Raw genomic sequence first — 57,671 nt, 5'->3', positions numbered from 1 at the left:
GACGGATAGCTTCCACAATAGCGCCACCCTGCCTCTGGCAACTCTGGTGCTGAATCAGTTACGACAACGGAAGCAGAGTTTGTATGATACTCTCATTCTTTTTGGGAAAAAAGAGCAGATTGGTCAAACGCTCCTTCCAGTGGAAAGCCTTCTTCCAACAGATCAATTGGGGGATGTGGTAGATCTCTTTTACCGTACATTTGCTTCAGTTTTACCTCGACCGGTGCATTATGATCAGATACTTCTTGACAAAGCACCATTGCTTCCTCGGCTAAATGCAGAAATCTGGGCAGATTGGCTATCTGGTTTAACGGGTGATGAGCCGCTTTATAGCTTTGCGGTTATTCTAGATACTTTGGGAAAAACGCTTCGCTCAGCATCTGCCCTTATAAATATGCAGTTTGCTCGCAATCGTAAGTATAATGAACATTCCCGCTTGCAGCCTATTGCTATTCCACCGATCTTTGATACGGATGACGATATTGTGGGTGATGCCCTGACAGTTGCTCACCAGAGTAGCTCTGAGTACATGAAATACCTGTTCTATACAGGGATGATTCTCTTTACAGGTGTCGAGTACCAGGCTCATTCCGATTTGTTGACCGATGCCTTAGTGACCACACTGTTGCTTCCCCTTACGTTTCAGCCGCTTGTTCTTCAATTCCTGGACCCCACACTGGCATCCTTACCTCCGAATGAATTTCTCTCCCAGATAGTCAAGCGCGTACTCGCCATAAGCGATCCTGTTATACGTTCGCGTGCCTTCTGGCGGTTGTCTCGCTATGCCTACTATTGGCAAGATCTTGATTTTCGCGCCCTTGCTATTGAGGCGGCGGAGCAGATCACTGATCCACTGCGCCGTTCTTATGCCTTTGAACGGCTGATACAATCTGTGCCGATGCTTCAACAAGAACAGATAAAAAATCAAGCACTTGATGCTGCCAGAAATATCGATGATCCAAATAACTATGCACGAGCGTTGGTACGGCTGGCCCTCTATGAAAATAGCACCAAACGTTGGTCAATGATGTCTCAGGCGTTGTTGGCGATAAAAAAGATACATAATGAACCACAATTAGCGGAGACGCTTCTGCTGCTATCTCCCTATTTAGAGGAAAATGGGCAATTTGTTCAGCAAAAGGCGGAGATTATTCACTCTTTGCGTGGTGAATGGTATCGTGCGAAAAGCCAAGGTCTTTTATCCACTCAATTATTGGCATTGCATGACCATCTCCATGAGGCAGAAATTCAGACACCAATCATTGTAGCTGCGTTTATTGATGATCTGCTCTCTCTAAAACCAGATCAAACCAGTACCGATGATCTCTGGCGTCAGCTGTTGGAAGAAGATCGACAAGCACAGGCCATCTCAGCTTTGCTCAAAGTGGCGGCTGCCAATGGACTCGATGGTCTTGCCTTGACTTCAACTGTTGTTGATGTCATTCATTCTCTGCTGGAAACGCAGGAGATATCCGTTATGTATCCCTTGCTTCCCTATTTGCATAGTGTCGAACCTTCGCTTTTATCATCTCTAAGCTTATGGGTAGAAAATCCTCCAGATCAGATGGTCTGGGCTTATGCTGGTTTGCTTTTGGCTGAAGCCGGTCAGCTAAACACAAGTACTGTTCCTTGTCTAATAGATCTGATTGAGTATGGAAGTGATATTGGGCGCTATCGAGCGAATATTGTTCTGCATAGCTCACAGGTCTATGTGCAGAAGCGACAACGTGATTACCGCACATCGCAACTTGGGTTGGATGTGCTCTTACGAATTGCTCAGGAACAGAAACGGCTGTACTCTGAAAATAGATCTGTTTCCACATCTATCAGTTGGATTTGCTATAACGTGGTTCATGATGATGTCACTATCTTTCAACAATTGATTGAGTATGTGAATACCAATGAGGAGGGGGAAGGCGGAGTCTCTTCTCTGTTACGCAACATATCGTATTGCTCCTTAGATGTTCTGGAAGCGCTCATTCAACATCTTGAGCATGGGCAGGGAAAAACGCAAAAACTGCTTCTGCACTCATGGATACGTTTAAATAACTATCATTTTAAACGTGATATCACGGAAGAGATGGAAAAGCGTGTTATAGAAGCGATATCACATTATCCTCCTTCTTATCTGGATGGTTTCAAGTATATTCCTGATCGCCTCGCCACTATCTTGCAACTGCTCGTTGAAGTCAGTCTACTGCTTGAAGAAGAAACATTGCCTCAAAATGAGATTATTTTTCTCTTAAATCAGAAGCTTTCCGCATGTGCGTTGAGTTTGCCAGCATCCTCAGTAGAAGAGATAAGTGGTGCATCCCTCTATAACCTGGCATTTGACCCCGCTAGAGTCATCAATGTAGCACGCGCTATTAGCGAAAACAGTCAATTACTCGAGCTTTTGTTTATGTGGTTAACGTCTTCGCTTCAAGAGGACCTTGATGATCAACCGGATACCTATTATCGCACATCGACACTTCTGGAAATTGCGGGAAAAGTGGCTCAATTTTCACCGGCTGCTGTGATTAATTTGATCTCTAAGCATCAGCTGGGGCCAACGCTTGTGCAAGCAATTATGTATCATGTCCCATTTTGGGGGAAAGCTGGCGCCGCCCAACTTCTTGGTTATATACACCATATGCCAGCCTCATTCAACGATGCATTCTTGAGCGCTCTGCATGATGTTGCTGAGGTGCAGACTGCGGTTGTACAAACGGTAGAAAATTTGCGCTATATCAACGAGCGTGTCACATCAAAATGTATTGATCTTTTGACGCATCCAAGTGCTTCGGTTGTGTATACTGTCGCCAAACTTCTGGTAAGTATTGCAGGCGATGAAAAAACTCCACAGAACCAGCGCCAACGAATAGTAAAGGCGCTCAACACGATCATCGAGCAGCCAGATTCACTTCGCCCAATTTTTATCCTGGAAAAGGATATTGGAAAGATTTTAATACGCAATGTAGGGCGCTTAGATCAACAGTTGTATAATGATGTAATTTCGATTATAGGATTACTATAAATGCGTGTGATAAGAGTCATTCTGTGTTTTGAAAGGTTGGGAGCTCTTCCATGAAAAAATTTACAATTCCTTGCGATTTTGGTAGGGAGCGACGTCTGATAGATATCTATATTGGGAGCCCTGGGGCGAAAGCTCATCCACTTGAATATCAGGCCAAGTGGCTTTCAAGCATAGGTGGTACTATTTCATCTGAAATTATGGATAGTTTCCAAAAGTTGCACGCGATTGCGCTCGAAAATGGCGTTTCTTTTGAGGAACTATGTGTGTATGCGCTTGGAACGACCTCTGACAATGTGCCAGGGGAAGCACAGAAAGATGAGCAGTAATGCGACTGAGAAGAGGTTTATATGAAAAAGTTTACGATTCCTTGTGATTTTGCTGAAGCAAAGGCTCCTTTTAATATTTATATTGGTGAGCCATCGCCCAAATTCCATCCTCTGCAATTTCAGCACCTCTGGCTCCAGGAAGAAAGAGGCGGCTCCATTCCATCTGAAATTATGGATAGTTTCCAAAAATTGCATGCGATTGCGCTCGAAAATGGCGCTTCTTTTGAGGAATTGTGTGTGTATGCGCTTGGAACGACCTCTGAAAAAGCGTCGGGGGAGGCAAAGAAGGATGAACAGTAATGTTTGATCGTATACTATTGATTAACCTGGTAGATACACATAAGAAGACGTTAACAGATAGCTTACAGTACGTCTTCCGAAAATCCCTCCTCTCAACGTCATCATGAGTGGAAAATGAGCTTCGCGGGGACAAGGGAAGCATCCAAATGGGGGCACTTACATAGGCAAGGTGGAGCTCATCTCTCTGTATCTTGCCGTATCTAGTGAGAGTGTGATCGATCCGAAAAAAGGATCTTGTAAGTTCTGTTGGCCTGACACTGACAATCAAACATATTCCTTCTCCTGCGTATCCTCTCTCCGCCGAGACAGGCTTGCTCTCTAGAGTGTCTTTGGCTTTGGAATATTATGCTCTTCTATTTTTAATTGATGTATAACCGTGTATCCATTTGCTTTAAACCATCCGTGTACTTATATCATAGAAGCTTCGATCCCTAGCTTAAAAAGGATGTGTGGCTATCATGATGTTATAGATAAATAGAACGACTTTGTGTAAGACAGCTTGAATGACGTCTACGAATCATGAAGCGCTACCTGGATAATCTTCTCAGGATTCTATATCGGTAGTGCGTTTAGTTCTGGCATGATGACCTATTCTTTTGGATAGGTGTTCGTCTCGAAAGGTGGAAAGAAACATGGATCTTGAAGATTACTTAGAGCCAGAAGTAGCTGTTACCGCTGTGGTTGCTGCAACTGTCTTTTCACCACGTGCCCGCCAATTTCTACGTCGGGGGGCTGTCTATAGTGCAGTAGGCGCGTTGGCAGCTGGTGAAGCGCTTAGTACATTCTTCCGTGGATTTGGTCAGGGCCTCAAACAGGCTGATCGAGAAAATAGTCCAGCTGATGCGACAACTTCTCCTCAATCACATGAAGGAAGTCCCGCATCTCTAGCCGGAGGGCAGGAGCGATGAATGAGTCTCAGCAACAGCCAGACAATCTGACAGAAGCAGAACGAGGTGGTAGTCGAGCCGAACGGCTAGGGCATCAACTAGGTTTCGCAATTGGTCGTATGCGTCAACAAATTCAACATGTGATCTCTGACCAACATCCAGGAGAAGCTCATGAAAATCGGGACGCTGGAGAGCAACATACCAATAGACCCGATGAAGCAGGGAGCATTGCAAGTTCTCCCAGGACGCACCGGGCTGAGGAAATTGTAGATGAAGCTGGTCATCGTCTGAGTGTTGCAGCTTCACGTACCGGAGCGCAGTTACAAAAAGCTACCGCACGTGCGCGGGAGGAGGCGGAAGATATTCTGGCAGAAGCGCGCTATCTGCGCCATCGGCCAGCTAATAAACCTGAATCAGGCAATCAGGCTCCATCTCATACGCATGAGAGGCCAGATAGATAGTGGGGCTGAGGGGTAAATATGCCTCCTGGGTGTTTGCTCCTCAGCCGTATTAGGATCACTCGCTTTTCTTTTGGATGATGAGTTTCCTTTAGAGGCTATCTGATTCAAGGAACGCTATGAATATTGCTCTTGCAGAGGAATCTCAAATTGTTCATTCTTTGCCGGGACGTTTGCGTGTACACTTACCCCATTTTATGGATAGCAATCTGCGCCCTCTGGAAGTATACCTGCACCAGTTGGAGGGTATTCAAGGGATACGGGCCAACACTTCCACGCAAAATGTGCTTATCCTTTACGATCCCGCATTGCTTGATGAGCAAGCGATACTTGCTTCCCTAGCCCAATTTGATCTACACCAGATGGATAAAGAGTCTGGTGTCGAAAAAAACACACGCTCTCCCTCCATCTACCATGAGAAAACTGGGGAGACAAAGCGAGTGCATATTACTGTGCGCGGACTCAATCGTGATCCCCATGTTGCCAATAGCGTGCTAGAGGTACTTGCCAAATATCCAAACATTCACGCGCGCTTGCACTTGCTGACGGGACGTGTGCTGATAGAATATGCGGAACATCAAACACTGTTTGATGATCTGATCTCGGAGATCTCGGATGTAGAGCTTCCCGAATTACCAGATGAGGATCGTCCTTCCTATCCATTGGATCCTGGGCCTCTTGTGCAAAGTGTTATCCGTACAATTGGTTCGATAGCGGGGGGCAGTGTTCTCGCCTTTCGCTCTCTCTTTGGTATGACTGAGCCTCTTCCAGGAACGACAAGCGCTATACATATTGCCAGCGTAATCAGCATATTGCAGGGAATTCCTCCCCTTCGTCACGGACTACGTAAGCTTGTTGGACGCACCACCGGGGATCTGCTTTTAAACATCCCAAGTATTATTACTCTCACGCTTGGCAATAGCGCATTGGGCCTGGTCACTATTGGTTGCGAATCGTTGCGCCTGTTGACGGAGGTGTATAGGCGCCGTGGAGCCTGGCATCGCTACGAAGAGCAGGAGGCTGCCGAACCTATCTTGAGCCCTGGTACAATGCTTCAATTAGCATCTGGTGAGAAAGTACCGCTTGTCTCTCAGGTTCTTGAGGGCTCTGGCATAGGAATTCTGCGTGAAGGTATTCCGTTGTCGATTACATCGGGAAGCACCCTGCCTCCTGGTTGTCAGCTCTATGGAGGCCCTTTTCTTATCCAGATCCAGCACGCGCCCTCATTTCAAGCTTTTCAGCCTAAGCCACATCCGGTTCCACCTGCACTTTCTCCTTATGACCGTTATTTTCAAATCCTTGCTCCTCTCTCATTACTCTATGCCGCTGGGACTGCCATATTGACGCGTTCTTTTAGTCAGACGCTGGCTTCACTCGTTCTCGTCAATGCTCGGCCTGCGGTGGCTGGCGCGGAAAATGCCGATCTCGCTGCCTCAACCTATGTGCTCAATTCAGGTGTGGTGGTGGTGGGAACACGTAAGCATCGGACTATCTGCCTCCCTCAGATGGTAATGTTGGATGGGGCGCGGGTTTTGACAGATGGTTTAGAGCTAGCTGATATATTCTCACTTTCGGATGAGATCAGCACCAATGATCTGCTTACGCTCGCCGCAAATATGTCGTCGGCAGCGGGTTCACCTTGGGGTTCTGTGTTCAAACAACGCGGCCCCGTTCAGGTCTCCCTGGCTCGCTTTGATGGGAGTACAATTCAGGCTTTGACACCGCAGGGATGGTATAAGTTTGGCCCTATACATGATTTTTCCCGTATTCCAGACGCCTTTAGACAGCGACATCGCGGAGCTATGCTTCTGGCTTTGTATTATGAGCAGTCGCAGGGACGCTCTGAGCAACTGCTTGGAGTGCTGGCTCTGCGTCCTCGATTAGTACCAGATATCCCGCCTCTCGTGCGGATTTGTAAATCTCTGGGTGTCGAGTTGCTGATCCTTACCAGTGAGTCTCATGAGATAACACAAGCCATAGCCAGGCGCGCCGAAATTCCGTTATGCCTGAAAGATGATGTGCTTGCATTCATTCGGGAGAAACAAGCTCAGGGGGCACGCGTGGCCTTTGTTTCAGACAATGCAGATACAGCGGCAGCTTTCGATGCGTGTGACCTGGCAATTGGGTTGATGGGTGGACAGAAGCGCTTCTACGCGCAGGCTGATTTGCTGGCACCTGATTTCCAGGCCCTTACCGCGATTATCATTGCAGGCGCGAAGCGAGAGGCAACAGCACGCGATTCTCTCATTCTCTCGTGCCTCTCCAATATCGTTGGCATCTTTTGGGGATGGCGTGGTGCGCCCGGGATCATGGTAGCTTCTCGTGTGGTCTATCTAGCGACACTCAGCACTCTTGCTGAAGGCTGGCTTCGCTTTAGAGGCCCAAAGCGTGCAGTGTCATCGCTTTCACGGCTCTCTGATCCTCATCCCGAGCGTTGGGGGCAGCAGAGCATTGAGCAAGTAATGCAAAGTCTGCACAGCAGTAAGGGAGGACTCACTAGTAAAGAGGCCACATTACGTCAGCACCATGTATCTCCTCATACTCAACGTAACAGGCTACTTCTGGCGGCTCTTGATCAACTTCGTTCTCCCCTTAACGTTATCCTTGGGGCTGGTGCCATCTTCTCTCTCCTGCTGGGGGCTGGTGCTGATGTTGGCATTATTGGCGCAACCATTCTGGCAAATGTTGGAATAGGCATCTGGCAAGAACATAAATCTGACAAGATGGCGCAATCTCTTCAACGCCTGGGAAGTACAAATGCTCATATCTTGCGCGATGGACGTATCGCAAGCATTTCTGCAAATGAAGTGGTAACTGGTGACATTCTTTCTCTGGCTCCAGGTGATCGTATCGCTGCGGACGCACGCGTTATTGAGGCGCAAGGGCTGGAAGTGGATGAAGCACTCCTCACAGGCGAATCGTTTCCAGTGGAAAAGCACGCGACTGAAGGCACAGAGAACACTCGTATTGTGCTCGCAGGCAGCGACGTGACGACTGGTACAGGGAAAGCTCTTGTTGTTGCAGTTGGTGATCAAACACGTATGGGGGGAACTACTGTAGCTCTGGCGGCGGACGAAACTGAGCAAAGCCCTCTGGGTACGAGGCTTGCACGTATGCTTCAAGTTTTATTGCCTGTCTCTATTCTAGGTGGAGGATTCGTCATTGTCACTGGTCTTGTGTGGGGGCAACCACTAAAATTCCTGCTAGCGACGGGCGCATCAATTGCCCTGGCAGGTGTGCCCGAAGGTTTGCCTTTGCTTGCTAAGGTGGGAGAGGCTGGAGTTGCCCACCGTTTAGAGAACCGTGATGCGCTTGTAAGGCGTCTCTCCGCTGTAGAAGCATTGGGGCGCGTAGATACTGTATGTACAGATAAAACAGGCACTCTAACCAAAGGGCAGCTTGAACTCAGCATGGTCGCGGATGCCACAAAAGATGCGAATCTGCTAGAAGAGTTATCTCGATCTCATAGATATGTGCTTACAGTTGCAGCTTTGGCCTGCCCTCACCCCAATGCACCCGATGCCAGAGCACATCCAACGGATTACGCTATTATTGAGGGGGCATTGAGCGCTGGACTGGCGAGGCAAATCTGTGTGGCTCATGATGATGAACTGGCTTTTGACCCTGTTCGTTCTTTCTCTGCGACCCTTGCCCAGGGACGCATACATCTCAAAGGAGCACCTGAAGCCCTTCTGGCTCGCTGTACATGGGTCTATGTCAAAGGTTTGAAACTTAAGCTGAATGAAACTCGGCGTCATGCGCTCTTAGAGAGAGCACATGTGTATGCTAGACGCGGCCTGCGTGTCCTCATGGTCGCAGAGAGTTCTGTCACCACTTCCATTGAAGATCCTCAAGCGCTTGTATGCCTGGGCTTCGTTGCTATTAGCGACCCTTTGCGCTCTACTGTACACAAAGCTGTTCACCGCTGTCAGGAAGCAGGTGTACGCGTTATGATGATTACTGGTGATCACCCTGCTACTGCCCGCGCTATCGCCGAGGAGGCTGGACTGTTCGATGGAGGCGAAATACTTACTGGAGAGGATGTGACTAGCCTCAGTAATGAAGAGCTTGGTGAGCGCTTGGAGCATGCTTCCATCATCGCCAGGACGACACCACTGAACAAATTGCGTATCATAGAATGCCTGCGTGAAAGAGGTCATACTGTTGCCATGACGGGCGATGGTGTGAACGATGCGCCTGCGTTACGCTTCGCGGATGTTGGTATGGCTATGGGAGTTGCGGGAACAGAGGTTGCTCGACAGACTGCTGATGTTGTGATTATGAATGATGACCTGTTGACCCTGGTTGAGTCATTTGTCGAAGGGCGCAGTTTCTGGCGTAACATTCGACGTGCTCTTGGTCTGTTACTTGGCGGGAACTTAGGCGAGCTTGGATTGGTTGTCGGGGCAAGTGCGTTGGGGTTGGGAATGCCTCTCACTGTACGTCAGATCCTTGCAATGAATGCCATTACGGATATTTTACCTGCTCTGGCTGTGGTATTACAGAAGCCGGAACATCGTCATCTTGCCGCTCTCAAACGCGAAGGGACTGCTGCGCTAGATCGGCCCTTGCGTAATGATATCTTGCGCCGTGCTCTCATTAGCTCCCTTCCCGCACTGGCTGCTTATGGGCTTACACTTCCTATCGGGCGTGCTGAGGCTCGTACAGTTGCCTTTGCCAGTATAGTGGCGACCCAGCTTACACAGGCGCTGGATATTGGCCGCTCTGAAGGGGTGCTGACCCGTCCTGTTCTGGGCGCTGTCGCTGGCTCAACAGCTCTTCTTATTGCGTCTTTGATTCTACCACCCTTGCGTGATCTGCTCCATTTTGTTACACCTTCTTTGGGAAGTTGGCTTATTCTGGGGGCCAGTGCTGCTAGTGCATTGCTTCTCAGCCGTCTCTGCGATTTCTGGTTGACTGAGCGTCAAAAACCACGCGAAGCAACATTGGTGCAGGAACATAGTGTCGTGTCGCCTAAGATACTATGATGTAGGTCTGTAACCCCCTTGTTCTTCATAGGTTGGGACGGTTTGTCAACAGATCGTCGTAATCGTCCTCTGCTGCCTATACATGAGATGGAATGCGGCATTCTGTGTAGAGGAAAATGACTTCTTTGTGACTGGGAAATCATGCACACAGCCCCTCAATACCCTCATTATGAGAGCATCGAGGGCTTCCGGATCACCACAATTCCTCAATGTCGTTGTATCTATTTCTCCCCTAGCATATTCTATTGCACTGATTAATTTTGTTGCCTTCAACTGCTGCCCCTTCTCGCCAGCGCACTGATTTAGAGGTTGGTGAAAGGCTCCTATCGCCCAGATCTCGCCTCCAGGTAATGTCGTATCTCTGCGATCACTCATTTTTTGAGAGGACCTGAGAGCGAAAGCGAGCACGCTCTATGACTAGCACAGCCTGCTCCAGAAAAGTCCAGAAAAAGGTAGCTTGTTGTTCGGTTCCCTGTCGTTCGGTGGAAAGCCAGGAGATGCTGTGTTCCTGACGTAAGCAGAGTATTCCAAGAGTCTGTGTACCCGTTCTGAGGGGAATCAAACGCAAATTACCCTTCAGTGCGCCCGAAGCGGATACCTGTCTCTTGTGGTCATGGGTATTTTGCTGCCCCATGAGTTGCCTTGCGTGCGCCATCTCTTCAGGCAATAGCGTAAAATGCTCGATGCGAATAGGAGCTTCCGCCTGTACGGTGAGATTCCCCTGTTGATCAGGAAGTAGTAGCGCACATTCCTGCAGCCCCCAGGGCGCAAATACCCTGACAATGGCAAGCGCGATACTATCGAGCTGTTCTGATAATTGCTCGGTACTGTTTATTACTTGACTCGCCTCATAGAGGATCCGTGCCTCACGTTCGCGACGCCAGGATTCTTGTGTGCTTTTGCGCATAAGGGATGCAAGCTGACTCGTGAGGAACGCCGTCACCAAAAAGACAATCAATGCCAGCCACTCTTCCCAGCGAAAGATGGTAAAGCTATACAATGGAGGGACGAGTAGGTAGTCGAAGGAAAACACTGCTACCAGGGCAGCCAAAATGGCCGCGTAGCGACCTCGTGTGCAGGCGAGCGCCAGAATAAGAGGTAAGTAGAGTATAGAGATATTGGGGATGGTGGGATACAGGTGAAACACATAGATAAGGAGCGTACAGATGAGAGCTCCTCCTATTGCCAGCAAGCTGTCAACGAGATACTGGGGCCAGTTTCTTCCCATGTGGATTGGAACTTGCGGGATCTGTTGTATTGCTTGCATGATGACCTCCTTGTATCTCAATGTCGCGTTCATAAAAGCTCGCGCGAACAATATTCGTGTAATCTTGGCGGTAAGACGACATTATTATGCAGATGGTTATTTGCTCTCTTTGCCTACACACTCTATCTCATTGAATATCAAAAAAGAGTATAGAAGTTGGCATTACCGCTAAAAAAGATATCAAGAATGTCCAGTGATGTATTCTTTTCAACGATCCTTTGTCCATGTCATACAAAGCCATCAAAAAAATCAGGAGAGGATACTGTAAAGTTTTTTGATCATCTTTTGAGCCCCTCCTGTATCCTTCATACAGTTTTTTGATGACTTGTGAGGTAAATTTAGAGCAAGAGCCAGGGGCAGAGTCTCTGACGAAATAACATGTGAAATGTTCTGTTGAGACAATCTGTAAGGAGTAATGTGAAGTGACAACTTCATCACTAGCAGTCAGTGAATGTACACTCTCTTCTACAACGCACGCAAATAAAAGCAGGCATACGTTCTCAAGCCTCAAAGGCAAAACGTTTGTCGTGAAATTGGGAGGAAGTACGCTAGAATATCAGCGTATGGTGTTACAGGATTGCATCTGCCTCCATGCGTTAGGCGCTAGTATTGTTCTAGCGCATGGTGGTGGACCTATGATTAATGAATGGCTCACAAAATTGCACATTCCCATTTGTTTCCAGCACGGATTGCGTGTCACCAATGCACAAACTCTGGAAGTTGTGCGTATGGTCCTGTGCGGTCAAATCAATCAAGAATTGGTGGCTATGGCAACTCTGCTTGGCGGGGATGTTGTTGGTCTTTGTGGAACTGACGGAAATATTGTTCAGGGGCATATCGCGGACGAAAGCCTGGGGTTTGTCGGGGAAATTGATGCTATCCATCCCATGCTGGTGCGGCAAGTCATCGATGATGGCTATATTCCTATTATCGCGCCGTTGGGACTGGCTCCGAATGGAAGTTGTCTAAATATGAACGCTGATCTGGTAGCTTCGCGTCTGGCTAGTGCCTTGCAAGCGTCTCGTCTCACATTTTTGAGCGACATAGATGGCATTTATGGCTCAGATGGTTCCCTCGTTGCAGAAATGAACGAGGCAGAGGCACAAACCCTGATCGAGCGAGGTATTATCACAAATGGTATGATCCCCAAGGTGAATGCGTGCCTCCATGCCCTGGAAGATGTTCCTTGCGTCCAGATTGCCAATGGCCGTACCCCACATGTGTTGCTGCATACATTGGAAGATCTCCCACTCGGGACCAGATTTGTACATTAGACAATGCGAGCTGACTCTCTATTGAGAGAGGCCGAAAGAGCAAGAGAAATTCATGCTTAATGAACAACCGCGAGGATTTAGTACCTGCGCAAAAAACGTTGGGATCAAGGACACTACGCTGGATTTTACGGTGATCGCTTCCGATGTCCCTGCTTCGGCTGCCGCGATGTTTACCCAGAATCGGTTTTGTGGAGCTGCTATTCATATCGGTCGCGAACATATTGCCAACAAGCAATTGCAGGCCTTTGTCATCAATAGCAAAAATGCCAATGTCGCAACAGGCGAGGAGGGGCTGGCGAACATCCGTGAAGTTGTGCAGCTTGTCGCCGATGCGTTGGCGATTTCCCCTGAGAACATATTGCCATCATCAACGGGCGTCATTGGGCGACAATTGCCAATGGAGAGGATCCGTCAAGGTATTCGAGGGCTTGCGCAAGAAATGCAACCCGGCCAACTTGAGCGAGCGGCAAGTGCCATCATGACAACCGATACCCATCCAAAAATGCGTAGTTGTCGTATTGGTGACGCTGTGCTTGTGGGGATCGCCAAGGGTGTTGGCATGATCGAACCAAATATGGCAACCATGCTGAGTTACTTCATGACGGATGCGCAGATTGAGCCAGAATTGCTGCATCAGTACCTACAAGAGGCCGTAAATATATCGTTCAATATGGTCAGCGTGGATACAGATACCAGTACCAGCGATACCGTCGCCATAATGGCGAATGGCTTGGCGGGACCTGTAGACCATGAGGCCTTTCGACAGGCCTTGCAACATATGGCTGTCGAGTTAGCAAAAGAACTGGCACGTGATGGAGAGGGTGCCACAAAACTGATAGAAGTAACGGTTGCGGATGCAGAATCCTTCGCACAAGCAAAACGTGTCGCGAAAGCTGTTGCCAATTCTCCGTTGGTCAAGACAGCTGTTTTTGGTGAGGACCCGAACTGGGGCCGCATTGCTATGGCTATCGGGAAGTGTGAGGAGCAAACCGCTATTCTCCCTGAAAAAGTTTCTATCGCTTTTGGAGATATTCCCGTTTACCAGGGGGAGCCTCTTCCTGATGAACATCTTTCGCTCGTTAAAACCTACTTAAGCAATGCCGAAATCTGTATACACATTTCCCTCGGGCTCGGTAACGCCTATGCAAGAGTTTGGGGTTGTGATCTCACAGATGAATATGTCGCGATCAACGGCAAATATACGACCTGAGCAGGAAGCGGGGGGAAACATCATTTTCTCCCCGCTTCCCGCCTTTGCGCGTGACTCCCCATTCTAACCTCTTTAGCAGGCGCAGTACAGAAGAGAGAACCATCAAACGAGCGCATTGCCTCGGTTACGTGGAGAGATGAGAGGGACGCAGATGAGAACTGTTTCGATTATTAATATTACCAGTTATACAGCATTGGAGTTAGTGCGCTTACTGGCCCAGCATCCTGAGTTTCGAGTCGTTTCAGTGATTGGGCGTAGCGCGGTGGGCAAGCGCTTGGAGGAGATATTTCCACACCTGCGGAGGCTTCCTCCACCATCTGGTCAGCAAACGCCTGGTGTGGATCCTGCTCTTGTCATCACTGAAGAGCCTGCCCAGACTGACCTCGCCTTTGTGTGCCTTCCACATGCGGCGGCTGCTTCAGCAGTGGAGCGGCTGATCGAGTGTGGAATTAAAGTGGTCGATCTATCAGCGGATTTTCGCCTCCATGAGAGCGAGGTCTATGAGGAGTGGTACACCCATACTCACCCTGCTCCCGCTCTCCTGAAGAGCGCCGTCTATGGCCTGCCAGAACGTTATCGTGAACAGGTCTGTCATTCGCAACTTGTCGCCAATCCCGGCTGCCACTCAACCGCCGCCATTCTGGCACTCACTCCTGCTCTGGTGGCTGGCATAGTTGGCCCTAACGTGATTATTACCTCTATCACAGGCATCAGTGGAGGAGGGCGTACTCCCGCCCTCTCTTACCATTATCCAGAAGCGAATGAGGATGCGTGGGCATACAGCCTTGCGGGGCACCGTCATCTGCCAGAAATAGTACAGGAGCTTGAAGCCGCCGCTGCAACTGGTGGTCATCCTGTTGAGGGTGGGCTACGGTTGACGTTTGTGCCACATATCGCGCCGATGACGCGTGGGATTCTCTCGACGAGCTATGCCGAGTTGCGAGCAGATGACCAGGGACACATCCCAGCAAACGAGGAATTGTATGCATTATATCGGGATTTCTATGCGAATGAGTCGTTTGTGCATGTAGTTGATCAGGCTCCACATACGAAATGGACCGTTGGAAGCAATCATTGTTTTCTCTATCCAATCGTTGATAAACGCACGCAACGCTTGATCGTTGTCGCTTGCCTGGATAACCTGGTTAAGGGGGCCTCGGGTCAGGCTATTCAAAATGCCAATTTGCTCTGCGGTTTCCCAGAGACACTGGGATTGGTAGGCCTGGGCATGGTTCCTTAGCCAGTGTCACAAAGTGTGCTTTCGTAGCAAAGGCTGAGTTTTTTGTAGCATAACCGATGTTCCTGAGTTTATGCATGCGGTTGGGGAGGCGTGTCAAAAAACGGATGTTTATGAAACAACATATCTGAGAGCCTTTTCTCTTGACAATTTCACCTTCCCTATTTATAATCTGACCGGTCAGATTATAAATAGGGAAGGTGAAATTGTTATGCCTGAATCTGGAAGAAAACGGGGACGAGAGCGGATCTATGATGCGGAAAGAACGCGTGAGAATATTCTCAACGCAGCGGAAACCCTATTCGCTCAGCATGGGTTTGCCGGGACATCTGTAGAAGCTATCGCGGTTCTCGCGAACCACACGAAGAGTTTAATCTTTCAGTATTTCGGCGATAAGCTAAACCTTTATACTGAAGTACTGAGACGTGCTCATAGGGAGGCTAACGAATTGCGGGCGCGTGCCTTTGCTCCCTTATTTGAGCAAGCAAAATCCCCATTGGAGGCAAGCCAGTTCCGAGCCTTTCTCGAAACCGCAATTGGTGGTTTGTTCGATCACCTGGTTGAACATCCGCGCCTGATGCGTATATTACTCTGGGAAATGGCGGAAGGGTGGCAAACCTATGCAAAGATTAGCACACATTTACCCACAGACAAAGTTGAACAGTTGGAGCACATTTTTCGACAGGCTCAGTTAGCTGGGATCCTGCGATCTGATTATTCTCCTATCATTCAATTGATGCAAGCTCTCCAGACCTGCCTGTCTTACCTGGCCTCTTTACCTCTCTACCAGACCTTCCTGCCAGAGATAGAGGCTGAAGTAGCTCCTTCAAGTTTGGCTCAGGGGCGAGAATATCTCATTGCCTCAGTGGTTGCAGGAATCGTCATTGATTCACCAACAGCCAGTTGACCTGAGTAAATGCTTGTTTCTCAGGTGTGTTGTCAAGCAAAGAAGCGCAAAGGAAACTATGATGAAGACTTTCAATGTTCCCTTTACAGGGGTGCAAGAAACACTCCTTCTCACACTCGCAACCAGGGCGATGGATAATCGCTCAAAGCGCCCGATTCTGGGTGATAAGAAAGCCGAGGAGATCGCCCAGCAGCTTGATTACGACTTCCAAAAATTGAAAATCCCGCAAAAAGAGAGCTTTGGAGGGGCAATCCGAGCAAGGATGCTTGATGACTGTACAGCGGAATATCTCGCAGATCATCCGGATGCAACAGTGCTGGATCTGGGATGTGGTCTGGACAGTCGAAGAGAACGGGTCAAACCGCCGAAGAGCGTTCGCTGGTTCGACATAGACTATCCCGATGTGATTGAGATGCGCCGCCATTTCTACACTGAAGATGCTGGATATCAGATGATTGGCGCTTCGTTGACCAGTCCCCACTGTCTGGATGCTATTCCTACGGATTATCCTGCTATCATCGTTGCAGATGGGTTGCTGCCATTTCTGACCGAAAATGAAATCACGCAACTCTTCAGACGATTAACCGCTCATTTCCCAGGTGGGCAATTGGCGTTCAATGGCTACACTAAGCTGGCGTCGCGACTTATTGTCTCTCATCCATCGATCAAGGCGATTGGTATGAAGCCTGCCAATCCAGGCTTCGATGATCCTCATGAGCCTGAAAGGTGGGATCCGCTCCTCAAACTCATTGGAACATCATCTATCGTCGGATCGCCATATGTTGCCAGGACACCCTGGGCCTATCGCGCTACTTGCCGCTTGATGTACAGTTTGCCTGCATTGAGGAAGGAAGGAGGCTGGATCTTTCGCTATCAGTTCTAGCGCCTTTATGATGAACTTTATGTTCAGGAGATTGCTTGATAGACTGGGAGCAAGATTTCATCCACCAGATGTTCCAGGTGTCTGGCATCCATCGTGGTTTGATGCAAAATATTCTCTATACGTATTAAATCAAATGGCAAGGTCAGGGTGAGAGGACTGATCTTCCTGATTTTTTCACCACGAGCTTGCGCAAAGGCTATTATTTTTCTCATCGTTAAGGCGTTTTTCTCTAGCGCATATTTTCGATGGTTCTGTATTTCTTCACCTTGCTGGCTCATTTCAAACAAAACTGCGTTCATAATCTCTGGACCTACCTCTATATACACGCTTTGATAAAGCGTCAATAAACGTAGTAAGTCTCCGCGCAGGCTCCCTGTATCTGTAATTTGATCGATGAGTTCCCCATCAAGCGCTTTATGTGTTTTATACTCCATGATTTCATGGATAAGGGCAAAATGACTTCCCAGCGACGGTAGAGCACAGTACGGCTTGTTCTGGTCATATGGGCAATTTTTTGAAACGTGAGATTGACATAACCATCTTCCTTTAAAACTTCCACTGTCGCTTGATAAATACTTTCGGTTAATACATCTCCACGTCTACGTCTGCTTCCTCGCATCGTTGCTTGATAACTATTTTCGCTCTGGGAACCCCCACGTCTGTGGCTGCTTCTGTGCTCTCTCTCTCTTTGCATAACAAACCCGCCTCTTTTATAAAGTCTCTGCCATGAGTATACCATATTTTTAGATACACATTGTACTTTATTTCAAAAGATGGTATACTTTTCCCTAGATAAGATACACTATGTACCCTAAGAAAGGTGAAAAATGTCAGAGGAAAAGATCTCGAAGGATATCATCATCATTGCTCTGGTGGCCGTGCTTGGAGCACTCCCACCAATGTTGGACGCTACTATCATCAATATTGCAATCAACGACCTGGCTAAAACCTTTTCCGCTACGCTCGCAACGACACAATGGGTAGTTACAGGTTATACGCTGGCTCTAGGGATTGCCGTGCCGTTTTCCGGCTGGCTGATCCAGAAGTTTGATGGGAAGAAGATTTTCATGAGCGCGTTGGGGGTGTTTTTGCTCAGCTCTTTGCTTTCCGGCCTGTCCTGGAATATACCCAGTTTAATTGCCTTTCGCTTATTGCAGGGGTTTGCCTCAGGCCTGATGATTCCTACCTTAACCACCTTGCTTGTCCAGTTGGCAGGGGGTGATCATATTGGACGTTTGATGTCCATTGTGGGTATACCGATAGTTCTGGGCCCTATTTTAGGGCCGGTTATCGGCGGTTTGATATTGCAATACCTGAATTGGAACTGGCTGTTTTTTGTCAACCTGCCAGTCGGGGCGATTGCATTATGCTTGATACAATGGAAACTCCCTGCTTTTGAGGCATCGAACAAATACGCAAAGCTCGATTGGCTTGGCGTCCTGTTGCTAGCTGTAGTTTCTGGCTTCTGTATCTATGGGATAATAGAAGTTGGAAGGGCAGATGGCCTGATGACCGGTATTCTGGCAATTATTACAGGTGTTCTGGCAGCTGTGGCCTATATCAACTATGCATGGAGAATGCGAGGCCAGGCATTGATTCCACTCGCTTTGTTTCAATCAAGAAATTTTAGCGCTGCGTTTGTCTCTTTGTTTTTAGCGGGATTTGCGACAAATGGACCGATGTTGCTCTTGCCAATGTTCTTTCAAAATGTACGCAGCCTGGATGTTATCACATCGGCTCTCTGGTTGATCCCCCAGGGTGTGGGAATGCTGGTTGCTCGTCCGTTGATTGGACAAATGACTGATAAGATCGGGGCACGTTGGGTTGTACTTCCCTCCATCGTCCTGACAATATTGGGAACTCTGCCATTTATATTCTTTGATAATGGAACAGAGGCCTGGATGATTTGGACTGTTCTCGCCGTGCGCGGCATGGGCGTTGGTGGTTTTACCATCCCAGTCATGAGCGATTCCTATGTGGGCTTACAGAAACCACAAGTTCCCCAGGCCAGCGTCGTGACCCGCATTGTCCAAAATATCGGCGCGGCCTTTGGCTCAGCTCTTCTTGCCACAGTTGTCGCAAACTCCTTCACCGGGAACGCGCATTCACTTTCTAACACCATCGTCGCATATCACATGAGCTTTATCGTGAGTTTAATCTTTATGGTCATCAGTATTCTTCCAGCATTGTTCCTCACCAATAAGTTGAGGAGAAGTGTTAGCGAGGGGAGAATCAATCTGTACCAGTATTACCAGTACCTATCACGCAGGAATAAACGTCAATTTCATCCTGAAAAAAGCGATAAACTTGCAACAATCAGAAGAAAACCAGCCTGAGTGAGCTATAGAAGGGATTGAAGAGAACCCTCCCTTAGACCACTCGCTCAGGTTGGTTGCTTTTTATGCACCACGATCTGTGCCAAGCATGTCAGAGGTAGATTTGATGGTATTGCGGTAGTACTATCAACACTTGTGGCAATATGACAAGCACACTCACACACCACGTTCGTTGCACTCGGACTCCGGCATTTGTGTACTTAGATCATTGAAACCTCTTCCTATCTCTTTTAGCATGTACATCAGAATGTTTTAGCTTGGTAGCCCTATTGCTCAGAAAGTAAGAATATTCGGATGTAGATGAAAGTATGGTTTCATCACATTGTAGCGACTCAGAAGGGGAGAGACTCAATGAAAGCAAGAAGTGCTAGCATCATCATGCAAAACAAAAACATTATCTACATTGTGCTCGTAACTGCACTCATATTGCTGCTGCCATTGGTAGCAATGCTGTTTACTGATGAGGTGTCATGGGGCCCGGTTGATTTTGCTGTTGCAGGTGTTATCTTGATTGGCACTGGTCTCACATATGAGCTGATAACGAGAAAAGCGAGCAATATCGTGTATCGGTTGGCCCTCGGCTTAGCGCTTGCGACAGCATCCTTTCTCGTCTGGGCAAACCTTGCCGTTGGACTCATTGGAAGTGAGGGCGAACTCGCGAACCTGATGTATATTGGAGTGCTCGCCGTCGGAATCATTGGTTCCCTCATCGCACGCTTCCAGTCCCGTGGAATGACACTCGCGTTATTTGTGACGGCGCTTGCTCAGGTGTTGGTTACTGTGATTGCACTAATCGTCGGGATGTATCGGTATCTTGGAAGTTCTGTGTCCGAGATCTTGATGGTGAATGGTTTTTTCATTGTGTTGTGGGTCGGTTCGGCATTGTTGTTTAGACGCGCAAATGCCACAGGCTCGAATCGGAATTAACAATTCGAGTCGTAGTTTGTGGTATGCAATGCTGAAGTTCATCGAGTCTGCTGCTTGGTCAACCGTTGTGCCTGAACGCGTAAGCCATTACCAAATGCCCCATTTGGTAATGGCTCAAAGCAATAATGTCAGGCCATTTATTTCCACTCTGGTCGAGCGTCAAGGGGGGCAACCACAATATAGTGGTGCGTCGTTAGGTAGAGTGAGAGGGATCGTGTGAGAAAGGAGGAGCGTGAAGGCTTCGGCGTTTCCCTGGTGGCTTAAACCAGCCAACCAGTTAATCATCCTGCTCAATCGTCTGGGAATGTCCATCGGTACCATGTATATTCTCTCGATCCCTGGTCGTAAGACTGGCAAAATACGCAGTACGCCGATGTCGGTTCTGCGAGTGAACGGCCAGCGGTACATCCTGACCGGAGCAATGTGCTGTCATAGAAAACGCTCTTTATCAGGGTCACGGACGAGTCTTATAGCCGTGAGATACATGCGTCACGGAAACCACGACAGCCTCATGGTGGGGTTCGTCCGGTCCTTGGCATTGTAAGTGAAGGCAAAGACAATGGTCCTAGCCTTCTTGTCTTTGCCCTGGCTGCCTGTTACTATACTGAGGTATTTATGTTGCTTGATTTAACACAAGCAACACGTAGAATGATTGCTTGCGAATCTACTACCAACAAACCAGGAGATTCAGTGTATCGCTTGACTGAATCTCCTGGCCTTGTATACTTCATACCCCTATAATGATCCTTGTTGAGAAGCACTCTCAGTGAGAAACCTTTTGCCTTTGGCTCTTCCCTGTATACTCACCACCCCTCCGCTGGCGATCTCCCGCTACCCAATCCCGACTTTCCACTGGTCAGTGTATGGTTTTTCCAGCGCTTTCAGGTACACACTGGCTTTCGCGTAGAAGATCAGGAGCGCCTCGTGGTATATCAGGAACTGGACGTAAAGGGATGGGGTGAACCCGTGTCCCCGGTCAATCTGCTTGTTGTGAATGTCATCTTCTGATAATTCACTCAATGCCTCGGCCAGTTCTGCGTCCAGCTTTTTGTACCAGGCAGTGAGTTTCGCCACACTGTTTGTCTCTTCCACCTGAGAATCGCGGTATCCCCAATCCTGCTTAAATGTCTTGAAAGAATGGATATACACCTGCTGGATGTGTGCCATTTCCTCGCACAATTCGCCGAAAGTTGGGTTAGATCCGGGGAGCTTGTAGGCCAAATCCTGGTCAGAGATCATGCCCATCAGTTGGTCACGCAGGTCGTGTATTCCCGGAAGCTCATGCTCGATAAGGCTATTCATATTCATCCTCCAAGAGGCCGATTGATCATTCAGCGTAAGATGTACTGGGGCAAGATCGCCCCGGTAACGTCTGAACCCATGTGAAGAATTTAATTGTTCGCGGTATCGAAAAGTCGTCCACCTGCCTCGAAATAGTGATCTGCTAGCTGATAGGCCGTTTCTTCTGGGATCGGTGTGCCAAAGAACATGCAGCCCAGGCAGAGCGCACTTACATTCACTCCAGTTTTCTTCAGAAATATCTGTTTCATCTCTTGCTCACTTTCATCATTATGAGACCGTCAAGATCTCGTTCCAGCGGGTGGTGTAGCGTTGAGAGCGCCTCATTTGTCGTATCGACCAGGATCGCTTCATGCCTTGGGTTCCAAAGCACAGCGTATGGCGGCCCCAGGTGCCATTGACTTCATCTACCACATGCATCAATCGTTCCTGTATCATATATCGTTCCAGCGAAAAGATGCCAAACAGGTCTGTCTGGAGCATCTCCTGGGTCTGAAATTCGGACAAAAAGATGCCAGCCTTCTTATAGTGATATCCAGGGGCATAGATAGTGTGTAGCAACGCTATTGCCAGATCCAGAATATCGGGCGTAAACGCACTGGCAACGGGCAAGGTCGCTGTGGTGCTTCTGGCATATTGCGGGACCCGTCGATCAAAAGGGTTGGTATGAATGAAAATACTCACCTGCCTTGCCAGCGACCGTTGGCGTCGTACTTTTTCGACGGCGCTTACCGCATAGGTTGCTATCGCTTCTTCGAGTTCGTGAAGGTCTTCAATAATGCGTCCAAAGGTCCGTGAGACCATGATGCCCTGCCGAGGCTTCTTCCTGGTTTCCAAAGGCAGACAACTGATTCCTTGCAATTCGAGCGTTGCTCGCTGAGCTGCGACGTTCAAATAGTGCCGTATCCAGACATGATTGGATTGCTTCAAGGTGTGTGCAGAAACGATACCCGCTGGACGCAATTTCGTAGCTAACTGCTTTCCAATGCCCCACACATCCTCAACGGCAATGCCTGTCAACCAAGCGTCAACTTCCTCCTCGGACCAGGCAAAGAGATTGAGCACGCCTTGAAAGATAGAATGCCGCTTAACCAACTCGCACGCGATCTTGCTCAAGACCTTGGTTGAGGCTATGCCTACCGAGATGGGAATACCGGTTTCTTGCAACACACAACGACGAATCTCTTGTCCATAGATTTCACACTGTGCCGCAGGTACATGGCTTAGATCCAGCCATGCCTCATCAATCGAGTATATTTCTAAAGCTGAGGTGAACCGCGACAAGACCGCCATGATTCGGTCAGACATGTCTTGATAGAGCGCGTAATTGGAAGAAAAGACTGCCACGTGATGCTGTTTGACAACGCGTTGGCACTTAAAGAGAGGCATACCCATGGCAATCCCTAACGCTTTGGCTTCATTACTCCGTGCCACAACGCACGAATCGTTATTGGAGAGGACGATAACGGGGTGCTGGCGAATCTCCGCAAAAAAGACCCGTTCACAGGAGACATAGAAATTGTTGCAGTCCACCAGCGCAAAGACGTGTGGTTTCATAGCTCCCCTCGTCGTATCCATCCTCGGAGCCGTGCTCGCAAAGAGACCCCAGGGCGCAGACTTCTTACTACATAGGTCACCACACCCCAGACCTCAAAGGTCATTTGTGGGGTAATGGGCAGTGGCGGAAAGCGCGGGTGGGCGGAGCACAGGATCACTGTTCCATCCTTCTGTTGTGTGTAGCGCTTGACCAGAAAACCATCATTGACCAGGGCAATAATGATGCTCTCGTGATGCGCCTTCAGCGCACGATCTACGACTACAAGATCGCCATCGATGATGCCAGCCCCTTGCATTGAGTCGCCCCGGACTACCATATAGAAAGTTGCTTCCCGATGTTCTTGCAGCAGATCATGAATATCAAGTGCTCGCTCGCGCCATCCTTCGGCGGGTGAGGGGAACCCCCCTCCTACTTCTCCTATATAGAGACACAACACTCCACGCTTTCCTCCTCTGTAATTGGCAGGCTCAGTCTCTCAACCACTCATAGTTCCATAGCTGAGTTGCTTTGCTCTAGTATGGCTCCATTACCGTGAGAACATATGTTCTACTCTCTATGATAACGAGTATACCCAACACGCAATCAAACAATCAATATTTTCTCATACCAATGGTGCTTTGCCTGCATGAGCAGCGATGATTTCCCGGTAATCCTGTTGAAAAAGATCTCTCGATTTCTCACAATGTTTGCAGATAGGCCAGAATAGCTGGTACTCCTTGCTGAACAATTTCTGGAGGAGGAATCTGGAGCTGAGGATTCTGGCTCAGACTAAGTGTGTGGAGATTGATAAGTTGCCCTAATTGGGCAGGCAAACTACGTAAGCGATTCCCATCTAAACTTAGCCATGTCAGATTGACAAGTTGCCCAAGTTCAGCAGGTACATTCCTAAGCTGGTTCTCTTGCAAAAAGAGTGTTCTCAGATTGAGAAGCTTCCCTATTTCAGCAGGAAGGCTACCAAGCTGATTTATATGAAGATATAGTGTGACCAGGTTGGGAAGCTCTCCTAGTTCGGCGGGAAGGCTACTCAGTTGGTTCTTGTCTACACACAGCGTATGGAGATTGGAAAGGCGCCCAATGAAGGTTGGGATATTCTGTAGTCGATTTGTATCGAGGTAGAGCTCTTGGAGATGTATGAGCTCCCCCAATACAGGAGGCAGATGGGTGAACCGATTCTCACTCAGCCCAAGGCTTTCCAGATTGATCAGTCGACCAAGTTCGACAGGTAAGCTGCTGAGTTGATTCTCGTTTAGATCGAGATCGAGTAGAGATGTCAACTGCCAGAGCTCAGGAGGGCAATGTGTCAGACCCAGTTCCGCAAGACTCAGACGCAATAGGTTCCCTTGTTCATCATAATATTCGTTCCAGTCATGTGAGGGAGAGACTTCAGAGTGATACTTGAGCCGTTCCACCAATGTGTGATCACGCGATCCGTGTTCTGGTATCATTCCTTCGCGGTCAGAGACGAAGTTCCTTTTGCTGACATGTTTTCCCAAGCTATTAAAAATTCCTCCTTCTATCAACCCCTCTTTAATTTGTCGTGGTAGCTCATCCCAGTGTTCCTCAAAATACGATGTATCGTTAATTCCTGTGGCGATATCATCAAACGCATCATTTAACGCAGCTGCCAAACATGGATCAGAGGTGCGTGCCCCGAGCGCAGAAAGTACGATTGGGAGGTCAAGGGTGTGATGAAAAGTTGCAAGGTGCCCCAGACATTGGATTGCCACCCATTGAATATGATGGTCTGGGTCATCAAGCAAGGCCAGGCAGGCATTTTGGACCCAACGCCAATCTTCCTCGTAGTAGGTCACACCAAGAAGGGCATCTATGATGTGATTTTTTATCCCTAATGCAAAGGCCAATTCTGCCTCTGCTTTTGTATGTGGTTGAACTGGCTTATATGTCATTACCTTCTCATCTTCTCTCAATTAGCCTTTTGTAAATATTCGTGCAAAAGATAATACTCCACATCCCGCTCTTTATATTTCGGGATGTGTAAGTTTGCCTTTCTTCATAAAGGAGAGGTGTTCCTGTGCCTGGTCTCGTCGTTTGGGGGAGTGTGTTTGGAAGATACAGGTTCATCAATGGTGGCGAGATACTCAAGCAGGAGTCGATGCGCGAAGATATAACTGCCTCCCACTTTCCGCAAGAAGAGCCGCTCTGTAGCTTCGTCTAAGAAGGGAATAAGCTTCCAGGGAAGGCTATTTGTGCGCCAGAGAATACTTCGTATAAAAAAGTGCTGGATGAAGCCATACAGCCCGAAGATTAGCCCACCAATCAATCCTAAAGATAGCCCTGCGAGCAGCAGCCCGCCGCTCAGCCCATAACGTTGTATGGCGAATGGTCCAAAGACGAGCATGCCAAGCGGGATGCTCACCAGTCCGGCGCAATATCACGCCACTTCTTATCGGCAGAGGTGTAGGAGTAGAAGACGGTGGCGCCTGCCTGTTTTTGTTGTAGCTTCATGCCCTCGTAACATTTTGTCCTGGTCGATCATCTATTCTTTCGTAGAACGAGTCTAACATATGGTGATGTCTATGTCTAGATGCGCGCGAAAAGCGGGGATGTGAAATCCTGCTGGTGATCTTCACACAAGTTCAGCTTGCGTACAAGCTGGATGACCTGTGTTTGCTTGGGCACGGAGCTTTTAGCGGGAATGGCACCTATATGGTTCTCTTGATGGGAATTGTCTTATGATAATGAGCGAGAATCATCTTCAAAAGTTTTCCCTTCTTCTTCGTTTATCGAGAACAATGTCATTGGCTGCTCCCCTTTGAGACGAGATAGGCATACATTCCACAGATTGGGAGAAGGGGCTGTCAGCATTTCGGGAATAATATATGTCCCATCAAGGGAAGTTTCTGTGCTTTCTGATTTGAGCAATGAAAGCTTGTATGCTAGAAATCTATGTATATGCTCTAATTCTGCCTTTTTCTTCTCTATCTCCCTCATCTTTTGGCGAATATGCTCACCTTTTCTTTGGAGGGAAAGTTCATTGGCCTCATCTGCGGTGATGAGTTCTTTGAGTTCTGCTAATGTAAACCCCGCTGCCTGACCGGCTTTGAGCATCAGGAGATAGGTAACCATCTCCTCTGGATAATCTCGATAATTGTTTCCCTCACGGTGGATCAAATGTTCCCCGAGAAATCCTTGCTTCTCATAAAAGCGTATCGTATGACGCGTCAAACCAGTCTTTTCTTCCAATTCTTTGATGCGCATAGAAAAGTGCTCCAAAAAAGGCTTGACTATAAACTCAGGTCTATAGTTTACACTCGGGGCATAGAAGAGGCAAGAACCTTTGAAAAGGATACAGGGCTTTCCAATTCTAGAAGAGGAGGTGAAAAAGAAGAGCTTTCCTTGTAGAATACAAAAACCAAGACCTACAAAGGAAAACTCTGCATGGACTATAACATATGGACGCTAACAGCGCGAGCCGAAGAGGATCCTGAGAGAGTTCCAGTGACCTCGCTTTATCAGAGCTTACAAGCACTTTCAGACAAGAGAAGAGGACAAGGGAAGCGCTACGAACTCGCCTTGATTCTCTCGCTCCTTGTGCTCGCCAAGTTGGCAGGGCAAAAGACCCTGAGTGGAGCCACCGAATGGATTCGTCATCGCGGAGGGGTTCTCGCACAGCGCTTCGGGCTGCGTCGGGAGAAGATGCCATGCCAGATGACCTACTGCAATGTGCTCGCAAGAGTAGATGACAAGCACCTCGACGTGCTGCTTTCAGCCTTTTTCACCCGGTGGGAGGCCCAAAGCCGCTGTGGGGAGGAACCAAGTCGCTTACACACCCCATCTGCCCAAGCGGATCATGCTCACATTGCCATTGATGGCAAAACGTTGAGAGGGACCACCCAAGGGGCTCATCCTGTACATCAACTCAGTTGTTATGAGGTGGCAACGGGCACGGTGCTGTGGCATTGCAACGTGGGGGAGAAAGAGAACGAAATCAGCGCCCTCAAACCCTTGTTGACCTCTACCTGCGTGAGTGGACGCATTCTGACACTGGATGCTATGCACACGCAACGGGCATTGTGTGCTCTGGTGCAGCAGTTGGGAGGGGACTACCTCCTCATCGCCAAAGGCAACCAGCCGACGCTGCGAGAGGACATTGCGGATCTGCTGGATGATCCCTTCCCTGATCGGCGGCGCTGGCAGCAGGCAGAGACCTGGAGCAAGGGTCATGGGCGGTTGGAACATCGCCAACTCCTCTGTAGTCCAGATCTCAATGAGTGGTTTGGCAGAGATTGGGTCGGTATTGAACAGGTTTTTCGCCTCCAACGAACGACACGCCTTCTCAAGTCAGGCAAGATGCGCCACGAGGTGGTGTACGGGATCAGCAGTCTCTCGTTACGTCAGGCTCCTCCTGCACGAATACTTGAGCTTATCAGGGCGCATTGGGCCATTGAAAATCGCCTCCATTATCGACGAGATGTCTCCCTAGGCGAAGATAGCTGCCAGACGCGCACTGGCTCAGTTCCCAGCCTGCTTGCTCAGCTCAATAGTACGGCATTAAGCCTTATGGATCACCTTGGGGTTCGCAATGTCGCTCGCCAGATGCGCTTCTTGGATGCTCATCTGGATCAGGCTCTCAATCTTCTTCTCACTGGGCAATGTTCCGTTTATTAGAATTGGAAAGCCCTGGAAAAGGATATAGCACTCACCAAAAAAGTGTTAATGTCCTTTCAAATGAGCAGAAAGTAGGAACCATGAACAGCAATAATATAAGTATGCGAGGAAAAGTTTGCCTGGTGACAGGTAGTAGCTCGGGCATTGGCAAAGTCACAGCGAGGGAACTGGCAAAAATGGGCGCGACCGTAGTGATGGTCTGTCGTGATCGGGGGAAGGGAGAAGCCGCGCGAGCAGAGATTATGGAGGAAAGCTCAAATGATCAGGTGGATCTGATTATCGCGGACCTCTCGGAGCTATCACAGGTTCGCCGCGTAGCCAGTGAGTTCAAACAGAAATATTCTCAGCTTCACGTTCTCATCCATAACGCTGGGGGTATTTATGCGGAGCGCAAAACAACCTCTGATGGATTGGAACAGACTTTTGTCGTCAACTATCTGGCCCCTTTCCTGCTTACAAAATTGTTATTGGATGTGCTTCAAGATAGTATGCCAGCTCGCATCATCAATGTCAGTTCAGACGCGCATCCTTATGGGAATATTGATTTTGCAGATCTACAAGGTGTGCAAAAGTACAACTTTGTGAAAGCCTATAATCAGTCCAAGCTTGCGCAGATTTACTTTACCTACGAATTAGCTGATCGACTTCAAGACGTAGATATCACGGTCAATGCGCTTCACCCAGGTCGAGTCCGCTCTAATTTCAATAGTGGCACCAAAGGCCTTATGCATGCTGTCGGTGAGGTCATCTACTTCTTAACTGGTATCTCTGAAGAGCGAGGGGCTCAAACGATGCTCTACCTGGCAACCTCGCCTGAGATCGAAAAGGTGAGTGGGAAGTACTTCTCTGACAGTAAGCAGGTCCCTTCTTCCAGGCATTCCTATGATACCGTGGTACGCCAACGGCTTTGGGATGTCTCTGAGGAGTTGATCCAGCAAAATGAGCTTTCCCAGCAAGTTCCTAAAAAGTAAGCAGAAATACATTGCCACAGAAATGGGGCAAGTCTCATAGTGCCGGCTTTCCAGCATCCGAAATATTCTAGATTTCTTCAACGGGCATCAAAGATCCTTGGCAAGCCAAAGTATGAGGTCATGGTCGACGGTGACCGCCTCTCCTTGTTTGAGCGGGTGTTGTCCCTGGCACGCACCTCGTCCATCTGGAATATAGCCGCGCTTGGCATACAGCCGTTGTGCGGGTCCATATTCATCAAAGAGGCCAACTGTTATGCCTGCCTGAGTGGCGCGAGTGGAGATTAATTGTTCCGCTGCGTCCATCAATTGTGAGGCAATTCCTTGTCTCTGGAACTGGGGGAAGACCCCTAGATGGTGGATCAACGGAATGTTCTGCTGCCGAAACTGCGGGTAGTTTGATTGCCAGCGGATGGTGAGATAACCAGCCAGGCTCTCTGCGTTCCATGCCAGAAAGGTGTCAGCTTGCCCTTGCTCATGCCCGGCGAAATGGAGATGGGCTTCTTCTGGATGGACTGGGTAGACTTGCTCGCTAAAGAGTTGGATGACTTTGACCAGTTCCGTTGGAGCAACTCGTTCGATATGAATATTAGTCATAGCTGTCAACTTCCTTTTGCCTGGATGTAACCAGATGCTTCTCCGGGATCGGGCTCTCAGTTCAATTATGATCTCTCTTTGTTGGAAAGTATAGCCGGTGTTTGCCGTTCAAAGGGAGGCGGAGCAACCTGTACGATAGGTTCTTGACGCGTCTTTTGCTTCCTGGGTATACTACGAGCAAGGGACAATAAGTATCCTCGCGATGAGGCTCGCGTAATGCCATTGGCTGATAGCTTCTACCTGACTCACACTTGCATATAGAATGCTTCAATGTGTGTGATGTGGTAGAAGCTTTTTTGCTTGTTTGTTCATGAAGGAGTGGATCTGAGCCCAGAGAAAGAAGGATGAAAGGAGGAAAATATATGTATGCTCTAGTCATGAGAAAGGAAGTGATAGGATGAGTTTACTGCGTGCTGGTAAAGCGCTGGCACTCACAATGTATATTGGCGAAGCGGATCAATGGCATGGGAAGACACTGTATGTCGCTATTGTCCAAATGCTACGAGAGGCGCGATGCGCTGGAGCAACTGTCACGCGCGCTATTGCAGGCTTCGGAGCGGGTAAGATCCTCCATACTCAAGAGCGTTTTCATTTTGTGTCTGATGCCACAGTCATTGTGCAGGTGATAGATCGACCTGAGCGCCTTATGCGCTTGCTTCCACAACTGGAAGCCATGCTACAAGGTGGTCTCATAACCTTGCACGAGGTAGAGGTCCTCAAATATACCCATGTACATTCGCATAGATTATCTGCAAGGTTGTCAGTCAAGCAGGTCATGGAGACGGCAATAGTGACCGTATCGCCAGAGACACCGGTATCATACCTGCTCTCGCTGCTCATAGATGCTCCCTTTCGCGCATTGCCCGTCGTTGATGAATTGAACCACCTGATTGGAATCATCAGTACTCATGATCTCGTCGAGGCGAAAGTGCTCTCACTACGACGCGGGGTCATGCGCACGATGCGCGATCTACCCCGTTCAGATCTGGAGACACTAGCTTCTCAGCCATCACAGCCCGATCTTGCTGCCAGCGAGATTATGAATCGTCAGGTTCATACCGTTTCGCCGGAAGTATCGGTCAAAGATGCTGCCTCTATTATGCTGGATACATCTCTGCATGTGCTACCAGTTGTTTTGTCTGACGGAACACTAGAAGGTATGATCTCGCGTTCTGATCTCTTGCAATTGATGGTGACAAGTCCGCTCGCTGATGAGTCTTCAGACCAGGGATCGCAGACAGTAAGACCGAGCCAACCATTGAGTTCCGCTCCGATATCACAGCAACCCATTGGGCCTTTCCATTGGGAATCGCGCCTACTGTAGAAGCCACTTTGCCGCTGCCGCAAGTAATTGAGGCTCTTCTCGCCTCACCCCTTAAGCGGGTCTTTGTCGTGAATGCGCAACAGCAGATACAGGGTGTCATTAGCGATGTAGATGTGTTAAACAGATTACAAACAAGCGAGCGTAAAAGTTTTGTGGGTCTGCTCCAAAACTGGACTCGCGGTAGACGACCACAACGACTCTCCTCTGGAGCCTTACATGTATTAACTGGTAAACCACAGGTTGCCTCAGATGTGATGAACCCGGAGGTAATAACAGTAAATGATACGACCTCCGTTCAGGAAACGATTGAATGTATGATGAAAAAACGTCGTGAGTTTTTGCCAGTCACTGATCGTCAGCAGTGTATACAGGGAGTCGTGGGGCGCTCGGATATTCTGCGTTTCCTCTTAGAAAGGTAAGATTGCTTCTATGGCAAACCAATTACGAGCATCCTCTCGCTTGCGTGGAAAGCGCCTTCGCATCTTTATAGGAGAGGAGCAAAAGCAGCAAGGGAGACCGCTGTATCAGTTACTACTTGAAGCCGCGTATCGACATGGCGCTCTAGTTGCTACGGTCCTGCGTGGGATAGAGGGGTTTGGGCCACAACAACGCCTGGCTACAAACCGCTTCTCAGATATTGCCGAAAACCTCCCTTTGATAGTGGATATCGTTATTCAGGAGCAACGCCTGTCGTCACTTCTGGTAGAGCTTGATTCACTGGTGGAACAGGGGATGATAACAAGTACGCCTATCGAAATGTTGTTGCCAGGGGGCGATGCCTGATGCTCGTATCATTGTTACTGTTCACTGGAGTTGGCATAGCTGGAGCCTGTGGAAGCGTTGCACGCTATCTCCTTGGGCGTATCATTATGGAACATATGAAGGGAAGCTTCCCCTGGGGCACATTTGTCATTAATGTGACAGGTGCCTGGTGCATTGGTCTGGTCTTTGCTCTGGCGGGGCAGCATGTGCTCTCAAAGGAGCTTCAGACAGTTCTGGCGACTGGTTTTTTGGGAGGTTATACCACCTTTAGTACAATGCACTGGGAGGGAGTTCAGCTTATGAGAGGTGGCAGAAGATTCCAAGGGATATTCTATCTCATAGTAACCTATATGCTTGGTTTGAGTATGGAAGCCGTAGGTATGTGGCTAGGATGGGAGATCACGCGATGAACACTCTCTCAACTCGGCGTCGCCTCCTGGCTGTATTCGCGGGTGGCTTTTGTGGAGCGCTCGCGCGCGCGCTCCTAAGCGTGCTGATTCAGAGCCATCTTGGCTCTGGGTGGCCTTATGATATCCTTCTCATCAATTTGTCGGGAGCGCTGCTCCTGGCTTTTTGTACAGTTCTGGCAGATGCGACAACCTTACTTGCCCCAACCCGACGTCTCTTTGTCAATGTTGGTTTTATTGGTGCCTATACCACCTTTAGTAGCCTTGCAATGGGTGATGTTTTGCTTCTAGCTCATGGTGATTGGCTACCAGCGTTTCTCTATCTCATTTTGAGTATTGTAGGGGGCTGTATTGTAATTCTGCTTGGTGACTGGCTTGGGCAATTATTCCTTCAACGCGTGCGCCACCGGGCGCATAAGGTCGCGTCGCGTCCACTCACCAGGCCTTTAAGTGATCAGAGCGGAGTTGTTGATATCGATGATGATCTGCTTCTCCCTGAACAAGATGCACGGCGATGGCGGCAATAGTGAATTGAGCGCAAGAGCAAAATATTTTCAGGTGTGGACAAATCATCAGTATAGAATCGAGCGAGTTAAGTGCAGACTGAAGGTTCGCTGCTAGAGACTATTGACGATATCACCGGGTGTCGCTTATAATCCCATTTTGTAAGCAAGTGAGAGGTATTTCTCGCCATACCCAGGTACACAGAACACTGGGGCGCTTTTCCAGGTAAAGCAACGTTTGTGTGAAGAGGAATAGAGAAGACTTCAGGCATGTTCCTCTTCTTTGAGAAGTAACGCGCTCTGGTCGGGCGATGGAGTTCGCCGAAACCGCCCTTTGGGCTGATGACTCCTACCAAAAAGGATCATTTTCTTTTTTGGTAGGAGTCTTTTTTATCTGCATTTATAGATAGCGCTTTCTAACAAAAGATGCGCGCAAGTACCAATTACAAGGTTCCTAACTCGCCTGGTGGAGAACTCGCTCATTTGTAAAACGAAAATGGAAATAGAGGAGCACTAAAAACATTGTCAATTGGAAGAGAAAAAGTACGTCGTTTAGTTTCATCATATGCACAAAAGTGGATTCATCTGGCATTGTTGGGAGCTTTTATAAAGTGGGTCTTTTATGGGAGCTTGATCGGATTGTTAGCGGGCACGGCGTCAGCCCTCTTTCTAACTGCCCTGGAATGGGCAACCCAACAACAGACTCAGTATTCCTGGCTATTGCTATTTTTACCTCTTGGTGGGGCACTGACCGGATTTTGCTATCAAAATTATGGCAAGAATAGTAGTAAAGGTAATAATCTCATCCTTGAACAGATTTCGGAGGGGCAGGAAAGCATTCCCTTTCGTATGGCTCCATTTGTATTATTCAGTACAGTGCTGACTCATCTCTTTGGAGGCTCGGCGGGTCGAGAGGGAACAGCCGTTCAGATGGGAGGTAGTTTTGCGGAACTGATTGGAAAGATATTCAGGGTTGATGCTTTTGATCGGAAATTGCTTCTCATGTGTGGCATAAGCAGTGGGTTTGGTTCCGTCTTTGGGACGCCACTCGCTGGTACTATTTTCGGAATGGAAGTGGTTGCCATCGGCGTTGTTGAGTATCAGGCCTTACTCCCTTGTTTTGTGGCGAGCGTTGTTGGCAATCTGGTGACACTGGCCTGGGGCATTCATCACGTTCACTATGCGATGGGTCCAGTTCCCGCTATCTCCGCCCCTGTGCTGCTAGAAGTGGTATTGGCCTCCATTATTTTTGGCCTGACCAGTATCCTCTTTAGCGAATTGACCCATTGGCTCAAGAAACTATATACCACCCTTTTTCCCAACGTTGTGATAAAAAGTTTTGTTGGAGGAGTCCTGCTGGTACTCCTGACCTACGGAATCGGGACACGAGACTACTCTGGCTTAAGCATTCCCCTATTACAACGTGCATTTGTCGAGCCAGTTGCTCCCTGGGCATTTTTTTTGAAAACGGTGTTTACCTCATTGACATTAGGGGCGGGTTATCAAGGTGGTGAGGTTACGCCATTGTTTGTCATTGGTGGCACTCTGGGTAATGCTCTGGCGGGGCCGCTTCATTTGCCTCTGACCTTTCTCGCGAGCCTGGGTCTGGTCGCCGTTTTTTGCGGGGCGACCAACACACCTATTGCCTGCTTTGTCCTGGGCATCGAAATGTTTGGGTCGCAGGGGTCGGTATATCTGTTTCTAGCCTGCGTTATTAGCTATCTGTTCTCCGCACATACGGGTATCTATCAATCTCAACGCATTGGTATCTCGAAATCACGATTCTATATTATCCCAAGGGCTGCCACATTAGCCTCACTCCGAGTGAAAAAAGAAAAGGATGGCAAGTAGCATGCTAGGTATCGTTGGCATCTTTATGGATACTGCTAACCTGATCGATTGTATTTGCGATCCTTTTCTCTGACCGCTCTGCGATGCAGTGAACGTAACCTGTTGGAACTTACAGGCTTCAGGAGCAATTGCGCTCAGCAGAGTAAGCGCGAATCTGAGGTCTAAGAGGGCTATTTCTCGCCAATGACAGCTACGCTAGTGTAATGTCGGGAGAGTGGCCCTTGCTCTAAATGCACCTCTCGTAGACCTTCTTGTCGCAGTATTGGCATGATTTGTTCTTCGAGTGCAGAATGAAGGGGCTCCCACACTTCTAGCTCCCCCTGCTCATTCATTTTCCCAGTAGAAAGGGTGATGACGACCCTGCCACCTGGCTTAAGGACCCGACACAGTTCATGGAGCGCGTGTGAAGATCCCTGTGATTGTGACCAGAAATACAACGTGTGGATGGTCATGATCTTGTCGAAATACTGATCCTCAAAAGGGAGAGCGGTGATGGTACCTTGTGAAAGGATAACCTGTCCGGCTTTTACAGATGTTGCGTTTCGCCGCGTTGCGGTCCGTACCATCTCTTCTGATAGGTCAATGCCAATGATACGTCCGCCATCGATGTGCCGGGCAGCCAATTTTATTGCCTGCCCGGCCCCAAAACCTACCTCCAGTACTGTGTCAGTAGGTTGGACATCAAGTAGATGAAGCGTCCAGAATGTCTCTGGCTGATGTTGGCGTACCATCTGCTCTCCGGCAAGACGTCCCATCATGCCTTTGGGACATTCGTAGTGTTTTTGCAACACTGCGTCGAAGGCGTGTTTGATCTGGATCATCACGTATTCCTCTTTCTAGAATGATTGTTCTTAGCATAGCATTGCTCCAGTGATAAAACAATCACATAGATGCTATACTCTTAATAAAATTTTTTTATATAAGAGGAAGTGTGTTGTGTATGGATCTTCATCAGTTACAAGCCTTTGACCAGATTGTCCTTCAGAATAGCTTTAGCAAAGCTGCGCGGAAATTGGGGATTTCCCAGCCAACGATCAGTTTTCGGATGCGTGCGCTTGAACAGGAAGTAGGAGGCGAGCTCTTCCTACGACGAGGGAGCCGTCTGTATTTGACGGAATTGGGAGAAGCCTTTCTTCCATATGCTCAAACAGCGCTTCGAGCTATGACTACTGGAGTTGACGTGACGAGGCGAACGCTTCGAGGTGAAAAGGGGCAATTGAAAATCGCAACGCTGCCTTCCCTGGCAACTGGTTTTTTTTCGACCACCCTGGCGCGCTTTCATCGCCACTATCCTCAGATTGAGGTAGCAATTCATACGGGGCATACGCGAGAAGTGGTTGAGATGCTTTATGAACACGATGTCCATCTGGGGTTTGTGGTGGGACCCTTCTTTCATCCAGATATTGAGCCTCTGCTGCTGATGAAAGAGCCGTTAATGCTGGTAACACATCCTAATCATTCACTTGCGCAAAAGGTGTCCCTTACCCTCTCGGATGTGGTGAGTCAGGGGCATCCATTTTTTCTTGTTGATTGGAGTTTGGAGGTAAAACAGTGGCACTCCAATCTATTAGCTTCTTCGTTAGCAGAACGCCTTGAGGTTCCACCTCAAACGGCCTATGATTTAATCATGCATGGGGAGGGGGTCGCACTCTTGACCCAAACCATGGTGAACCAGGATGTGAAAACGGGGAGATTGGTTGAGCTACGGTGTGAAGAGATTCCCGATTTTTTCCGCGAAAGTCAATTGGTACATCGGAGGGCGGACCCTTCGCATCCAACAGTTGTGAGAGAATGGTTTCGGTTTTTTCGGGAAGAAGCCCGGCATTATTTGTCCTTATAAGTATGCTAGGTACCTCTTTTGCCTCTTTATTGTAGCTAATAGTAATGCACAAGTGGTTCTCTCTGCCAGAAAAGTATCACAATTAGATCACAAAAGAAAGCTCGTAATGGAATTGTTGTGCTTTTGTTATATAGATGCCTGTATTAACTCATGAACATATTAACAAAAATATAAACCGCTACAGTAGAAAATACAATTTAATACGCGATAGCCTCTCACTTTAAGCATATATACTTTTCGAGTGCATAAAAAATTTATATAATATTAATTGACGCTTTAGCAAGAGCCATGTTACAATTCGCCTGAAACATCTTGAGCTTTGTTTTGCTTACTACCCCCGAACATTGTCAGCGCACTTGGGCAGATGAAGCTTTCTTTTGCATGATGCTACCTCTATAGCCAATTTTCATGAGGAGTAGATGTGGATGAAGACAGGATTGACGTGAGTGCGGGCTTAGATATAAGCCTGGAGCTTTTCGCACGCCATCGCTTGAGTGGTACGCTTCAGGCTGAACTCCATCGAGTTCCTGGGCTTCCAAAAAAGAGCACTGCTAGATTGGAGTTGATTGATGGGATGGTCGTCTCGTGCTCTGTGGCAGACAAACAAGGACTGCTGACTTCTCTTGCCAAAGATGTCCTTCTCCGTCTCAATGACGAGAGAGGACCTTTTGAATGGAGCTTTCACCCAGCGAAACCCACGTCACTAAATCACTCGACCAATCACCTACCGGCCCAAAAGCATTTGTCTCAGTCACAGCGACCACCAAGCGCTGTATCAAGCGGATCGTTTCCAGTTGCCTCTGATAGCAATAAGCTCGTTCCCCACGCCGTTGCGGCGATTGATTGGCACTGGTTTCACAACTGGATTCCGCAACAACGCCAGGCCTTGTTCATGGTGTGGCGGCTGATCGATGGCAGGCATACCGTTTGGGAGATCAAAGAGGCGCTCCAAGCCTCTCACCCTCCGGCTCTGGTTGATGAGGCGCTCAAAACGCTTCTTGCATTGAATGTGATCGTTATGAGGACTTTAAGTTGAGAAGGAGGACAGTGAAGTAACGTGAATATGAACCTTCCCCCTATAGATACCCCGACGGCGCGATCATCCGTACGCTCCGTTAGCGACATGATGGAGACCAAAGGAGATCGCCTGGATCGGCTGTTTGGCTGGTGGTATAAGCTTACAATGCCCCCTCGGCCGCCAGCTAATGCCAGTATCATCAAAAAAGAGGCTTACCGACGGCATCGAACCATTAGTACTGTTGGCATCCTGTTCCTGATCATGGAGATTATGGATATTACCGTCGTGATTGGGGCACGTTCTATGGTTATGAATGTTGACTATGTGTTGGTCTACCTCTTTATTGCTGCCATGATGGTGGCAAATCGGTTGGGACGACCCGTTCTCGCTGGTAGTATTCCCGTTTTTGGGTGTGAGATCCTCTTGATTTTCACCATTCTCTACATGTATCCAGAGATGAATATCGTCAGCATCATGTTCTATGGGCTCTTCGTCTTCATCGAACTGCTGTCGATTTCACTGTTGCCCATCGGCTTTGTGTTTGTCTTCGCGGTCCTTGATTCGACCTTTATTGTCCTTGATTACTTCTTGCAGCCCAAGGAGGCTCTGCTTACTCAGGCGATTGGGGCCAATGGTTTCGTGGTCTTTGGCGTTCCCGTGGCTTTGCAATTCCTAGTTGCGTTCATCTCTGCTCTCTGGGTCTCGACCGCCAGCGCTGCCTCAAAACGGGCCAATCGTGCTGAGATGATGGCGGCCATTGAAAGCGCGGTGGCGAAGGATCGCCTGCTTGCCGATCAGGAGAAGCGGGAATTGGAAGTCAGTATCCAACAACTCGTGCAGGTTTATGTCGATGCGAGCCATGGGAAAATGGTTGAACGCATACCCTATCCTCCCGCGAAGGTGCTTTGGCCTTTGGTTGGCGTCTTGAACGCCCTGTGGATGCGCCTGCGCAGTGCGCAACTTACTGAGACCGAGTTTCACCGTATTAAACAAGCCATTACCGCCTATGACGCGCTCCTGCAACGGACGGCACAGGCTCCCAATCAGTCCATACCCTTCCTGCGGACAGGCACGGATATCGATATGTTAAATATCTCATTGCAAGCCATCCAAAAATCCTGGCGTCAGCCTGGCCTACCGTAGTTCTCAGAAGCATTCCCATAGAAAGAGAAGGATCTCACATGGCAGAGACCATGCACCCATCGTCAACCACCTCTACTCCACTGGGAAAACGGGTCCCTCGCTACCGCGCACGCAATCCATTGAGCGCGACGCTGGCTTTTCAGAAACGGCCCCTTCAGTTTCTAGACACGCTCACGAAAGAGTATGGGGATATTGTGCAGTTTCCCTTGCTCAATATGCCAATTATCCTGCTCAACCATCCCGATTACATCAAGCGGGTCCTCATTGACAACATCAGTAATTATGATAAAGACGTCTTTATCTACAAGATGTTGCACAGCGTGATGGGCGAGGGGCTGATCACCAGCTCAGGGGAGAAATGGAAGAAGCGACGACGCGTGATGCAGCCAGCCTTCCATCGCCAGCGTATTGAAAAGCTGGTGGATCTCATCAACGGCATCACACGCGATACCATTGCGACCTGGGAGGAGAAAACGGTTCAGCAGGAGACCATCTTCATTAAGGAAGAAATGCTCAAGATCACGCTCAAAATGGTCAGTATGGCCCTCATGAACATTGACGCGAGCGATGCAGCACAGGACTTTGGGCGAGCCTTCCAGGTTTCCAATGAGACCTTAGCCGCCTTTGCGCGTATGCCCTTTCCACCGCTTTCCTTTCCCATACCCTCCCATCGCCGCCTCTGGCAGGCGATCAAGCAAATGGATGAGATCTCCTACGCCACTATGCGCGAACGTCGAGAGCAGCAGGAGGACCTGGGGGATTTGCTCTCCATGATGCTTGCCACCGTCGACGAAGAGACAGGGCAGGGACTCAGCGATCAGGAATTACGCGATGAGATTCAGACCATCTTTATCGCGGGTCATGAAACCAGCGCGAATGCGCTCTCCTGGGTCTGGTATCTCCTCTCCCAGCATCCTGAGGTGGAAGCGAAGCTACATGAAGAGGTGGATTGTGTGCTGGGGGGTCGTGTGCCAACGATGGAGGATCTTTCTAAGCTGGTCTATACGCGGATGATCATCGATGAAACTATGCGCCTCTACCCGACGGTATGGCAGTTAATGCGTCACACCATCCAAGATGACATGATCGATGGCTACCACATCCCAGCCGGGTACACCGTCTTCTGGAGCAATTACATGCTCCATCGCCATCCTGCCATCTGGGAGGATGCGGAGCGCTTTGATCCTGAACGGTTTGCGCCAGAGCAGGTCGCGAGGCGGCCTCGGCACTATTTTCTGCCCTTTAGTGGAGGGCAACGCATTTGTATTGGCAATAGCTTTGCGCTCATGGAGATGCAGGTGATGCTGGCGCTGGTGGCCCAACGGTATCGACTGGTCTCGCTTTCAGATCAGCCGGTCGAGCCAAAGACCGCCTTAGCTCTGGTTCCCAGCACCAATCTTCCTATGAAGTTGGTGAAACGCTAAGCGTGCGTTTATTCTTCAGCGCTTTGGGCTGAATGGTCGTGATGCGTTTCCATGCAGGCCGTAAAAAATGGATGCTGTTATGCGAGCGAGCGAGAGAGTGAGCTAAAGGTGAGCGCGGAGACGGTACCGTAGACAAGGTGAGCACCAAGGTCTGGTACCAACTCTGCGAATTTATACTGCCATATTGGCTTATAAAGTCCGAGTAGTGGCAGTGTGACATAACTGCTCGCCCACACGCAGGCCCCGAACAGAGGGCCTGCTGTGAGACGCAGACGAGCTGATGATCCGCCGATGATGCCGAAAGCGCAGCCCCCGCTAATGCCATAGCCCCAATGCATGATGTTATTCGTCAGGCGAGCCCAGCGATTGGTGAGTGGGCGTTGGAGAAGGCCTTCATACAAACGACGACCTACCTGAGCTGGCGCTGAGACGTGCTCCCAATCGCTAGGGCCGCCGAATTCCCAGTTCAGGAATTGGTCTTTGCCGCCATTGGCGCGATAACGCAGGTACATTGCGAGATCCATTGCACTCGTTCCTATTGCGCCAGCAATAGCCCCTCGGATGATTGCGCCAAGTGAGGTCATGCGTTGAATCATAGTGTTTCCTCCGTTTTCTGGCGATGATGTTCTGTAGCAGGAACGAAGAGAGGCTTGAAAATGTGACAGGAAATCATGCACAACGTGTAACGTGTAGAGTGAGAAGGGAGAAGATTGTAGGAGATCTGGCGTGCATCCATCCACATTGACAATGTACTTCGGCATGACTCAGATGCGCTATGCGAAGGTCATTACTGCCTGTTGAATCCACGGAAGGGGAGTTGAGAGCCAGGTCTCAAAATTCTTAGATAAGTAAGAGCTGAGACGATTAGGTGCAGGTGTCTCAGTGAGAGGAGTGCATGTGAAATAAGCAATAATCTTCACTGCGATAACTATACAATACATATACCTCTAAGCTATAATTGCGATTAGCTCTTCCATAAGAGCTAAAAGAACCCCAATCCTATTTCACTTCTATTTCACTTCCGTTCTTGAATCCACAAGCAAGTAATGGAAAAAACATTCAGTCGGTGCGGGCTGGATGGAGGAAAAACATTCTATGTCTAATTGCTATGTATGTGGTGCCGCCCTGTCTTTAGAGCGTGCTGACAAATGCAGTAACTGCGGCACGATTCAACCTGAGCAAGACAGCGATGCTGTGAGCTTGAGCTTGTCTTCAGATGGGTCAGAAGAAGCTGTTCAGTCAGCTGAAGCAAACCATATCTCACAGACAAGTAATTCATCTATTCCCCCTATGCCAGTGTCTCCCCAGCCGCCTAAACGTTCATGGCTGAGTCGTACACCGGCGAAGATTTTGCTTGCCGTGTTAATCCTGATTATTCTGGCTGGTGGAGCAACGAGCTACTATGTTTACCAGATGTCGCGCCCAGAACCTGTTCTCAGCCTTGAGAGCATCTACAAGTCACATTCCTTACCTGCTGGCGCAACGGATACCCGTCTTACCATCAAAGGGCGCAATTTCTCAAATACATCGGCTATCACTCTGCTATTGGATGGGCAATCGCTTCAGGGGCAACCCAATATAACCAGCGATACTAATGGCAAGGTAGAATCCATGCTGAAGATTAGTGCGCAGTGGACACTCGGCAAGCATACGTTGACGGCGAAAGATGGCAACGGAAACATAACACAAAATAGCGTTCCTCTTTACATTGTGACATCAGGTGAAGCGGACGCACCAGGCCCCAATGGCTCCCCTCTGATGATGAGTCGTTTACGATTATGGGACAGACTGATAAGGGCGTAAAGTTGATTATCAATGTCACTGGGCAACCAGATCCCAAGGGTGGTCAAGCTTGCCCGAATAATGACGATGGTAAGCCTCATACCACGAACGAGAATTTCGCGAATGGTATTACCTCGTCACAAGCGCAAGCCGAGCGTCTCCCAAAGATGCTGTTTCGTTGCCGCCTCGAATGCTTCTGGATAGACTTGTCCATGGGCTGCCATCAACCGCTGCGCTCGTGGTAGGAACAGACGCCCATAGGTCAAGCGTCCCTGGATGAGGGATTCTATGGTGGGAGCTAAGGATGGTACCTGCGCCAAAATGGTTTGCTGCTCCTCATTGAGAAAGGACGCGACATGGCGCTTGCCGGTGGTAGTGCGGTCAATTCCATTCTCCAGCAAAAGCAAGTTGATGAGCATACTATAGAGGGCGAGTTGCCCCTCCATACCGATGGGGATATCGTAACGCTCTACGACAATCGGAAGCATTCCCAACAGACGAATAAACTCTTCAACGAGAACAGGTAAGTGGGTATAGGGATCACGATATGAGGGTGTCGTCAAAAGGAAGTGTTCTGCCTCCCCATCTTTATCGAAGAGCAGTCGCGCGGCTTCGAGCGTACGTGCCCTGGTGTCATGCGTTGATTGGACCACAATATCGAAGCGCAGATAGTCCGCCGTAATGGCTCCAAGAATGGCTTCGTCAGGGGGACCTGACCAGCGGTACTTCCAGACCAGGGGAGCCACCTGATTGAGTAGGTCCTGCCACCACTGATCAATTATGGCGAAATCCGTTGCCCGTACGGCGACACGCAGATCCACATCACTTTGAGCATCGGCTGTCCCCTTTGCCAGGCTTCCGGTAAGCCAGAGAAGCCGTATCCGTTCGTCCTTACCCAGGGCAATAGCAGCTTGCTCAGCGAATGCGGTAAGCTTCGCTGTACGGCTATCATCGGTTGATGACATGACTTTCCTCTCCTTGTCTTTTGGTTCTGGAAGATGCTCAAAGAAGTCTCTGTCTTCTTGAAATATATTCTGATGGGCTTATTCAAGCATCATACCATTAGCGTAATCACCAGAACAAGAGATTGAGCTCTGTTTTCTCTCTGACCACAGGGGCTTAATACATCTCCTCGCCGCAAAGCCGCTTCCTGTTCCCTCAGAAGAGGAGATCAATACTCTGTTCGAGCAGGAGATGCATCGAAGCCTTGGTCTGCAATGGGCGTTTAGCCAGGGGATGTGGACGATGCAAGCCACCTCACCTTTCGATTATGCACAAAAGATGGCCCAGTACACCATGGAGGGGGCTGACAAGGTTGTTTGCCCTATCTTAGTGTGCGACGCTGAAAACGATCACTTTTTTACAGGACAACCGATGTTCGAAAACCTATCTGCAATTCACTGTTGAAGATGTCGCTGAAGAACACTGCCATGAAGGGGCAACACTTTTACTCAATCAACGCATCTTTGATTGGCTTGATGAGACGCTTGGATATAAAGGACAAGTTGCCCACTAGGAAAAATGAGTAGAGCATCGTTTCTTTCAACGAAATGATGCTCTCACCATCATTCATATGCAGCAATATGAAGTCTGGACAAATGCCAGCAGGTACCTAAGGGTATTTTCCGGGAATAGGTGTATCTGTGAGATCGCGCATGTGTCTGACGTATGTTCAATAGCCTAATTCTCAAGCGATCTGCTGTGAAATATAGGAATACATATGAAAGGGACTTCTAAATGGCGATAACCCAACAGGCAATGTCTGATGAGCAGCGTAAGTCTGTCGCATTGGAATATCTCAAGCGTCTTGATCGTGGGGAGAACTTCTTTGAACTCTTTGCCGACGATGCGCAACTCTATTTTCCCAAATGGGGGCTAGCGAATGGCGTGGCAGATATTGAGCGGCTTTTCTCCGATGTTGGAACGATCTTGAAATCTATTCGTCACGATTATGCATATTTCAACTACATCGTCCAGGGCGATCTCGTTGTGGTCGAGGGAACTAGTTCGGGAACACTCAGCAACGGTAGTCAATGGCAGGTAGGGCGCTGGTGTGATGTCTTTGAGGTTCGTGACTTTAAGATTCAGCGCCTTTTTATCTACCTTGATCCCGATTATGCGAGCGCCGATACAGCCCGTTATCCATGGCTTGATCAGACAGAGAAATAACTCATCTGCAATCAAATATGCTTCATAGTCAGATCCTACTCTAATGATGGATTGAAGGTGCTTACTCCTACCCATCATTGGAGTAGGATCTGTAGGTCCTGCACTCTTCCCACGCATGGCAGCTATTGTACATCACAGGGGCGCGGGTACTATGGGAGCGAGCCTGCGTAGTGATGTGCCAACAGTAGTAACGCCGGTGGCAGCCGATCAGCCAGGATGGGGAAAGTGGGTTTAAAAGATGTCGATTTTTTACAATACTCCTGGGGTATTCTCTGTTATATTACTTTCATAACACTCGTACATGAACGTATCTCTATCCAGGTGAAAACATTGGCATGAGTAGTTCATCACAAAACCTGTTTTTGTAGAATATGCGATGAGGTAAGATGCTCGATGGAAAGACGTGGCACAGTTCATCATAAACAGTTATCGCCGCTTGATCAGCAGAAGATATCGCTGACTGTGCCACGTGATGGTATCTGGCTCCGCCTTGCTCTCACATTGGAGGGAACAGTACGCCGCAGTTCTTCTGCCAGGCAAATCCTTCCTTCTCAGCAATTTAACGCCGCACGAACAAGTTGGACCTTTGCTGATTTAACCTTTTTGCTTACTGCTCTTGAATTGCTTTACAGTACACAAGGCCAAATACGTATGAGCGTCCTTGCCACCAGCTGTGGTCTCTCCTTGCGCCAATTTGAGCGCCGATTTAAGCAATGCATAGGGGCATCTCCAAAAGTATTTGCTCGCCTCCTTCGCTTCGAGGCATTACTTCATTCGCTGATCTATGAGCCTACTACCTCCCTCGCTGATACCGCTTACCATCTTGGCTATCAAGATCAAGCACATGTTATCCATGAATTTAGAAAATGGGCAGGCTGTACCCCAACGGCGCTTCTCACTCGAGCAAAACATCGGGCACTACAAGAGCCTCTCATACCTGATCCTCGCCCTGCTCATACGCCCGTCTATATCATCTGGAAAAAGAAAGAAGGACCAGAAGAAGTATGTCTCTAACAGAACAATCATCTCAGCTTCCCTGGCATGGTATTCACCATATAGCCTTAGCTACGGCTGATTTGGACGCGACTATTCGCTTCTACCGGGATGTGTTGGGGATGTCTACTAGTGATATCGTCCCATCCAGCGAGGGACGTGGCAGGCATTGTCTCATATTTGCCAAACAAAACGACGACAACGTATGGGGTTTCCATTTCTTTGAACGCCAAATAGAAAAAACAACGCTTGGTGCCTCAGATATTCATCCACAGAGCCTCGTCCCTCATGTCGCCCTGCGGCTTCCAGATGGTGTTGCCGCAGACGCCTTGCGCGAGCGTTTGAACAATGCTCAGGTCTCCATTACAGAGATTCCTGAACTGGGATCATTTGTGTTTTTTGACAACAATCATCTGTGTTTAGAGATCACATGGCCCAAAGAGGAAAACGCCTCTTAAATGACGAGAATTGGTAGTAGAGAGCCGTCATGCAGGCAACGCATGACGGCTCTCTTTTTTATCTCGGGTTTCATTTTATACCGATGCGGACTCTGTAGCTAAAATACCAGGGGATCGGTGTGGACCCGATATATTGTAATGCTGCATGTTTGAGGCGATCAAAACCTATTTCTTGTTCGGTAATGGTTTTTTGCGCGAACTGGTAGCTGTACCCACTCGACATAATCATGCCAAGAAAACGTGTAGCGTCTCCTTGTTCAACATGATGTAAAAAGAACTCGCGTGTAAAGCGGAAGTGGCCGCTGTCGCGTATACGATCAAAGTGGGTACTCTTCGGCCATTTCGAGAGATTTCCGGTAAGTTCACGTTCTCGTAGAAGTTCGTCGAAACGTTTGTCAACTTCCTGATACACCCGCTCAAGCTCCCAATTGAGCGCTGGCGGCCAGTCATAATCGTAGACAGCGAAGAGCCCACCAGGCCGTAGAATACGCGCGATCTCAGCCAATGTGGGGGCCGATTCCATCCAATGAAACGATTGGGCAGCAGTAACGACATCAGCACACTCATCGGGCAGACCTGTTTGATGAGCAACGCCCTCCTGATACTGGATATGTGCTGAGTAGGGGTGGTCCTTGGCTTTGCGTATGGCCTGAGAGCGCATATCGGCATTAGGTTCGATCCCAATTACTCGCTCGGCACGTTCTCCCCAGATCGCAGTGGACAAGCCAGTCCCGCTCCCCACATCCACTACTAAGGTGGGATGCGGCATACCAATCAATTGCGTCAGCAGATCGAGTAAAGCTGGCGGCGGTGTTGGGCGTGCTAGATCATAGCTGTTGGCAAAGCCAGTCCAAAGATCACTGGTTTCTGTCATGTTTTTCTCCTTCTGATTGGTCCGCGAAATGCCATCGAGCTTGACAAAGCGCTCAGTACAATGTGTCAAGCAGGAAAAAGCAACGTGGGGATGGAATTTGCTCCAGGTGGAAGGTTTCTTGTCATCTCTGTTGCGTCGGATCGCTCTCGTGTTATGCCTGGCGAGGCATCTACTAGAGAGTATAAACGTCCCAACGACTTCAACGCAAGCTATCCCGAACCTCCGAACGGGAGCACTAGCTACAGCCGATGCTGCATTGGTGTCCGAAACAAATAAGGAGGAGAGTGGAATAGGCATTTGTTATAGCATGCTCTTTACGCACAGAGTCCGCGTAGTAGGCCGAAGCGAGCCATAAGGGAGAAGCGAAAGCTCGGCATAATAAAGAAAAACCGCCTTGACAAATAAAAAGATATATCTTATGTTTATAAAAAGACATATCTTTAGAAACGGGAAAGGAAAATGATGGATGCACGGGAACTTCAATAACCATGAAAGTTCTGAGCACTCAAAGCATGGAAAGCAGCGCGGCTGGCACCATCATGTTGAGGAATCAGAGTATCGAGGACACGGAAGAGATCATGGAGGATGGGGCCGACATCGTCATGAGGAGTTTGAGCATTCGGAGCATGGTGAAGGTAGGCATCATACTTCCTGGAATCTAGTGGAGGAGGAAGGCCATCGACGAGGCGGTCGCAGGGAACGCATTGAGCGCGGTATGCTACGCTATCTGTTACTCGATGCGCTGCATCATGGCCCCAAACATGGGTATGAAATCATCAAATGGCTTGAGGAGCAGACCTATGGTCGCTATGCTCCCAGCCCTGGAACCGTCTACCCAACCTTACAGCTCTTAGAGGATCAGGGCTTGCTTCTGGCGCAAAGGGTCGATGAAAAGAGTATCTATCGCCTGAGTGAGTCAGGGGAGAAGGACCTTGATTCGCGCGCGGACTTTATCAGAGATTTCTGGGAGCGAAATGGGCATCCCATTCCTTCACCAGCGATGCAGCTTGAGGCAGAATTTGTCTACGAGGATTTACAGGACCTACAGCGAACCGTGGCAAAAGGAATACGCATGACGAAAGACCCGCAAAGCCTCCTCTCGTTCCGTCAGGCGCTTGAACGCTGCAAGAACGAGATTCGCCATGTACTTACAAGTGGAGCTGTACCGCTACAGACGAGCCAGGAAAAGCCGCAGCGAGGTCCACAGCTTCCGCCTCGTGAGCTTGAAGCTGCCATTGCCCGCCTCTTTGCCGTTGAGGATGAGGCACTACGTCAAACCACGATAAGGGCAAAAGAGCAAGGATTACCCTCAATCCAGATAGCTCCGTTGCAAGGCAAGCTCTTACAAGTGCTGGCTCGTGCTAGTCAAGCCCGCAAGATCCTGGAGATTGGTGCGTTGGCAGGATATAGCGGTATCTGGTTAGCACGTGCGCTGCCCGAGGATGGACGACTGATCACCCTAGAAATTGATATCACTCATGCCGAGGTGGTCCGCGAATCGTTCCGCTTAGCTCAGGTTGATGATCGCGCGGAAGTCCGCGTAGGTCCCGCCCTTGAGACGCTCCCTCAAATCGCGGCGGAGGGGCCATTTGACTTAATCTTTATCGATGCTGACAAAGGGGGCTATCCGCAATACCTTGAGTGGGCGCTCAAGCTTGCGCGTCCAGGCAGCATCATCGTGGCTGACAATTGTGTTCTGGGTGGAGACGGGTTAGAAGATGTACACAAGCCTGTGAACTCACCCACGGGTATACGAGCGTACAACCAGAGAGTAAGTCACGACAAGGCTTTATGCTCAATCGCACTACCTATTGGTAGCGGAATGACGGTTGCCGTTGTCCTGAATAAGGAAGAGCAGGAATAGCTCGGCAGCTTTGGTAATGCGTCCCTTTCATAGCGTGTCTGTGCACATTGTCGCAGACATCATCATAGGGCTGCGCGTTTCTTGAGCATCGTAGGCACGAACGCAGGCAAAAAATGAAACAGGCTCTTAAAACTGGAAGGCCCTGACCTTGCGGGTGAGAACTTGTAAGCGGATGGGCTGCACGGGTATACTATCAATGATGATACATCGTTATGCCGAACACATTACTAATATCTACGAGCGATACGCTCTTGCATGGGATACTGATCGCAACAGTACCGTCTGGCATGACAAAGTCTGGCATGATCGGTTTGTTGCTTGCCTCACGAAAGGCGCCAGGGTTCTCGACCTGGGATGTGGGTCAGGCCAACCAGTAGCGCTTTCGCTCGCTCAACATGGATTGCATGTGACAGGAGTTGATACCTCTCCGAGTCTCATCGCTCTCTGTCGCAGGCGCATGCCTGAACACGAGTGGATTGTGGCAGATATGCGTACTCTCGCGCTATCCCAACACTTTGATGGGATTCTCGGTTGGGATAGCTTTTTCCATCTTTCCCATGATTCCCAACGAAACATGTTCCATATCTTCGCGGCTCATGCTGCTCCTGGCGCGTTCCTTCTGTTCAATACTGGGAGTGAATATGGAGAGGTCCTGGGTGAATACCAGGGAGAACCGCTTTATCATGCGAGCCTTGATTCAGCAGAATACCAGCAATTGCTTGATGACGCTGGTTTTGATCTAGTGGCGCATACAGCAAATGATCCCTTAGCTGGCGGACGAACCGTCTGGTTAGCTCAATTTCGTACATAGATAAGAGTGGACCCTGAGCACCGATATGTATGTCTCCATGAGGTAATAGTGTTTTTAGCAGTTATGAGTTTCATAATTGGGAACTGAGTTTCGCATAAATGCGCTCTGGTGTTAGTGGTAAGTCCGGAAAGCGAATGCCAGTCGCATTGGCGACAGCGTTTGCAATCGCAGGTGCAACGGGATTGATTGCGCACTCACCTTGTGATTTCGCCCCGAGCGTGCCAACAGTATCATATGTATCGGCGAAGTAGATTTCACTATGGGGAACATCGGCAAAGGCGGGAATGCGATAGGTGCGCACTGCCGGGTTTAGCATAGTCCCGGTTTGATCATACAGCATTTTTTCGTAGAGTACCCAACCGATCCCCATCGCGATAGCGCCCTCTATCTGACCTCGGCATTGCATCGGATTGATCAGTTTGCCAATATCCGCAGCATGCACACTTTGCAAGATTTCAATCGCGCCGGTGATGCGATGAACAGCAACTCGGACCCCGTGCACATTGAAAGCAACCGTGCGCGGCGATAAATATGCCTTGCGTCTGGCTTCAAAGCGATGGCCCTGCTTGATACCAGCGGCATAGAGCTCTGCCAATGAGATCTGTTGCTCTCCACAGAGGACATGTGTGCCATCCAAACGACAAGCTGATGGCGTTGTTTGTGTAAAACAAGCAGCAAACTCAATAATGTTGTCGCGTAATGCCTCTGCTACCAGTGCCACCGCCTTTCCAGCAACAACTGTACCCGTACTGGCAAAGGTCCCGGTATCATAGGGCGTCTGATCTGTATCACCATTGATAATCGAGATATACTCTGCCTGTGAGCCAAGCACCGAAGCGGCGATCTGACGATGCGAGGTGACTGACCCATTGCCGAACTCCGTTGAGCCAACGGCGAGATGGTAACCGCCATCAGGCAGGAGCCTCATCTCTGCACCAGAGCGATGCTCAGTAGGTGGTCCACTTTCCAGCATTGCCATTGCAATCCCTTTCCCTTCAACCCAATCTTTATCTCTGGATGTGGCCCCATTGGGCGTCTTTGCCAATGCTGCTTCGACGTAATCAAGGCATTGGTCGAGTCCGTAACTACCGAACGTGATATCTTGGGGATCTTTCCAGATCGATTCTATCCAGTCGTTTGGTTGGATCATGTTCTTGCGGCGAATTTCGAATACACTCATACCTAGCAAACGGGCAAGATCATCGATAGCGCATTCGATAGCGAATGTTGTTTGCGATGAGCCGTATCCACGAAAGCCACCTGCTGGAACCATATTGGTGTAGACTGCGTATCCATCGGCTTTCTTGTTCGGGCAGCGATAGACAGTGAGGGGATTACCAAGAGCCGCAGCAAGCGTTTCGCCAGCGTGACCGCCATAGGCCCCTGTATTGGAAACAACCCGGATCTCAATGGCGGTTAATGTCCCATCAGATTTTGCCCCGAGTTTGACTCGAGTTGTCATTGGATGCCGCGTGGTCGCGCCAATGAACTGCTCCTGACGGGTAAACTCCCACATGACGGGACGCCCTGTCTTTAATGTCGCCAGAACGCACAAATCCTCGACAAGCATCTCCTGCTTTCCCCCGAACCCGCCACCGATGCGCTCCGTGAAGACATGGAGATCACGTGAAGGTATCCCGAAAATATGGCAGAGTTTGGCTTTTGTAATGAAAGGCGCCTGGGTACTGGTGCGTACATGAAGGCGTCCATCATTGTCTTGCCATGTGATACAGCCATGTGTTTCGAGATGGACATGTTGGACTCGGGATGTTGAATAAGTCATCTCGTGAATGGCGTCGGCATCCTTGAACCCCTCTTCAACGTTACCAACCTCGCCATGAATATCGACATAAACATTGTGACATGACTTGTTACTGTTCGCGTGAAGAAGTGGCGCACCAGGTCTCATTGCCTCCTCGGAATCGAAGACAGCGGGAAGAAGTTCGTACTCAACATCAAGGAGACGGCATGCCTCTTCAGCAGCCCCAACAGTTTCGGCAACGACGGCGGCAACCTGTTGTCCAACAAAGCGGACAACATCGTCAAGTACGTAGGTATCGTCAGGATCAACAAGGTGATCTTCGTGGGTAGCTGTGCTATAAAGTTGGCGTGGGACATCTTCCCAGGTGAAGATGGCAATGACTCCCGTAACGTTCATGGCTTTGCTGCGGTCAATGCGGCGAATGCGAGCGTGGGGATGAGGAGAACGGAGCACTTTCAGATGGAGTACTGCGTCCATGGCGATATCGAGTGTATAGCGGGCTTCACCAGTGACAATCGCTTCCCCAAAAGGATTCTTTAAGCTCTGTCCACAGGCCATACCAGCCCTATCTTCATCAACAGAAACAACGCCATGCATGGCGTCATCGATACTGCGATATCCGGTACATCGACACAAATTGCCCTTGAGTGCGCTTGGTAGGTTGGCGCGATCCTTATCGTTAAGGGATGCTGCTGTCATGATCATACCGGCAGTGCAGAAGCCACATTGGAAGGCCTGTGCGTCGAGGAATGCTTGTTGCACTGGGTGTAATTTACCGTCTTGTTGCAATCCCTCAATTGTCGTGATCTGGCGATCCGCCGCACGAAAAGCGGGAATCAGGCAACTATGCACAGGTATACCATCGAGCCAGACGGTACACACACCGCAATCACCAGCGTCGCACCCCTTCTTAACACCGAAGTAGCCGCGCTCACGTAAGAACGTTCTCAGGCATTGTCCTGGTTGTGGCTCAACAGAGAATTTTCTCCCATTGATGATATAATTCATGCCCAGGCGCCCTTCTGAGCTAGTTCGGCGCGAATTTGCTCGGCGTAGTAGTAGGTGATATGCCGCCGATAGGCAGACGTCCCATAGGGATCGTCGAAATAGAGCGTTTCGGGAATCGTTGTCTCGATGCAAGAACGCAACTCATGAGTGCTTGGTACTTGATCAAAGCGTAGTTGCACTGGTCTGCTTGTCGCCGCTGTAATTGTAAGCAACAAATCATCTTTATGTCTGTCTTGTGTCCCAATGATGAGCGAAGTTGAGCGTCCGAAGTGGGTCGACGATAAACGGCGAAAGGCGAATCTCCTGGTGAGTGCTGTGACGGGAAGATAGATTGAGCGTAATAGTTCCCCAGGCTGTAACACATTCATATGGTTTCCAGTAACGAATTGAACTGCCGGAATTTGTCGCGGCGAACCTTCGCGCGGCCACAATGTGTATATCCCTTCAAGGGCGATGGTCAGTGAAATCATTGGGCCAGCAGGTAATGACATGCAGATATTCCCTCCAACGGTCGCCGTGTTTAAAACCTTGAATGACGCCAGAAATGAATGGCAGCACTTATTCAACAACGAAGTTGCTATCCATTGCGGCGGAGCGACAAAGCGCTCCAATTCGACGATTGGGCAGGTCGCGGCAATGTCGAGCCCTTCCTCTGAGATCTGCAATGCAGGCCAATGGAGCTGTTCGAGATCAATGAGTGTGTCGATGGTCAATTGTGGTTCTGAGAATAGCCAGGTTCCTCCTGCCAGCCAGGCATAGCCCTCGCGCCAGGCAACCATATCGACTGATTCAGGTCGTTTCACCTCTTTAATAGTCGTAAGATCCATGAATCTGCTCCAATGTAATTTGTATCCTCAGAGAAGGAAGCCTGAATGTTATTATGTAATTCCCTCTATGCTCCCTTTAAAAGTACCGCCTCCGAATCTATACCATGCATTTTTATACTACTCTCAGATTCCAACTACGCATTCATTTCGATTCCGCCCAGGGTCGGAATCGACCCTCTTCTCGGTCCCTGAGTATAGAAAACAGTGTCAAAAAATATTGCGCGTAACATTTTTTGGCACTGTTTTCTATGATCATCGTCTTCTTTTGTGTTCAATTGCTCATTTCAATGGTTGCATCGATTAGCTTGAGGCGGCCAGGAACCTGTCGACCTGAGTGGCAATTTCGTCTGCTGCCGTATCCAGCGCGAAATGACCACCATCAACGATGTGTACTTCGGCCGTAGGTATGTCGCGGCGGAATGATTCAGGTTCGGAAGCGTCAAACGAGAGCTCATATTTGCCCCAGAAGACGAGCAAACGAGGCTGGGTTTTCCGCATCCATTCCTGCCATTTGGGATAGGATGCGACGTTCGATTGATAATCGTAAAACAAGTCTGTCTGGATATCAGCCTGTCCTGGTTGGTTCAGGAAATAGAACTCATCTGTCCAAAGGTCTGGATCGTAGCGATCAAGCTGAGGATCATTCCCCACATGGCGTGTGCGTGTGGTTGCAAGCGAGAGTAGGTTGGTTCGCAAAGACTCCTCATGCGTTGCGCGATCAGCCCAAAAAGCGCGGCGAACATTCCAGTTTTCACCAAGGCCGGTATCATGCGCCACGGCATCCTGAATGATAAGCGCTTGAACGCGTTCCGGGTGCGCAAGAGCGAGGCGAAAACCGACAGGCCCACCATAGTCTTGCATATAGAGCGTATACTTCGTCAAACCTAAAACTTCGGTAAAATGCTCTATCACGGTCGCGATGTTATCAAAGGTGTAAGTGAATTTCTTGCTGTCAGGCCATTCACTGTGTCCGAATCCCGGATAATCTGGAGCGATCAGGTGATAGCGGCTGGATAGACGTCGCAAAAGCGGCTCATACATCCGCGAAGATGATGGGAGCCCATGAAGTAAAAGCAGGGTAGGGGCGTCTTTCGGTCCGGCCTCTCGGTAGAAAATGGAAAGGCCGTCAATCTGTACGGTGCGGTAATAGATGGAGGGAGTCATAAAATTTTCCTTTTTGTGAGCTAAACCAACTCCGAGGCCAGCAGTGCGTGGAAAAGTACTGCTGTGGCGTTGTTCTCATATGGTTACCACGAGAGAATAATCCATTAAGTTAAAAGGGAAACTACAAAGCTATCTGCTCGTTCGATGCAATTAGTTTTAAGCCTTCTTTGTTGGGAAGAAGCGCTTCTCCTCTAATCTAGCATGAACGAGTTGGGCATTCTCTCACATCCTTGCGCGGGAACAACATATTCTTGCACCGTTAGCGGAAATGTTTGGGTGTGAGTCCAGTGAGACGCTTGAAGTGCAACGCCAGATGACTTTCATGCGCGAATCCAACCATATGGGCAATGGTGGTGAGTGACCAGTGGGTTGTGGAAAGCAGCATTTTTGCGCGTTCCACGCGCCGCTGGATGACATACTGGTGAGGTGGAACACCAGTGGACTCTTTGAAGAGGCGCGCAAAGTGGTAGGGGCTAAGATGCACGGCTGCCGCGATCTCTGAGAGCGAGAGGTTATCCTCCAGATGATCCTCAATGTAAGTGGTGGCAGCTTTGAGAGTCGTTCTCGCCAGACCGAGGGGTTTTGAGAAAGAGGGAAGCTTCACTGAAGAGTGTTGTCTGAGGAGATGGATTCCCAGCAGGTTGGCTAATGACTCCACATAGAGCTTGCCTCCCAGACCATCTGAGCGAAGTTCTGAGAGTAGCGAGAGCGCGATAGTCTCAATCTGTGGATCGAAGGCACCAAGCGTATCAATGATCTCCACCCGGTCAGGATTGATGTCTGCCGAGTCGGCAACCCTTTGGATGAGAGTAGGTGAAAGGTAGAGATGCAGATGGCGCACATCTCCTTCTCGGTCAAGGTGCCACTTTGTTGGTGCTCCCGCAGGCATAATAACGACATTGCCAGTATTGAGATGCCCCTGGCGTCCAATGGTCTGCTCTTGAATATTCGTAGGGGAGCCGAGATTGACTACGAGGATGTGATGAGGAATTGCAGGTGAGGCAAAATCGTCGAGCGGATGAATAATCTCCGCTATATTAACCCCATTCCAGTCTCTTCCATTGCTTGATTGAACAATGTGCTCAAGGGGAACCTCGAATTCAGGTCCATGTCTGGTGCCTTCTAAGGGAACCTGCTCCACTTTTGTCTCCCTTGCTACTCATGAAAAGTTTCACAGACGACTTCGTTCTTCTCAACGAGAAACCATCGATTCCTGTTTAGGTAGATTGATTGATCGTTTGAGTCTATCACATTCGACTTCTTTATACCACCAACTACCTGTCTATGGTAGGTTTTTTCAACTCTCATATACAGCAATAGTGATTTGCGAGAATGAGATTACGGGCTTGGGACAGTGAACTCGTTTCCCTTTCCACCTCCTTTTTTGAATTAGAGAGCCCTGAGTAAGAAGAGTCATGCAGTTGCGGATATAGAATATACCTGCTGGAGTAGACGTATAAGCATAGATGAGCTGCCTGCACTTGTAGGGGCAGGTCTCAACCTGTCGCATCAGGGTTACCATGTTGGTGATCGCGTATTGTAGTTATGCGATCACCAACATGATTGAAGATAGGCCTGCTATAAATGGAGGCTATCCTTTTACTGCGCCTGTAATACCGCGAATGTAGTATCGTTGTAAGAAGAGGAAGACTACGATGATTGGAATGGTCGTAATCAGCGATCCTGCCATACGTACGTTCCATTGTATGACCGTTTGTAGGTCCAGGTCCTTTAACTTCAATGGCAAAGTGTACCAGTCTGCATTGTTGATAACGATAGAGGGCCAGATATAGGAGTTCCAGGTGGCGACAAAATTGAGAATGCCTATGGTCGCTATGACTGGCAGCGAGAGTGGGAGGAAGATGCGCCAGTAGATGCCAAACTCGCCGCAGCCATCAATGAGCGCCGCATCGTGCAACTCCTGGGGCAGGCGTGAGAAATAATTACGGAAGAGGAGTATTGTGAGTGGACCCGCGCCATTGATCATTGGCATCGTTACCCCTACATATGTAGAGAACTGTGTGGCATCGCGTCCGGTCAGCCCCAGGGCTACCAGGATTTTCGCCAATGGAATCAGTACGCTTACTCCTGGTACCAGTAACAATGCCAGAAAACCAAGAAAAAAAACCTCACGCCCCCAGAAGTTGGTTTTGGCAAAACCATATCCCGCCAGAGAGTAAATTATCACCACCCCGGCAATAACCATCAACGTTATCACCGCACTATTGACAAAGTACTTCCAGAAGTTTAATTCATTCCAGACCTGGATCAGGATGTCAAAGCGTATCTGGGTGGGGATTAACGATTGGCTGGTGAGCACCTCACGATTTGACTTGATACTTGATGAAACCATCCATAGAAAGGGGTAGACGCTCAGAAGCGCGTAGCCAAAGAGCAAGATATAGGCAATGGCTGAGGGGAGCGCCTGCCTGAATTTCCCAAGCATGGAGTACTCAGCAGGCCGCTTCGCGCCTGAAAAAACAGACTTTTCCATCAAAAACCTCCTCTATTAATCTTTGGCACGGAAAATACGCAGATTGGCAAGAGAGATGAGAAAAACGACCAGGAAAAGTATCCATGACATAGCACTGGCAATGCCTAGTTGTCGTTGATCACCAAATCCATAGTTGAAGATTTGTAATCCAACTACCGCTGTATGCCCGGCAGGTCCCCCATTGGTCATCAGATATACTTGCTCATAGTTCTGAAGCGTCCCGTTAATACTGAGAATGATAATAATCACCGTGATAGGACGCAAAAGCGGCCAGGTGATATGCCATAAGACCTGTAGCGCGTTTGCTCCATCGATGCGCGCAGCTTCAAAATAGGTGCTATCGATGGTCTGTAAACCGGTCAGGAAGAATAACATTGCAACCGGCACACCTGACCAGATCATGACAATCATTAATGCAGGCAATGCGCGCGACGCATCTCCCAACCATCCTCCCGCTGCCTGCAATGATCCTAGCCCAAGCGCTTTCAGGACAGTGTTTAGTAGACCATCTGATTGATAGATAAAGCTCCAGACATAAAAGATCGCAATGCCCGCTGTCACCATCGGCAGCAAAATGATGGTACGCAACAGCGATTGGCCCCCGATAACGCGGTTGAGCGCAATCGCGAGTGGAAGTGCGATAATTATCGTTCCCGCTGTGACCACTACCGCCATGATCACATTATTTCCAATTGATTGCCAGAATAATGCCGACATCGTTGGATTTTGATAGAGGAATTCGCGGAAGTTATCCAGGCCTACAAACTGGCACATTGGATAGGTACATGTGGGCGGCAGAATAGAAAAGCCTCCAAAGCCGTTCCAGCGAAAGAAACTCAGCGCGATAGAATATATCACGGTGTATAAGCCAAAAATAAGAAAGACAATTAATGCGGGTACGATGAATAGCATATTGCTTTGTTTTTTCACCGCTCGTATGATACGCCTGCTGCGTGGCACGCCTGTTACATCCCTTGTATCTAAAGCAGGTCTGGCATTAGGTCTGCTGTGGGTTTGAAGCATAACGAAGCCCTCCCTTGTTGCTCAATAATTGAGGCGTGACCGAGAGCAAGCAGCACTCTCGGTCATACCTACCGCTGGGCCTATGCCGGTGTGTAGGAACGATTACGATCCTCCCGCCGCCTTCCACGCTGCTTGATTCGCTTTATCAGTCTTCTGTGCCAGCGCCGATGGAGTGGTTTCACCAGTGATAAACTGTTGCAATCCAACATCAAAGACGTTCTGCATGTCCGTCTTGGGCATGGCCTGGCTCTCGTTAAATGGCGAATCCGCGCTTATTCCTTTCAAGAGACCGGGCAATACTGGACCTACGACCGCTGGATCGGTGGAAATCTTGACCGCTGGCAGGTCGCCAACGATCTTGGCAAATTTTGCCATCTCCTCAGAGGAGGTCATAAACTTGAGAAACTGCAAGGCCTGATCGAAATGGGTCGTATTCTGGGAAATGCCCGCATCAATCAAGGAGACTGCGCCAATTTTCAAATCACTGTACACTGACCCCTTGAGAGCCGGAACGGGGAAGGGGATAATATCCGAGGCCTTCATCCCCTGTTGCAGCAGGAAGCTGAGGGTATAAGTACCTCCAATATCAAAGGCTGCTTTCCCCTGTGAGAATGCAGTATCCCCTGGATCAATATCGGTGTTAAGAATGTCGGGTATCCAGAGCTTATTGGTGGCGATCTCATTCATCCAGTTCAGGACACGCATTGAACAGGGGTTAGCGAAGCTATCCTTACCGTTATAAATGGCATCATAGGTGTTGAGGCCGCAACTGGTCATCATGAGAGGGCGGTAGAGCCAGTTTTCGAGAACACCTGTATTCTTGACACCTGTGACCAATCCCGCTTTACCTGTCTTGGATTTGACGGCCTTCATCATATCCATCCACTCTTCCGCTGTCTTGGGGAGTGTGTTGGGGTTGAGTCCCGCCTGTTGCAGAATCGTTTTGTTTGCGTACACAAAGTATGCCTGCCCCGCCATGTAGGGTACGCTAAAGCTTTGCCCTACTTTGAGGTTCTTGTACGTACATTTAGGGTCTTTCTTACAGCTATCGAAGACACTTTGCGTAAGTACAGAGGATTTGGTATATGTCCCTGGCAGAAAAT

General features: G+C 49.1%; 53 protein-coding genes and 1 riboswitch (2 of these 54 running past the window's edge). Of the genes, 31 read left to right on the top strand and 22 right to left on the bottom strand.

Annotated elements, in window-relative coordinates:
* From K3T82_RS20815 to K3T82_RS20790, 6 genes are all read left to right on the top strand, one after another.
* Positions 1 to 3,016, top strand: the final stretch of a protein-coding gene (locus K3T82_RS20815) for a TIR domain-containing protein (RefSeq protein WP_220195471.1). It extends 3,890 nt beyond the left edge of the window; the window shows 3,016 of its 6,906 coding nt (coding positions 3,891-6,906); its start codon lies beyond the left edge, outside the window; the stop codon is at positions 3,014 to 3,016.
* A gap of 50 nt (positions 3,017 to 3,066) precedes the next feature.
* Complete coding sequence (locus K3T82_RS20810; RefSeq protein WP_220195470.1) at positions 3,067 to 3,342, top strand: DUF2610 domain-containing protein; 276 nt, start codon at positions 3,067 to 3,069, stop codon at positions 3,340 to 3,342.
* Positions 3,343 to 3,363: 21 nt separating this feature from the next.
* Positions 3,364 to 3,642 carry a DUF2610 domain-containing protein gene (locus tag K3T82_RS20805; protein WP_220195469.1) on the top strand — a complete coding sequence of 93 codons (279 nt, stop codon included), beginning with the start codon at positions 3,364 to 3,366 and terminating at the stop codon, positions 3,640 to 3,642.
* Positions 3,643 to 4,274: 632 nt separating this feature from the next.
* On the top strand, positions 4,275 to 4,550 hold the full coding sequence (locus K3T82_RS20800) for a hypothetical protein (protein ID WP_220195468.1): 276 nt from the start codon (positions 4,275 to 4,277) through the stop codon (positions 4,548 to 4,550).
* Positions 4,547 to 4,990, top strand: a complete 444-nt coding sequence (locus K3T82_RS20795) for a hypothetical protein (RefSeq protein ID WP_220195467.1) — start codon at positions 4,547 to 4,549, stop codon at positions 4,988 to 4,990. The genes K3T82_RS20800 and K3T82_RS20795 overlap by 4 nt, the downstream gene beginning before the upstream one ends.
* Positions 4,991 to 5,106: 116 nt before the next feature.
* The gene (locus tag K3T82_RS20790; RefSeq protein ID WP_220195466.1) at positions 5,107 to 9,975 is read left to right on the top strand and encodes a cation-translocating P-type ATPase; all 4,869 of its coding nucleotides are present in this window, start codon (positions 5,107 to 5,109) and stop codon (positions 9,973 to 9,975) included.
* Between the two features lie 367 nt (positions 9,976 to 10,342).
* Here the strand turns inward: K3T82_RS20790 and K3T82_RS20785 are convergent, their stop codons facing one another.
* Positions 10,343 to 11,242 carry a DUF4118 domain-containing protein gene (locus K3T82_RS20785; RefSeq protein ID WP_220195465.1) on the bottom strand — a complete coding sequence of 300 codons (900 nt, stop codon included), beginning with the start codon at positions 11,240 to 11,242 and terminating at the stop codon, positions 10,343 to 10,345.
* Between the two features lie 422 nt (positions 11,243 to 11,664).
* Here K3T82_RS20785 and argB point away from each other — a divergent pair, with 422 nt between their 5' ends.
* From argB to K3T82_RS20760, 5 genes are all read left to right on the top strand, one after another.
* Positions 11,665 to 12,516, top strand: a complete 852-nt coding sequence (gene argB, locus K3T82_RS20780) for an acetylglutamate kinase (protein WP_220195464.1) — start codon at positions 11,665 to 11,667, stop codon at positions 12,514 to 12,516.
* 52 nt (positions 12,517 to 12,568) lie between these two features.
* Positions 12,569 to 13,726 (top strand): bifunctional glutamate N-acetyltransferase/amino-acid acetyltransferase ArgJ, encoded by a 1,158-nt coding sequence (gene argJ / locus K3T82_RS20775; protein WP_220195463.1) that lies wholly within the window; start codon positions 12,569 to 12,571, stop codon positions 13,724 to 13,726.
* 151 nt (positions 13,727 to 13,877) lie between these two features.
* Positions 13,878 to 14,966, top strand: a complete 1,089-nt coding sequence (gene argC, locus K3T82_RS20770; protein WP_220195462.1) for an N-acetyl-gamma-glutamyl-phosphate reductase — start codon at positions 13,878 to 13,880, stop codon at positions 14,964 to 14,966.
* 208 nt (positions 14,967 to 15,174) lie between these two features.
* The gene (locus K3T82_RS20765; RefSeq protein WP_220195461.1) at positions 15,175 to 15,870 is read left to right on the top strand and encodes a TetR/AcrR family transcriptional regulator; all 696 of its coding nucleotides are present in this window, start codon (positions 15,175 to 15,177) and stop codon (positions 15,868 to 15,870) included.
* 58 nt (positions 15,871 to 15,928) lie between these two features.
* A complete protein-coding gene (locus tag K3T82_RS20760; RefSeq protein WP_220195460.1) occupies positions 15,929 to 16,753 on the top strand; it encodes a class I SAM-dependent methyltransferase in 825 nt (274 codons plus the stop codon).
* A 23-nt stretch (positions 16,754 to 16,776) separates the two neighbouring features.
* Here the strand turns inward: K3T82_RS20760 and K3T82_RS20755 are convergent, their stop codons facing one another.
* Positions 16,777 to 17,187, bottom strand: coding sequence for a TetR-like C-terminal domain-containing protein (locus tag K3T82_RS20755; protein WP_220195459.1), 411 nt, complete (start codon positions 17,185 to 17,187; stop codon positions 16,777 to 16,779).
* Positions 17,188 to 17,580: 393 nt separating this feature from the next.
* On the opposite strand from K3T82_RS20755, the gene K3T82_RS20750 reads away from it, so the two are divergent.
* Both K3T82_RS20750 and K3T82_RS20745 read left to right on the top strand, forming a co-directional pair.
* Complete coding sequence (locus K3T82_RS20750; protein ID WP_220195458.1) at positions 17,581 to 19,089, top strand: MDR family MFS transporter; 1,509 nt, start codon at positions 17,581 to 17,583, stop codon at positions 19,087 to 19,089.
* Positions 19,090 to 19,440: 351 nt separating this feature from the next.
* A complete protein-coding gene (locus K3T82_RS20745) occupies positions 19,441 to 20,016 on the top strand; it encodes a hypothetical protein (RefSeq protein WP_220195457.1) in 576 nt (191 codons plus the stop codon).
* A gap of 277 nt (positions 20,017 to 20,293) precedes the next feature.
* On the opposite strand, the gene K3T82_RS20740 is transcribed toward K3T82_RS20745, so the two are convergent.
* From K3T82_RS20740 to K3T82_RS20705, 8 genes are all read right to left on the bottom strand, one after another.
* Positions 20,294 to 20,449, bottom strand: a complete 156-nt coding sequence (locus tag K3T82_RS20740) for a hypothetical protein (protein WP_220195456.1) — start codon at positions 20,447 to 20,449, stop codon at positions 20,294 to 20,296.
* 398 nt (positions 20,450 to 20,847) lie between these two features.
* Positions 20,848 to 21,318: a DinB family protein gene (locus tag K3T82_RS20735; protein ID WP_220195455.1), complete on the bottom strand. Its 471-nt coding sequence runs from the start codon at positions 21,316 to 21,318 to the stop codon at positions 20,848 to 20,850.
* Between the two features lie 89 nt (positions 21,319 to 21,407).
* Entirely contained in the window at positions 21,408 to 21,566 is a 159-nt protein-coding gene (locus K3T82_RS20730) for an aldo/keto reductase (protein ID WP_220195454.1), read from the bottom strand.
* A 19-nt stretch (positions 21,567 to 21,585) separates the two neighbouring features.
* Positions 21,586 to 22,872: a Y-family DNA polymerase gene (locus tag K3T82_RS20725; RefSeq protein WP_220195453.1), complete on the bottom strand. Its 1,287-nt coding sequence runs from the start codon at positions 22,870 to 22,872 to the stop codon at positions 21,586 to 21,588.
* The gene (locus K3T82_RS20720; protein WP_220195452.1) at positions 22,869 to 23,309 is read right to left on the bottom strand and encodes a LexA family protein; all 441 of its coding nucleotides are present in this window, start codon (positions 23,307 to 23,309) and stop codon (positions 22,869 to 22,871) included. Before K3T82_RS20720 ends, K3T82_RS20725 begins: the two co-directional genes overlap by 4 nt.
* Positions 23,310 to 23,550: 241 nt before the next feature.
* Complete coding sequence (locus K3T82_RS20715; RefSeq protein WP_220195451.1) at positions 23,551 to 24,780, bottom strand: hypothetical protein; 1,230 nt, start codon at positions 24,778 to 24,780, stop codon at positions 23,551 to 23,553.
* 104 nt (positions 24,781 to 24,884) lie between these two features.
* Positions 24,885 to 25,232 carry a hypothetical protein gene (locus K3T82_RS20710; protein ID WP_220195450.1) on the bottom strand — a complete coding sequence of 116 codons (348 nt, stop codon included), beginning with the start codon at positions 25,230 to 25,232 and terminating at the stop codon, positions 24,885 to 24,887.
* Between the two features lie 332 nt (positions 25,233 to 25,564).
* Positions 25,565 to 26,092: a MerR family transcriptional regulator gene (locus K3T82_RS20705; protein ID WP_220195449.1), complete on the bottom strand. Its 528-nt coding sequence runs from the start codon at positions 26,090 to 26,092 to the stop codon at positions 25,565 to 25,567.
* A gap of 180 nt (positions 26,093 to 26,272) precedes the next feature.
* Here K3T82_RS20705 and K3T82_RS20700 point away from each other — a divergent pair, with 180 nt between their 5' ends.
* Entirely contained in the window at positions 26,273 to 27,502 is a 1,230-nt protein-coding gene (locus tag K3T82_RS20700; protein ID WP_220191658.1) for an ISAs1 family transposase, read from the top strand.
* 80 nt (positions 27,503 to 27,582) lie between these two features.
* Positions 27,583 to 28,473, top strand: a complete 891-nt coding sequence (locus tag K3T82_RS20695) for an SDR family oxidoreductase (RefSeq protein WP_220195448.1) — start codon at positions 27,583 to 27,585, stop codon at positions 28,471 to 28,473.
* 87 nt (positions 28,474 to 28,560) lie between these two features.
* Here the strand turns inward: K3T82_RS20695 and K3T82_RS20690 are convergent, their stop codons facing one another.
* On the bottom strand, positions 28,561 to 29,067 hold the full coding sequence (locus tag K3T82_RS20690) for a GNAT family N-acetyltransferase (protein WP_220195447.1): 507 nt from the start codon (positions 29,065 to 29,067) through the stop codon (positions 28,561 to 28,563).
* Between the two features lie 397 nt (positions 29,068 to 29,464).
* Here K3T82_RS20690 and K3T82_RS20685 point away from each other — a divergent pair, with 397 nt between their 5' ends.
* The 6 genes from K3T82_RS20685 to K3T82_RS20660 all read left to right on the top strand — a co-directional run bounded on the left by K3T82_RS20685 (position 29,465) and on the right by K3T82_RS20660 (position 33,914).
* Complete coding sequence (locus K3T82_RS20685; protein WP_220195446.1) at positions 29,465 to 30,391, top strand: DUF190 domain-containing protein; 927 nt, start codon at positions 29,465 to 29,467, stop codon at positions 30,389 to 30,391.
* An 8-nt stretch (positions 30,392 to 30,399) separates the two neighbouring features.
* A complete protein-coding gene (locus K3T82_RS20680) occupies positions 30,400 to 30,810 on the top strand; it encodes a CBS domain-containing protein (RefSeq protein WP_220195445.1) in 411 nt (136 codons plus the stop codon).
* 10 nt (positions 30,811 to 30,820) lie between these two features.
* Positions 30,821 to 31,174, top strand: coding sequence for a DUF190 domain-containing protein (locus K3T82_RS20675; RefSeq protein ID WP_220195444.1), 354 nt, complete (start codon positions 30,821 to 30,823; stop codon positions 31,172 to 31,174).
* Complete coding sequence (gene crcB, locus K3T82_RS20670) at positions 31,174 to 31,563, top strand: fluoride efflux transporter CrcB (protein WP_220195443.1); 390 nt, start codon at positions 31,174 to 31,176, stop codon at positions 31,561 to 31,563. The genes K3T82_RS20675 and crcB overlap by 1 nt, the downstream gene beginning before the upstream one ends.
* Positions 31,560 to 32,087, top strand: coding sequence for a fluoride efflux transporter FluC (locus K3T82_RS20665; protein ID WP_220195442.1), 528 nt, complete (start codon positions 31,560 to 31,562; stop codon positions 32,085 to 32,087). The genes crcB and K3T82_RS20665 overlap by 4 nt, the downstream gene beginning before the upstream one ends.
* A 274-nt stretch (positions 32,088 to 32,361) precedes the next feature.
* Positions 32,362 to 32,422: riboswitch (Fluoride riboswitch) on the top strand.
* Positions 32,423 to 32,591: 169 nt separating this feature from the next.
* The gene (locus K3T82_RS20660) at positions 32,592 to 33,914 is read left to right on the top strand and encodes a voltage-gated chloride channel family protein (RefSeq protein WP_420799330.1); all 1,323 of its coding nucleotides are present in this window, start codon (positions 32,592 to 32,594) and stop codon (positions 33,912 to 33,914) included.
* Between the two features lie 170 nt (positions 33,915 to 34,084).
* Here K3T82_RS20660 and K3T82_RS20655 read toward each other — a convergent pair whose 3' ends face one another.
* Positions 34,085 to 34,735 (bottom strand): class I SAM-dependent methyltransferase, encoded by a 651-nt coding sequence (locus K3T82_RS20655; RefSeq protein ID WP_220195440.1) that lies wholly within the window; start codon positions 34,733 to 34,735, stop codon positions 34,085 to 34,087.
* Between the two features lie 119 nt (positions 34,736 to 34,854).
* Here K3T82_RS20655 and K3T82_RS20650 point away from each other — a divergent pair, with 119 nt between their 5' ends.
* The 4 genes from K3T82_RS20650 to K3T82_RS20635 all read left to right on the top strand — a co-directional run bounded on the left by K3T82_RS20650 (position 34,855) and on the right by K3T82_RS20635 (position 39,339).
* Complete coding sequence (locus tag K3T82_RS20650; protein WP_220195439.1) at positions 34,855 to 35,754, top strand: LysR family transcriptional regulator; 900 nt, start codon at positions 34,855 to 34,857, stop codon at positions 35,752 to 35,754.
* Between the two features lie 421 nt (positions 35,755 to 36,175).
* Entirely contained in the window at positions 36,176 to 36,790 is a 615-nt protein-coding gene (locus tag K3T82_RS20645) for a hypothetical protein (RefSeq protein WP_220195438.1), read from the top strand.
* Positions 36,791 to 36,811: 21 nt separating this feature from the next.
* Complete coding sequence (locus K3T82_RS20640; RefSeq protein WP_220195437.1) at positions 36,812 to 37,915, top strand: hypothetical protein; 1,104 nt, start codon at positions 36,812 to 36,814, stop codon at positions 37,913 to 37,915.
* A gap of 38 nt (positions 37,916 to 37,953) precedes the next feature.
* Entirely contained in the window at positions 37,954 to 39,339 is a 1,386-nt protein-coding gene (locus K3T82_RS20635) for a cytochrome P450 (RefSeq protein ID WP_220195436.1), read from the top strand.
* A 77-nt stretch (positions 39,340 to 39,416) separates the two neighbouring features.
* Here K3T82_RS20635 and K3T82_RS20630 read toward each other — a convergent pair whose 3' ends face one another.
* Positions 39,417 to 39,935: a DUF1440 domain-containing protein gene (locus K3T82_RS20630; protein WP_220195435.1), complete on the bottom strand. Its 519-nt coding sequence runs from the start codon at positions 39,933 to 39,935 to the stop codon at positions 39,417 to 39,419.
* 499 nt (positions 39,936 to 40,434) lie between these two features.
* On the opposite strand from K3T82_RS20630, the gene K3T82_RS20625 reads away from it, so the two are divergent.
* Entirely contained in the window at positions 40,435 to 41,142 is a 708-nt protein-coding gene (locus K3T82_RS20625; RefSeq protein WP_220195434.1) for a hypothetical protein, read from the top strand.
* A gap of 116 nt (positions 41,143 to 41,258) precedes the next feature.
* On the opposite strand, the gene K3T82_RS20620 is transcribed toward K3T82_RS20625, so the two are convergent.
* On the bottom strand, positions 41,259 to 42,086 hold the full coding sequence (locus tag K3T82_RS20620; protein WP_220195433.1) for a nucleotidyltransferase domain-containing protein: 828 nt from the start codon (positions 42,084 to 42,086) through the stop codon (positions 41,259 to 41,261).
* Between the two features lie 772 nt (positions 42,087 to 42,858).
* Between K3T82_RS20620 and K3T82_RS20615 the strand changes: the two genes are divergently transcribed.
* The 3 genes from K3T82_RS20615 to K3T82_RS20605 all read left to right on the top strand — a co-directional run bounded on the left by K3T82_RS20615 (position 42,859) and on the right by K3T82_RS20605 (position 44,741).
* On the top strand, positions 42,859 to 43,290 hold the full coding sequence (locus K3T82_RS20615; RefSeq protein ID WP_220195432.1) for a nuclear transport factor 2 family protein: 432 nt from the start codon (positions 42,859 to 42,861) through the stop codon (positions 43,288 to 43,290).
* Positions 43,291 to 43,683: 393 nt separating this feature from the next.
* The gene (locus K3T82_RS20610) at positions 43,684 to 44,304 is read left to right on the top strand and encodes an AraC family transcriptional regulator (RefSeq protein ID WP_220195431.1); all 621 of its coding nucleotides are present in this window, start codon (positions 43,684 to 43,686) and stop codon (positions 44,302 to 44,304) included.
* Positions 44,295 to 44,741: a VOC family protein gene (locus tag K3T82_RS20605; RefSeq protein ID WP_220195430.1), complete on the top strand. Its 447-nt coding sequence runs from the start codon at positions 44,295 to 44,297 to the stop codon at positions 44,739 to 44,741. Before K3T82_RS20610 ends, K3T82_RS20605 begins: the two co-directional genes overlap by 10 nt.
* A 70-nt stretch (positions 44,742 to 44,811) precedes the next feature.
* On the opposite strand, the gene K3T82_RS20600 is transcribed toward K3T82_RS20605, so the two are convergent.
* Positions 44,812 to 45,615: a class I SAM-dependent methyltransferase gene (locus K3T82_RS20600; protein ID WP_220195429.1), complete on the bottom strand. Its 804-nt coding sequence runs from the start codon at positions 45,613 to 45,615 to the stop codon at positions 44,812 to 44,814.
* Between the two features lie 466 nt (positions 45,616 to 46,081).
* On the opposite strand from K3T82_RS20600, the gene K3T82_RS20595 reads away from it, so the two are divergent.
* Positions 46,082 to 47,479, top strand: a complete 1,398-nt coding sequence (locus tag K3T82_RS20595; protein WP_220195428.1) for a class I SAM-dependent methyltransferase — start codon at positions 46,082 to 46,084, stop codon at positions 47,477 to 47,479.
* Between the two features lie 196 nt (positions 47,480 to 47,675).
* The gene (locus tag K3T82_RS20590) at positions 47,676 to 48,290 is read left to right on the top strand and encodes a class I SAM-dependent DNA methyltransferase (RefSeq protein WP_236031427.1); all 615 of its coding nucleotides are present in this window, start codon (positions 47,676 to 47,678) and stop codon (positions 48,288 to 48,290) included.
* Between the two features lie 70 nt (positions 48,291 to 48,360).
* Here the strand turns inward: K3T82_RS20590 and K3T82_RS20585 are convergent, their stop codons facing one another.
* The 7 genes from K3T82_RS20585 to K3T82_RS20555 form a co-directional block, all read right to left on the bottom strand.
* A complete protein-coding gene (locus K3T82_RS20585; RefSeq protein ID WP_220195426.1) occupies positions 48,361 to 51,060 on the bottom strand; it encodes a molybdopterin-dependent oxidoreductase in 2,700 nt (899 codons plus the stop codon).
* The gene (locus tag K3T82_RS20580; protein WP_220195425.1) at positions 51,057 to 51,887 is read right to left on the bottom strand and encodes an FAD binding domain-containing protein; all 831 of its coding nucleotides are present in this window, start codon (positions 51,885 to 51,887) and stop codon (positions 51,057 to 51,059) included. The genes K3T82_RS20585 and K3T82_RS20580 overlap by 4 nt, the downstream gene beginning before the upstream one ends.
* Positions 51,888 to 52,187: 300 nt before the next feature.
* Positions 52,188 to 53,051, bottom strand: a complete 864-nt coding sequence (locus K3T82_RS20575) for an alpha/beta fold hydrolase (RefSeq protein WP_220195424.1) — start codon at positions 53,049 to 53,051, stop codon at positions 52,188 to 52,190.
* A 259-nt stretch (positions 53,052 to 53,310) separates the two neighbouring features.
* On the bottom strand, positions 53,311 to 54,192 hold the full coding sequence (locus K3T82_RS20570) for an AraC family transcriptional regulator (RefSeq protein WP_220195423.1): 882 nt from the start codon (positions 54,190 to 54,192) through the stop codon (positions 53,311 to 53,313).
* Between the two features lie 450 nt (positions 54,193 to 54,642).
* Positions 54,643 to 55,545 (bottom strand): carbohydrate ABC transporter permease, encoded by a 903-nt coding sequence (locus tag K3T82_RS20565; protein ID WP_220195422.1) that lies wholly within the window; start codon positions 55,543 to 55,545, stop codon positions 54,643 to 54,645.
* Positions 55,546 to 55,560: 15 nt separating this feature from the next.
* Positions 55,561 to 56,568, bottom strand: coding sequence for a carbohydrate ABC transporter permease (locus K3T82_RS20560; protein WP_220195421.1), 1,008 nt, complete (start codon positions 56,566 to 56,568; stop codon positions 55,561 to 55,563).
* Between the two features lie 102 nt (positions 56,569 to 56,670).
* Positions 56,671 to 57,671, bottom strand: the 3' portion of a protein-coding gene (locus tag K3T82_RS20555) for an ABC transporter substrate-binding protein (protein WP_220195420.1). The gene runs 358 nt beyond the window's last position; 1,001 of the gene's 1,359 nt are visible here — the last part of the coding sequence; its start codon lies off the right edge, out of view; the stop codon is at positions 56,671 to 56,673.

Source organism: Ktedonospora formicarum (genome assembly GCF_016587355.1).
Classification (GTDB): Bacteria; Chloroflexota; Ktedonobacteria; order Ktedonobacterales; family Ktedonobacteraceae; genus Ktedonobacter; species Ktedonobacter formicarum.
The sequence above is the reverse complement of the archived record's forward strand: the minus strand, read 5'-3'. Positions and strand labels throughout refer to the sequence as shown.

Bases quoted from the DNA above. Each gene is read 5' to 3' on its own strand.
- K3T82_RS20810 (WP_220195470.1), top strand. From the start codon at position 3,067: ATGAAAAAATTTACAATTCCTTGCGATTTTGGTAGGGAGCGACGTCTG.
- K3T82_RS20805 (WP_220195469.1), top strand. From the start codon at position 3,364: ATGAAAAAGTTTACGATTCCTTGTGATTTTGCTGAAGCAAAGGCTCCT.
- K3T82_RS20800 (WP_220195468.1), top strand. From the start codon at position 4,275: ATGGATCTTGAAGATTACTTAGAGCCAGAAGTAGCTGTTACCGCTGTG.
- K3T82_RS20795 (WP_220195467.1), top strand. From the start codon at position 4,547: ATGAATGAGTCTCAGCAACAGCCAGACAATCTGACAGAAGCAGAACGA.
- K3T82_RS20790 (WP_220195466.1), top strand. From the start codon at position 5,107: ATGAATATTGCTCTTGCAGAGGAATCTCAAATTGTTCATTCTTTGCCG.
- K3T82_RS20785 (WP_220195465.1), bottom strand. From the start codon at position 11,242: ATGCAAGCAATACAACAGATCCCGCAAGTTCCAATCCACATGGGAAGA.
- argJ (WP_220195463.1), top strand. From the start codon at position 12,569: ATGCTTAATGAACAACCGCGAGGATTTAGTACCTGCGCAAAAAACGTT.
- argC (WP_220195462.1), top strand. From the start codon at position 13,878: ATGAGAACTGTTTCGATTATTAATATTACCAGTTATACAGCATTGGAG.
- K3T82_RS20765 (WP_220195461.1), top strand. From the start codon at position 15,175: ATGCCTGAATCTGGAAGAAAACGGGGACGAGAGCGGATCTATGATGCG.
- K3T82_RS20760 (WP_220195460.1), top strand. From the start codon at position 15,929: ATGATGAAGACTTTCAATGTTCCCTTTACAGGGGTGCAAGAAACACTC.
- K3T82_RS20755 (WP_220195459.1), bottom strand. From the start codon at position 17,187: ATGGAGTATAAAACACATAAAGCGCTTGATGGGGAACTCATCGATCAA.
- K3T82_RS20750 (WP_220195458.1), top strand. From the start codon at position 17,581: ATGTCAGAGGAAAAGATCTCGAAGGATATCATCATCATTGCTCTGGTG.
- K3T82_RS20745 (WP_220195457.1), top strand. From the start codon at position 19,441: ATGAAAGCAAGAAGTGCTAGCATCATCATGCAAAACAAAAACATTATC.
- K3T82_RS20740 (WP_220195456.1), bottom strand. From the start codon at position 20,449: ATGACAGCACATTGCTCCGGTCAGGATGTACCGCTGGCCGTTCACTCG.
- K3T82_RS20735 (WP_220195455.1), bottom strand. From the start codon at position 21,318: ATGAATAGCCTTATCGAGCATGAGCTTCCGGGAATACACGACCTGCGT.
- K3T82_RS20730 (WP_220195454.1), bottom strand. From the start codon at position 21,566: ATGAAACAGATATTTCTGAAGAAAACTGGAGTGAATGTAAGTGCGCTC.
- K3T82_RS20725 (WP_220195453.1), bottom strand. From the start codon at position 22,872: ATGAAACCACACGTCTTTGCGCTGGTGGACTGCAACAATTTCTATGTC.
- K3T82_RS20715 (WP_220195451.1), bottom strand. From the start codon at position 24,780: ATGACATATAAGCCAGTTCAACCACATACAAAAGCAGAGGCAGAATTG.
- K3T82_RS20710 (WP_220195450.1), bottom strand. From the start codon at position 25,232: ATGCTCGTCTTTGGACCATTCGCCATACAACGTTATGGGCTGAGCGGC.
- K3T82_RS20705 (WP_220195449.1), bottom strand. From the start codon at position 26,092: ATGCGCATCAAAGAATTGGAAGAAAAGACTGGTTTGACGCGTCATACG.
- K3T82_RS20700 (WP_220191658.1), top strand. From the start codon at position 26,273: ATGGACTATAACATATGGACGCTAACAGCGCGAGCCGAAGAGGATCCT.
- K3T82_RS20695 (WP_220195448.1), top strand. From the start codon at position 27,583: ATGAACAGCAATAATATAAGTATGCGAGGAAAAGTTTGCCTGGTGACA.
- K3T82_RS20690 (WP_220195447.1), bottom strand. From the start codon at position 29,067: ATGACTAATATTCATATCGAACGAGTTGCTCCAACGGAACTGGTCAAA.
- K3T82_RS20685 (WP_220195446.1), top strand. From the start codon at position 29,465: ATGAGTTTACTGCGTGCTGGTAAAGCGCTGGCACTCACAATGTATATT.
- K3T82_RS20675 (WP_220195444.1), top strand. From the start codon at position 30,821: ATGGCAAACCAATTACGAGCATCCTCTCGCTTGCGTGGAAAGCGCCTT.
- crcB (WP_220195443.1), top strand. From the start codon at position 31,174: ATGCTCGTATCATTGTTACTGTTCACTGGAGTTGGCATAGCTGGAGCC.
- K3T82_RS20665 (WP_220195442.1), top strand. From the start codon at position 31,560: ATGAACACTCTCTCAACTCGGCGTCGCCTCCTGGCTGTATTCGCGGGT.
- K3T82_RS20655 (WP_220195440.1), bottom strand. From the start codon at position 34,735: ATGATCCAGATCAAACACGCCTTCGACGCAGTGTTGCAAAAACACTAC.
- K3T82_RS20650 (WP_220195439.1), top strand. From the start codon at position 34,855: ATGGATCTTCATCAGTTACAAGCCTTTGACCAGATTGTCCTTCAGAAT.
- K3T82_RS20635 (WP_220195436.1), top strand. From the start codon at position 37,954: ATGGCAGAGACCATGCACCCATCGTCAACCACCTCTACTCCACTGGGA.
- K3T82_RS20630 (WP_220195435.1), bottom strand. From the start codon at position 39,935: ATGATTCAACGCATGACCTCACTTGGCGCAATCATCCGAGGGGCTATT.
- K3T82_RS20625 (WP_220195434.1), top strand. From the start codon at position 40,435: ATGTCTAATTGCTATGTATGTGGTGCCGCCCTGTCTTTAGAGCGTGCT.
- K3T82_RS20620 (WP_220195433.1), bottom strand. From the start codon at position 42,086: ATGTCATCAACCGATGATAGCCGTACAGCGAAGCTTACCGCATTCGCT.
- K3T82_RS20615 (WP_220195432.1), top strand. From the start codon at position 42,859: ATGGCGATAACCCAACAGGCAATGTCTGATGAGCAGCGTAAGTCTGTC.
- K3T82_RS20610 (WP_220195431.1), top strand. From the start codon at position 43,684: ATGGAAAGACGTGGCACAGTTCATCATAAACAGTTATCGCCGCTTGAT.
- K3T82_RS20605 (WP_220195430.1), top strand. From the start codon at position 44,295: ATGTCTCTAACAGAACAATCATCTCAGCTTCCCTGGCATGGTATTCAC.
- K3T82_RS20600 (WP_220195429.1), bottom strand. From the start codon at position 45,615: ATGACAGAAACCAGTGATCTTTGGACTGGCTTTGCCAACAGCTATGAT.
- K3T82_RS20595 (WP_220195428.1), top strand. From the start codon at position 46,082: ATGCACGGGAACTTCAATAACCATGAAAGTTCTGAGCACTCAAAGCAT.
- K3T82_RS20590 (WP_236031427.1), top strand. From the start codon at position 47,676: ATGATGATACATCGTTATGCCGAACACATTACTAATATCTACGAGCGA.
- K3T82_RS20585 (WP_220195426.1), bottom strand. From the start codon at position 51,060: ATGAATTATATCATCAATGGGAGAAAATTCTCTGTTGAGCCACAACCA.
- K3T82_RS20580 (WP_220195425.1), bottom strand. From the start codon at position 51,887: ATGGATCTTACGACTATTAAAGAGGTGAAACGACCTGAATCAGTCGAT.
- K3T82_RS20575 (WP_220195424.1), bottom strand. From the start codon at position 53,051: ATGACTCCCTCCATCTATTACCGCACCGTACAGATTGACGGCCTTTCC.
- K3T82_RS20565 (WP_220195422.1), bottom strand. From the start codon at position 55,545: ATGGAAAAGTCTGTTTTTTCAGGCGCGAAGCGGCCTGCTGAGTACTCC.
- K3T82_RS20560 (WP_220195421.1), bottom strand. From the start codon at position 56,568: ATGCTTCAAACCCACAGCAGACCTAATGCCAGACCTGCTTTAGATACA.